The organism is Micromonospora sp. GCM10011541, assembly GCF_042650725.1.
In the GTDB taxonomy this organism is placed as follows: Bacteria; Actinomycetota; Actinomycetes; order Mycobacteriales; family Micromonosporaceae; genus Micromonospora; species Micromonospora sicca.
This window is the reverse complement of the sequence record NZ_JBHSBP010000057.1, coordinates 56,093-113,763: the sequence shown is the minus strand read 5'-3', so window position 1 is coordinate 113,763 and position 57,671 is coordinate 56,093. Positions and strand designations below refer to the sequence as shown.

At 71.7% G+C, this 57,671-nt stretch carries 47 protein-coding genes, 2 tRNA genes and 1 pseudogene (2 of these 50 running past the window's edge); 22 read left to right on the top strand and 28 right to left on the bottom strand.

The window, feature by feature from the left end:
* Nucleotides 1–675: the 3' portion of an MBL fold metallo-hydrolase gene (locus ACFOYX_RS25175; RefSeq protein ID WP_322439808.1), read on the top strand. It extends 129 nt beyond the left edge of the window; only the last 675 of its 804 coding nucleotides appear in the window; its start codon lies off the left edge, out of view; it ends in the stop codon at nt 673–675.
* Nucleotides 676–748: 73 nt separating this feature from the next.
* Here the strand turns inward: ACFOYX_RS25175 and ACFOYX_RS25170 are convergent, their stop codons facing one another.
* Entirely contained in the window at nt 749–1,168 is a 420-nt protein-coding gene (locus ACFOYX_RS25170; RefSeq protein WP_322439809.1) for a CBS domain-containing protein, read from the bottom strand.
* A gap of 155 nt (nt 1,169–1,323) precedes the next feature.
* On the opposite strand from ACFOYX_RS25170, the gene ACFOYX_RS25165 reads away from it, so the two are divergent.
* Nucleotides 1,324–1,785 (top strand): GNAT family N-acetyltransferase, encoded by a 462-nt coding sequence (locus tag ACFOYX_RS25165; protein WP_322439810.1) that lies wholly within the window; start codon nt 1,324–1,326, stop codon nt 1,783–1,785.
* 7 nt (nt 1,786–1,792) lie between these two features.
* Here ACFOYX_RS25165 and ACFOYX_RS25160 read toward each other — a convergent pair whose 3' ends face one another.
* Nucleotides 1,793–2,743: an L-threonylcarbamoyladenylate synthase gene (locus ACFOYX_RS25160; RefSeq protein WP_109803756.1), complete on the bottom strand. Its 951-nt coding sequence runs from the start codon at nt 2,741–2,743 to the stop codon at nt 1,793–1,795.
* A gap of 209 nt (nt 2,744–2,952) precedes the next feature.
* Between ACFOYX_RS25160 and ACFOYX_RS25155 the strand changes: the two genes are divergently transcribed.
* Together ACFOYX_RS25155 and ACFOYX_RS25150 are read left to right on the top strand one after the other, a co-directional pair.
* Nucleotides 2,953–3,504 (top strand): hypothetical protein, encoded by a 552-nt coding sequence (locus ACFOYX_RS25155; RefSeq protein WP_322439811.1) that lies wholly within the window; start codon nt 2,953–2,955, stop codon nt 3,502–3,504.
* A gap of 550 nt (nt 3,505–4,054) precedes the next feature.
* Nucleotides 4,055–4,186, top strand: a complete 132-nt coding sequence (locus tag ACFOYX_RS25150; RefSeq protein WP_322439812.1) for a tyrosine-type recombinase/integrase — start codon at nt 4,055–4,057, stop codon at nt 4,184–4,186.
* A 149-nt stretch (nt 4,187–4,335) separates the two neighbouring features.
* Here ACFOYX_RS25150 and ACFOYX_RS25145 read toward each other — a convergent pair whose 3' ends face one another.
* Complete coding sequence (locus ACFOYX_RS25145; protein ID WP_161557939.1) at nt 4,336–4,755, bottom strand: DUF2267 domain-containing protein; 420 nt, start codon at nt 4,753–4,755, stop codon at nt 4,336–4,338.
* A gap of 859 nt (nt 4,756–5,614) precedes the next feature.
* Between ACFOYX_RS25145 and ACFOYX_RS25140 the strand changes: the two genes are divergently transcribed.
* Entirely contained in the window at nt 5,615–6,085 is a 471-nt protein-coding gene (locus ACFOYX_RS25140; protein ID WP_322439813.1) for a hypothetical protein, read from the top strand.
* 426 nt (nt 6,086–6,511) lie between these two features.
* Here the strand turns inward: ACFOYX_RS25140 and ACFOYX_RS25135 are convergent.
* The 6 genes from ACFOYX_RS25135 to gyrB form a co-directional block, all read right to left on the bottom strand.
* Nucleotides 6,512–6,584, bottom strand: a tRNA-Ala gene (locus ACFOYX_RS25135).
* 46 nt (nt 6,585–6,630) lie between these two features.
* Nucleotides 6,631–6,759: a DLW-39 family protein gene (locus ACFOYX_RS25130; protein WP_236648192.1), complete on the bottom strand. Its 129-nt coding sequence runs from the start codon at nt 6,757–6,759 to the stop codon at nt 6,631–6,633.
* 40 nt (nt 6,760–6,799) lie between these two features.
* A tRNA-Ile gene (locus ACFOYX_RS25125) sits at nt 6,800–6,873 on the bottom strand.
* 152 nt (nt 6,874–7,025) lie between these two features.
* Complete coding sequence (locus tag ACFOYX_RS25120; RefSeq protein ID WP_322439814.1) at nt 7,026–7,937, bottom strand: DUF3566 domain-containing protein; 912 nt, start codon at nt 7,935–7,937, stop codon at nt 7,026–7,028.
* Between the two features lie 4 nt (nt 7,938–7,941).
* Nucleotides 7,942–10,461, bottom strand: coding sequence for a DNA gyrase subunit A (gene gyrA / locus ACFOYX_RS25115; RefSeq protein ID WP_322439815.1), 2,520 nt, complete (start codon nt 10,459–10,461; stop codon nt 7,942–7,944).
* Nucleotides 10,462–10,591: 130 nt separating this feature from the next.
* A complete protein-coding gene (gene gyrB, locus ACFOYX_RS25110) occupies nt 10,592–12,538 on the bottom strand; it encodes a DNA topoisomerase (ATP-hydrolyzing) subunit B (RefSeq protein WP_109803754.1) in 1,947 nt (648 codons plus the stop codon).
* A 527-nt stretch (nt 12,539–13,065) separates the two neighbouring features.
* Here gyrB and ACFOYX_RS25105 point away from each other — a divergent pair.
* Nucleotides 13,066–13,620, top strand: a complete 555-nt coding sequence (locus ACFOYX_RS25105) for a hypothetical protein (RefSeq protein WP_109803755.1) — start codon at nt 13,066–13,068, stop codon at nt 13,618–13,620.
* Between the two features lie 84 nt (nt 13,621–13,704).
* Here the strand turns inward: ACFOYX_RS25105 and ACFOYX_RS25100 are convergent, their stop codons facing one another.
* From ACFOYX_RS25100 to dnaA, 5 genes are all read right to left on the bottom strand, one after another.
* The gene (locus ACFOYX_RS25100) at nt 13,705–14,502 is read right to left on the bottom strand and encodes a DUF721 domain-containing protein (protein ID WP_377534437.1); all 798 of its coding nucleotides are present in this window, start codon (nt 14,500–14,502) and stop codon (nt 13,705–13,707) included.
* Nucleotides 14,492–15,625: a DNA replication/repair protein RecF gene (recF, locus tag ACFOYX_RS25095; RefSeq protein WP_322439816.1), complete on the bottom strand. Its 1,134-nt coding sequence runs from the start codon at nt 15,623–15,625 to the stop codon at nt 14,492–14,494. Before recF ends, ACFOYX_RS25100 begins: the two co-directional genes overlap by 11 nt.
* Before the next feature lie 16 nt (nt 15,626–15,641).
* The gene (gene gnd, locus ACFOYX_RS25090; protein WP_109799837.1) at nt 15,642–16,514 is read right to left on the bottom strand and encodes a phosphogluconate dehydrogenase (NAD(+)-dependent, decarboxylating); all 873 of its coding nucleotides are present in this window, start codon (nt 16,512–16,514) and stop codon (nt 15,642–15,644) included.
* Between the two features lie 40 nt (nt 16,515–16,554).
* Nucleotides 16,555–17,688 carry a DNA polymerase III subunit beta gene (dnaN, locus tag ACFOYX_RS25085; protein WP_322439817.1) on the bottom strand — a complete coding sequence of 378 codons (1,134 nt, stop codon included), beginning with the start codon at nt 17,686–17,688 and terminating at the stop codon, nt 16,555–16,557.
* A 783-nt stretch (nt 17,689–18,471) separates the two neighbouring features.
* Complete coding sequence (gene dnaA / locus ACFOYX_RS25080; protein ID WP_322439818.1) at nt 18,472–20,325, bottom strand: chromosomal replication initiator protein DnaA; 1,854 nt, start codon at nt 20,323–20,325, stop codon at nt 18,472–18,474.
* A gap of 637 nt (nt 20,326–20,962) precedes the next feature.
* On the opposite strand from dnaA, the gene rpmH reads away from it, so the two are divergent.
* From rpmH to ACFOYX_RS25035, 9 genes are all read left to right on the top strand, one after another.
* Nucleotides 20,963–21,100: a 50S ribosomal protein L34 gene (gene rpmH, locus ACFOYX_RS25075; RefSeq protein WP_109799835.1), complete on the top strand. Its 138-nt coding sequence runs from the start codon at nt 20,963–20,965 to the stop codon at nt 21,098–21,100.
* A gap of 29 nt (nt 21,101–21,129) precedes the next feature.
* Nucleotides 21,130–21,540 carry a ribonuclease P protein component gene (gene rnpA / locus ACFOYX_RS25070; RefSeq protein WP_322439819.1) on the top strand — a complete coding sequence of 137 codons (411 nt, stop codon included), beginning with the start codon at nt 21,130–21,132 and terminating at the stop codon, nt 21,538–21,540.
* Entirely contained in the window at nt 21,537–21,824 is a 288-nt protein-coding gene (gene yidD / locus ACFOYX_RS25065) for a membrane protein insertion efficiency factor YidD (protein WP_109799833.1), read from the top strand. Before rnpA ends, yidD begins: the two co-directional genes overlap by 4 nt.
* A 3-nt stretch (nt 21,825–21,827) precedes the next feature.
* Nucleotides 21,828–22,805, top strand: a complete 978-nt coding sequence (gene yidC, locus ACFOYX_RS25060) for a membrane protein insertase YidC (protein WP_109799832.1) — start codon at nt 21,828–21,830, stop codon at nt 22,803–22,805.
* A 212-nt stretch (nt 22,806–23,017) separates the two neighbouring features.
* Nucleotides 23,018–23,602 (top strand): R3H domain-containing nucleic acid-binding protein, encoded by a 585-nt coding sequence (locus ACFOYX_RS25055; RefSeq protein ID WP_322439820.1) that lies wholly within the window; start codon nt 23,018–23,020, stop codon nt 23,600–23,602.
* 604 nt (nt 23,603–24,206) lie between these two features.
* Nucleotides 24,207–24,923 (top strand): 16S rRNA (guanine(527)-N(7))-methyltransferase RsmG, encoded by a 717-nt coding sequence (rsmG, locus tag ACFOYX_RS25050; RefSeq protein ID WP_322439868.1) that lies wholly within the window; start codon nt 24,207–24,209, stop codon nt 24,921–24,923.
* Between the two features lie 655 nt (nt 24,924–25,578).
* Nucleotides 25,579–26,592, top strand: coding sequence for a ParA family protein (locus ACFOYX_RS25045; protein ID WP_377534432.1), 1,014 nt, complete (start codon nt 25,579–25,581; stop codon nt 26,590–26,592).
* A 27-nt stretch (nt 26,593–26,619) separates the two neighbouring features.
* Nucleotides 26,620–27,642 (top strand): ParB/RepB/Spo0J family partition protein, encoded by a 1,023-nt coding sequence (locus ACFOYX_RS25040; RefSeq protein WP_322439822.1) that lies wholly within the window; start codon nt 26,620–26,622, stop codon nt 27,640–27,642.
* Between the two features lie 2,215 nt (nt 27,643–29,857).
* Nucleotides 29,858–30,721: a hypothetical protein gene (locus tag ACFOYX_RS25035; RefSeq protein WP_322439823.1), complete on the top strand. Its 864-nt coding sequence runs from the start codon at nt 29,858–29,860 to the stop codon at nt 30,719–30,721.
* Between the two features lie 92 nt (nt 30,722–30,813).
* Here ACFOYX_RS25035 and ACFOYX_RS25030 read toward each other — a convergent pair whose 3' ends face one another.
* Complete coding sequence (locus tag ACFOYX_RS25030) at nt 30,814–31,812, bottom strand: D-alanine--D-alanine ligase (RefSeq protein ID WP_322439824.1); 999 nt, start codon at nt 31,810–31,812, stop codon at nt 30,814–30,816.
* Nucleotides 31,813–31,819: 7 nt separating this feature from the next.
* On the bottom strand, nt 31,820–33,133 hold the full coding sequence (locus tag ACFOYX_RS25025) for a PLP-dependent aminotransferase family protein (RefSeq protein ID WP_322439825.1): 1,314 nt from the start codon (nt 33,131–33,133) through the stop codon (nt 31,820–31,822).
* 289 nt (nt 33,134–33,422) lie between these two features.
* Between ACFOYX_RS25025 and ACFOYX_RS25020 the strand changes: the two genes are divergently transcribed.
* Entirely contained in the window at nt 33,423–34,088 is a 666-nt protein-coding gene (locus ACFOYX_RS25020) for a GNAT family N-acetyltransferase (protein WP_109803720.1), read from the top strand.
* A gap of 7 nt (nt 34,089–34,095) precedes the next feature.
* On the opposite strand, the gene ACFOYX_RS25015 is transcribed toward ACFOYX_RS25020, so the two are convergent.
* From ACFOYX_RS25015 to murJ, 7 genes are all read right to left on the bottom strand, one after another.
* On the bottom strand, nt 34,096–35,256 hold the full coding sequence (locus ACFOYX_RS25015) for an N-acetylmuramoyl-L-alanine amidase (protein ID WP_322439826.1): 1,161 nt from the start codon (nt 35,254–35,256) through the stop codon (nt 34,096–34,098).
* Between the two features lie 207 nt (nt 35,257–35,463).
* Nucleotides 35,464–35,787 (bottom strand): thioredoxin, encoded by a 324-nt coding sequence (trxA, locus tag ACFOYX_RS25010; RefSeq protein ID WP_091199733.1) that lies wholly within the window; start codon nt 35,785–35,787, stop codon nt 35,464–35,466.
* Between the two features lie 37 nt (nt 35,788–35,824).
* The gene (gene trxB, locus ACFOYX_RS25005) at nt 35,825–36,778 is read right to left on the bottom strand and encodes a thioredoxin-disulfide reductase (RefSeq protein WP_238453806.1); all 954 of its coding nucleotides are present in this window, start codon (nt 36,776–36,778) and stop codon (nt 35,825–35,827) included.
* Nucleotides 36,779–36,971: 193 nt separating this feature from the next.
* On the bottom strand, nt 36,972–38,036 hold the full coding sequence (locus ACFOYX_RS25000) for a hypothetical protein (protein ID WP_322439827.1): 1,065 nt from the start codon (nt 38,034–38,036) through the stop codon (nt 36,972–36,974).
* On the bottom strand, nt 38,033–38,830 hold the full coding sequence (gene sigM, locus ACFOYX_RS24995; protein ID WP_236648188.1) for an RNA polymerase sigma factor SigM: 798 nt from the start codon (nt 38,828–38,830) through the stop codon (nt 38,033–38,035). Before sigM ends, ACFOYX_RS25000 begins: the two co-directional genes overlap by 4 nt.
* Nucleotides 38,831–38,873: 43 nt before the next feature.
* Nucleotides 38,874–40,487: a protein kinase family protein gene (locus ACFOYX_RS24990; protein WP_109803716.1), complete on the bottom strand. Its 1,614-nt coding sequence runs from the start codon at nt 40,485–40,487 to the stop codon at nt 38,874–38,876.
* A gap of 445 nt (nt 40,488–40,932) precedes the next feature.
* Nucleotides 40,933–42,675, bottom strand: a complete 1,743-nt coding sequence (murJ, locus tag ACFOYX_RS24985; protein ID WP_322439828.1) for a murein biosynthesis integral membrane protein MurJ — start codon at nt 42,673–42,675, stop codon at nt 40,933–40,935.
* Between the two features lie 128 nt (nt 42,676–42,803).
* Between murJ and ACFOYX_RS24980 the strand changes: the two genes are divergently transcribed.
* A complete protein-coding gene (locus tag ACFOYX_RS24980) occupies nt 42,804–44,264 on the top strand; it encodes a CCA tRNA nucleotidyltransferase (protein ID WP_238454743.1) in 1,461 nt (486 codons plus the stop codon).
* Nucleotides 44,265–44,468: 204 nt separating this feature from the next.
* Nucleotides 44,469–46,499, top strand: coding sequence for a S8 family serine peptidase (locus tag ACFOYX_RS24975; protein WP_322439829.1), 2,031 nt, complete (start codon nt 44,469–44,471; stop codon nt 46,497–46,499).
* Nucleotides 46,500–47,341: 842 nt separating this feature from the next.
* Here the strand turns inward: ACFOYX_RS24975 and ACFOYX_RS24970 are convergent.
* Nucleotides 47,342–47,680 (bottom strand): annotated as a pseudogene (locus ACFOYX_RS24970) (sigma factor); the annotation flags it as partial.
* A gap of 101 nt (nt 47,681–47,781) precedes the next feature.
* On the opposite strand from ACFOYX_RS24970, the gene ACFOYX_RS24965 reads away from it, so the two are divergent.
* Nucleotides 47,782–48,261 carry a methylated-DNA--[protein]-cysteine S-methyltransferase gene (locus ACFOYX_RS24965; protein ID WP_322439830.1) on the top strand — a complete coding sequence of 160 codons (480 nt, stop codon included), beginning with the start codon at nt 47,782–47,784 and terminating at the stop codon, nt 48,259–48,261.
* Between the two features lie 76 nt (nt 48,262–48,337).
* On the opposite strand, the gene ACFOYX_RS24960 is transcribed toward ACFOYX_RS24965, so the two are convergent.
* Together ACFOYX_RS24960 and ACFOYX_RS24955 are read right to left on the bottom strand one after the other, a co-directional pair.
* Nucleotides 48,338–49,417, bottom strand: a complete 1,080-nt coding sequence (locus ACFOYX_RS24960) for an inositol-3-phosphate synthase (RefSeq protein ID WP_109803710.1) — start codon at nt 49,415–49,417, stop codon at nt 48,338–48,340.
* A 23-nt stretch (nt 49,418–49,440) separates the two neighbouring features.
* Nucleotides 49,441–50,079: a PadR family transcriptional regulator gene (locus ACFOYX_RS24955; RefSeq protein WP_109803709.1), complete on the bottom strand. Its 639-nt coding sequence runs from the start codon at nt 50,077–50,079 to the stop codon at nt 49,441–49,443.
* Between the two features lie 174 nt (nt 50,080–50,253).
* Between ACFOYX_RS24955 and ACFOYX_RS24950 the strand changes: the two genes are divergently transcribed.
* The 3 genes from ACFOYX_RS24950 (at nt 50,254) to ACFOYX_RS24940 (ending at nt 55,362) form a co-directional block, all read left to right on the top strand.
* Nucleotides 50,254–50,718: a DUF5318 domain-containing protein gene (locus ACFOYX_RS24950; protein WP_322439832.1), complete on the top strand. Its 465-nt coding sequence runs from the start codon at nt 50,254–50,256 to the stop codon at nt 50,716–50,718.
* A 197-nt stretch (nt 50,719–50,915) separates the two neighbouring features.
* Nucleotides 50,916–53,720, top strand: coding sequence for a transglycosylase domain-containing protein (locus ACFOYX_RS24945; RefSeq protein WP_322439833.1), 2,805 nt, complete (start codon nt 50,916–50,918; stop codon nt 53,718–53,720).
* A 121-nt stretch (nt 53,721–53,841) separates the two neighbouring features.
* Nucleotides 53,842–55,362 (top strand): glycosyltransferase 87 family protein, encoded by a 1,521-nt coding sequence (locus tag ACFOYX_RS24940; RefSeq protein WP_322439834.1) that lies wholly within the window; start codon nt 53,842–53,844, stop codon nt 55,360–55,362.
* A gap of 17 nt (nt 55,363–55,379) precedes the next feature.
* On the opposite strand, the gene ACFOYX_RS24935 is transcribed toward ACFOYX_RS24940, so the two are convergent.
* Both ACFOYX_RS24935 and ACFOYX_RS24930 read right to left on the bottom strand, forming a co-directional pair.
* Nucleotides 55,380–57,590 carry a hypothetical protein gene (locus ACFOYX_RS24935; protein ID WP_322439835.1) on the bottom strand — a complete coding sequence of 737 codons (2,211 nt, stop codon included), beginning with the start codon at nt 57,588–57,590 and terminating at the stop codon, nt 55,380–55,382.
* Nucleotides 57,587–57,671 carry the 3' portion of a deoxyribonuclease IV gene (locus ACFOYX_RS24930; RefSeq protein WP_109803704.1) on the bottom strand. It continues 707 nt past the right edge of the window, so 85 of the gene's 792 nt are visible here — the last part of the coding sequence; its start codon lies beyond the right edge, outside the window; its stop codon occupies nt 57,587–57,589. Before ACFOYX_RS24930 ends, ACFOYX_RS24935 begins: the two co-directional genes overlap by 4 nt.

Below are 57,671 nucleotides of genomic sequence, written 5' to 3'. Positions count from 1 at the left end.
CTGTGGTCGAAGCGGAGCACGGAGCCCGCGCTGACCATCCCCGAACTGCCCACCCTGGACGCGGTGGTCCTGTCCCACCTGCACGGCGACCACTTCGACCGGGTGGCCCGCCGCGGGCTGGACCCGTCGCTGCCGATCGTCACCACGCCGCAGGCGGAACAGAAGCTGCGCCGCTGGGGGTTCGGGGCGGCGCAGGGCCTGCCCACCTGGGACTCGTACGAGCTGCACCACGGCGACGCCACGCTGCGGCTGACCTCGCTGCCCGGGCAGCACGGGCCCGGCGTGCTGGACCGGCTGCTGCCCGACGTGATGGGCACGATGATCGACCTGGTACGCGGCGGGTCGCCGGAGTTCCGGCTCTACGTCACCGGGGACACGCTGAGCCGCCCCCAGCTCGCCCGGATCCCCCAGCGGTACCCGGACATCGACGCCATGCTGATCCACCTCGGCGGCACCAGGATCGCCGGCATCCTGCTCACCATGGACGCCCAGCAGGGTGCCGACGTGGTGGAGCTGATCCGCCCGAAGCTGACCGTGCCGATCCACTACGACGACTACCCGGTGTTCCGCTCGCCGCTGCGCAACTTCATCGCGGAGGCCCGCCGCCGCGGCTTCATCCGGCAGGTCCGGACCATCCTGCGCGGCGAGACCGCACCGCTGACCCCACCGGCCTGAGGGCGACCGGAAGCGGATCGCCGCCCGCCCCGGCGTGGGCCGGAGGGGCGGGCGACGGGTGTGCGGGGGCCGGTCAGGAGCGCTCGGAGATGGCCTCGATGAGGTCGCCCACCGGGCGTTCCGGCAGCGACCGAGCCACGTCGGCGACGGCGACGATCCCGACGAGCTCGCGCCCGTCGATCACCGGCAGCCGGCGCACCTTGTGCTTGCCCATGGTCCGCAGGATCTCGGCCGCGTCGTCGTCCGCGCCGATCGTCACCGCCTCGCCCTGGGCCAGCTCACCGGCGGTCACGCTGCCCGGGTCGCGGCCCTCGGCGAGCACCTTCACCACGATGTCCCGGTCGGTCAACATGCCCTTGAGCCGGTTGTCGTCGCCGCAGATCGGCAGCGAGCCGACGCCGAGCTCCGCCATCCGGCGGGCGGCGGCCTTGAGGTCGTCCTGCTCCCGGACACAGGTCACGTCACTGGTCATGATCTCGCGTGCGGTCGGCATGGGGATCACACCTCACTTTCGGGGGGTTGTTGCCTGTTCTCCTACCCCGACGGCCCCGATGCATTCCGACACCGTCCAACGGGAGACCTGACCCGTCCGACGCATCCCGGGCAACCCGGTCGAACTGATCGCCCGTGGACGACTAGGGTGCGCCCGTGTCGTCGCCACGCCTCGAGAAGATCACCACGGACAACGTCCTGGCCGCCTGCGCGATCGCGGTCCGACCCGACCAGGAGGGGCTGGTCGCACCGGTCGCCCGGTCGCTCGCCGAGGCGTACGTGCAGCCCGACGTCGCCTGGCCCCGGCTGATCGTCGACGGGGACAGCCCGGTCGGCTTCCTGATGGCCTTCTTCGACATCCGGTGGCGCGACGACGACCCGACCGACGTCCGTTCCGGGCTGTGGCGGCTGAACATCGCCGCCGGCCAGCAGGGCCGGGGGTACGGCCGCTTCGCCGTGGATGCGCTGGCCGCGGAGGTCCGCCGCCGGGGCGGCAGCCGCCTGTTCACCACCTGGGTGCCGGGCGACCACGGTCCCGAGCGCTTCTACCGGCGGCTCGGCTTCCGGCTGACCGGCGAGACGAGCGGCGACCAGGTGGCCGGCGAGCTGGAGCTGTGACCCCGTCTCAGTGCCAGGTCGCGGCCGCCCGCCGCAGCCGGTCGTTGATCGCCCGGCCGACTCCGACGTCCGGGACCGGCTCGGCGACGATCTCGGTCACCCCGGCCGCGTCCAACCGGTGCAGGGCGTCGAAGAGCCGCGCGGCCGCCACGGTCAGGTCACCCTCCGGGGAGAGCACCTCCACCGCCGCCCAGCCGTCCGCCGGTCGCTCCCGGAAGGCGAGGAAACCGAGCCGGTTGCCGTCGCCCGGCGCCGGCTCCGCCGCCCCCAGCGTCAACGGGGTACGCGGGGCGTAGTGCGCCGCGAGGGTCCCCGGCGCGACCGGCTGGCCCGAACTGCCCGGGCGTACGATGACCGGCCCGGCCGCCTCCACCAGCGCCTCCACCGGCAGAGCGCCCAGCCGCAGCACCACCGGCTGCACGCCCCGGGCGTCCACGATGGTCGACTCGATGCCGCATCGGGTCGGCCCGCCGTCGAGCACCACGTCCACCGCGTCACCCAGTCCGGCCACCACGTGCTCGGCCCGGGTGGGGCTGAGCTGCCCGAACCGGTTCGCGCTCGGCGCGGCCACCGGCACACCGGCGGCGGCGATCAGCGCCCGGGCCGACGGCTCGTCGGGCACCCGGACCGCCATGGTGTCCAGCCCCGAGGTGACGATCGAGGGGATCGCCGCCGGCCGGTCCACGATCAGGGTGAGCGGACCGGGCCAGAAACGCTCGGCCAGCGTGGCGACCCCCGCCGGCACCGCGCCGACCAGTGCCGGCAGGTCGGCCGCGTCGGCCAGGTGGGTGATCAGCGGGTCGAAGCTGGGCCGCGCCTTCGCCTCGAAGATCCGCGCCGCCGCCCGACCGTCCAGGGCGTTCGCGCCCAGTCCGTAGACCGTCTCGGTGGGGAAGGCGACCAGCCCTCCGGCACGGAGGACGGCGGCGGCTTCGGCGATGCCGCTGTCGGCCGGCAGGACGCGCGGGGCTCCGGTGGTCACGCACCGACGCTAGCCTGCCGCTCACCCGGCCGTACGACGGGTCGGCAGAGACGCGACCGTCGATCTATCCTTCGCCCCATGCGCAAGCCGCTCCGCGTCGCCGGTGCTGACGGGGCTCGGGCGCACCGGTACCCGGCGGGCCGCGAGCCGCGCCGGCACCCCTTCGCCCCGCGATCCGGCTGACGATGCGCCGCTTCTGGTACGCGTCGGCGGGAGTGCTCGCGTTGGTCGGCTGCCTCGGCCTGGCGGCCACCGTGCCCACGGTGCGGCGGGCGATCTCGCCGCGGGCCGCACCGGCGCCGCTCCCGCTGCACGTCACCGGCCCCCGGTACGACCAGTTCATCGTCGACCTCGACCGGCCCGGCCGGTACGCCGTCTGGGCCACCCGGCCCACCACGGCACCGGACCGCGACCGTTGCCGGACGACCGGTCCCGACGGGCGGGCGGTGCCGTCGACCGAGCCGGGTCGGGTCGTGGAGTGGACCGAGGTCGCGACCGACGACACCCGGTGGACCTGGCTGGCCAGCGTCGACGCCCCGGCCCCCGGCAGGTACGCGTTCTCCTGCCGGCTCGACCCCGACTCGCCCGGCCAGCAGTACGCGGTGACCAGGGCGCCGGACGCCCGGCTCGGCGCCCGTCTCTGGCTGGAGCGGTACCGGGGCCTGCTGGTGGCCGCCCTGCCGGTCGGCCTGGTGATCCTGCTGATGACGGTGACCTGGCGGCGCAGCAACGAATGATCCGGTGAGGAACCTGGCTGCCGGTCCCGGGGCGGTGGGCCGAGGATGGCCGCGATGAGTGCGGTGAGGATGCACGCCGACGAGGTCGAGACCGACGCCGACCTGGTACGCCGACTGCTCGCCGGCAGTTCCCGCACTGGGCCGACCTGCCGATCCGGCTGGTCGCCTCGTACGGGACCGACCACGACATCTACCGACTCGGTGCGCGGCTGTCCGTCCGGCTGCCCCGGATCGGCTGGGCCACCGCGCAGGCGGCGAAGGAAGCCGAGTAGCTGCCGCGGCTCGCGCCGTCGTCGAGCCTCGTCCGGGTCCGGCGGTGGATCGTCGCGGGCCTGGCGCAGAACTGGCCCCGAAGGGTGTTCCGCGCCAGGCTGTTCGTTCGGCAGACGCTCCAGCGAACGGATCTCGGCTTGGAATTCGTGCCACCGAAGACGCACCGATCGACCCGTCCGCTGCCGCTGTCGGCTCTGGCCGTCCGGGCGTTGGAGGCACAGCGCGTGCGCCGGCCAAGGAACGGCTCGCCGTCGGAAAGGTGTGGTCGGATCTGGGCTTGGTCTTTGCCAGCACCATCGGCAGCGCGATGGAACCGCGCAACGTCAACCGGCGCTTCGAGCAGCTCCGCGCGGCGGCTGGGCTGGACTGGCTGCACCTGCACGACCTACGGCACGCCTTCGCCACGTGAACCTGAGCCTGGGGATTGCCGGCGAGGCGGTCGCTGACCGCTCGGTACCGGGGTGGGGCTCCTCCGCCGGACGGCCTGGGGTTCCAAACGGTCCGGCTTGTTGCTGTGCGTCGACCCGCTGCTGCTGCTCGGAGCCGGCGATCCCTCCGCTATGCGCCGCGCGGCCTGACCTCAACCCCCGCGCCGGCCTGAATGATCTTCCAGAACTCCTTCGGGAGCTGCGAAACCAGGTCCTCCAACTCGTCCTTGCTCACGGCCTCACCGATGGTGCTGAGCACGGCCCGCATACCTGCGTCGGCCATCGCCACATCGACCCCGGCGCGCCTCGCCACCCGCTCGACAAACTGGTCCAGCTCGAACGGCTCGGCGTTCTGCGACCCGATAGCGGTGGTGGTCTTGTGCAGATGCTGCCGTAGCTCTCTCGGAAGCTGCCCGGCGATGTTACTCGCCTGACCGGCGGTGACCCGGTCGGTCAACGTTTCCAATGTCGCGCGGCTGACTGCTTCGGCCTTCTCCGACGGCACCCCGGCACGCCTTGCCACGGCCTCTACGAATTCGGCGTAGTTCACCTCGAAGCCTCCTCTCCGACGAGGCCACCGTCTACCCGCGCCCCTCACGGTGAAACGGCCTCCTCAACCCGAGGGACGAGCCCTCGACGAGATGACACTTCGGGCATACGAGACGTGCGGCCAGACGGAGCTCGGCGCAGAACTTGGCGCCCTCGGCCTGCTACTGGCCGATGTTGACCGCTGCATCGGGCACGGATCGGGCACGGCTTGGGAAGCCAGTGACAGGGCGGATGGTGTGGTGGAGCCCAGGGGACTTGAACCCCAAAAACGCGATCATGGAACGTCGGCGGTGTGAGCGGTCTCTGACCTGCTGTTACCTCGATCGACTTCCGTCGCCTGACATCTGTTTGCGGCCTCAGGTGGTCCCAATGCGGTCCCGATGATCTTGCTGGTCCTGCCCCAGCCCACCCCTGCCTTGCAAAGATCAAGACTCCTGTCGGCCAGCGTCGGCTACTGCGGGTCTGACATGATCACGACGTGCCCGACCCCGAGCCCGCCGACGGCAGTCCGCCTACGGAGCCGTCTGAGCCGACGGCGCGGAACGAACTGCCCCCACTACTCGTGCTGCTGCTCGCATCGGCCGTTCTGCTGGCGCTGTCTTTCGGCTGTGCCGCCTTGTGGCTGTACAACTAACTGGCCGTCCGTTGCGCTGGACCAGGAGCGCCAGTTTGGAAGCACGCGCTCAACCGGTCGTGATGCCCCCACGCCTGCTCGCGACGGCCGGTCCGGTGGCATCTCGTGCCCGCTCGTGACCGTTGGGCTTCGCGGCTACTGGCCCGTGGACGGCCCGGCGACTCCTCTGATCCGTACGCCCCGTGCCAGGTGTCGCCGACCTTTGTCCGTGGCTCATACTCGTCCAATGCCGAAGTCGGAGCCGCAGGTCGAGCCCTTGCAGGAGATCCACTACAGGGGGCAGCTTGCCCGCTTCAGGGTGCCCGCGCACTGGACGGTGGAGATCGACGCGGACAACGGCGACTGCTTCTATGATCCCGACAGTCCGGGCACGCTGCGTCTTAACGTGCTGACCTTCGCCACCCCATCGACAACGCGAGCCAACTTCGATGTTCCGCACAAGGAGGGCCGTCGTGTCTTGGAGACATGCGCCCTCCCAAGCGGCTGTCACATGACAGTCACGGAGACAATCACGGCTGAGGACGGCGAGCCGCTGGTCCTGCACACCTGGCGACTGGGCTATCAGGCCGGATCACTCGTCCACGTCTACGTCTTCACCTACAGCTATGGCCTCCCGCTGGAAGCCGTCCAGGACGAACTGCAGCTGCTCGACCGCGAGATTCGACTCATGCATCCCGCGCCAGCGACGGACGTATAGCCGGCCGCTCAGGGGCGAAGGCAATTCAGGCGTGGAACTAGCGGATCTCCTCGTCGGGCAGTCGTAGACCGTCCAGCCTCCCCGGACGGGGACAAGGTGGAGCGCCCTACGTCCGAACGACCTTGGCCCCGTTCGGGGAGGCTGGTAGCCCTCCTTGTGGTGCCCGGCGAGGTGATCCGCGGCGGCATCAACGCTGATCACCAACCATGTGGACCCGAAGGAGGTCCAGCGGGCACTGCGGCATAGCACGCTGCAAATCACCCTGGAGACCTACGTCCACTTCTGGCCACGCCGGGAGCGTCGGCGCGGTGTCGCGGGTGACGTGTTGCGGGCCGCCGCTGGCCACAAGGACCATCGGTAACGTGGTCCCGATGTGGTCCCGATGATCTTGTCAGGTGTTCCGCCGCAGGTCAGAGGCGGTATGAGTGGAGCCCAGGGGACTTGAACCCCTAACCCCTGCCTTGCAAAGGCAGTGCTCTGCCAGTTGAGCTAGGGCCCCGAGGGCGGGCGGAGCCGCCTGGTGCTGGCAGTCGGAGAGCGGAGGCTCAGCGCAGGTCGGGCGCGGTGGTCGCCTCGTGCCACAGGGCACGCTCGTCGTTCGAGGCCTTGACCTTCTTGGCCACGACGGCGGCCACGCCGACGATGCCGACCAGGATCAGAAGCTTCTTGAACATGGGGCGACCCCTCGCGCTCGACAACCGTCGGACGGTGCGGTGGGGCTAGCTGGAATCGAACCAGCGACCTCAGAGTTATCAGCTCTGCGCTCTAACCGACTGAGCTATAGCCCCGCGTAGCGACGAGCAAGGTTAACCCATCGCCGCGGCCGGCCCCAAATCGGGGTGCCCGTGGCGGGGCTCTCGCTCGTACCAGCTCGAACCTACCCGGATGCGCGACGCCGGGGCGACCGCCTTACGCGGCGCGCCCCGGCGTCCCGGCTGGTTCAGTCCCGCTCGGCGAGCGTCAGCTCGATCCCGCCGACCAGGTCGGCGCAGACGTTGTAGACGAACGCGCCGAGCGTGGCGAGCGCGGTGAAGAGCACGACGTTGACCAGGCCGATCAGCGCGGAACTCATGATCACGCCCTTGGCGGTGATCCGGAAGCCGTTGGTGCTCTGCCCGCCACCGGCGCTGACCAGGTCGGTCAGGCTGTCGTTGACGCTCTTGAACACGCCCATGGCGTCCAGCGCCAGGTAGAGCACCGAGGTGGCGACGACCACCACGATGAAGAGCACCACCGAGACGGCGAATGCGAACTTCATCACGGACCACGGGTCGATCCGCTTGAGGTTCAGCCGGGCCCGGCGCGGTCCGCGGGACGCGGCCGAGCTGACCGACGTACGCGCAGCGCGTACCGCCTCACCCACGCGGGCGGCGCCGACGGCCGCCGCGCCGCTGATGCCCGGCGGCAGGCCGCCGCCGTTGGCCGGGCGGTTCGGCAGGCCCGGGCGGGCGCCGTCCGGCGACGGCTTGGTGGCGGTGCCGACGCCGGATCCGACCCGCGGCTGGGTGCCGGTGGCACCGGTCGACGGCCGGGCGGCGCCCGCCGCGATCGGCTGCGTCGCGGCGGGCTTCGGCGCGGGAGCCGGCCGGGCGGCCAGACCGTCGGCAGAGGTCGGCGCGTCGACCTTGGCCTTCTCGGTCTTGTCGCTCGCCGCCGAGTCCTCGGAGGGCGTTTCCGGCGGTGGCGTCATGCCGGGGGCCCGGGTGAACTTCGGGGCAGGCTCGTCGGCGGGGACGGTGGCCCGGCCCACGGCCGCGCGGCCGGTCGCTGGTGTGCCGCCCTTTGCGGCCTCCTCGTCGACCGGGTTGGCCGAGGTCCCCGTGTTCCCCGACTTCGCCTGTGTCTCCGTCATTCAACTAGTCCTGTTCGTCAGGCTCGTCGGCATTGCGAGCAATCGCCACGATAGTCACGCCGTCCGGGAGGTCCATCAGCTTGACCCCCATTGTGTTCCGGTCACGCGTACGGCGTACAGGCTTCACCGGAGTCCGGATGACACCACCGTTGCTGGTGATCGCGAAGAGCTCGTCGTCCGGGTCGATCACCACCGCACCGACCAGACCACCGCGTCGCTCGGTGATCTTCGCAGTCAGCACACCTTTACCTCCCCGGCCCTGGACCGGGTATTCCTCGATCGGGGTGCGTTTCGCGTATCCCCCGTTCGTCGCGACCAGCACGTCCAGGCCTTCGCGGACGACCTCCATGGCCAGCAGGACATCGTCCTCGCTGAACCGCATGCCGATCACGCCCGAGGTGGCCCGGCCCATCGGCCGCAGCGCCTCGTCGCTGGCGTTGAACCGGATCGCCTGCGCGTTCTTGGAGACCAGCAGCAGGTCCTCCTCCGGGGCGACCAGCGCCGCCCCGACCAGCTCGTCCTCGTCGCGAAGGTTGATCGCGATGATTCCGCCGGACCGGGGGGAGTCGAACTCCTCGAGCCGCGTCTTCTTCACCAGGCCGTTCTTCGTGGCGAGTACCAGGTAGGGCGCCACCTGGTAGTTCGGGATTTCGATGATCTGGGCGATCTGCTCGTCGGCTTGGAACGCGAGCAGGTTGGCCACGTGCTGGCCCTTGGCCACCCTACTGGCTTCGGGAAGCTCGTACGCCTTGGCCCGGTAGACCCGACCCTTGTTCGTGAAGAACAGGATCCAGTCGTGGGTGGAGCATACGAAGAAATGGCTGACGATGTCGTCCTGCCGCAGCGTCGCGCCGCTGACACCCTTGCCGCCGCGCCGCTGGGAGCGGTAGAGGTCGGCCTTGGTGCGCTTGGCGTACCCGGTGCGGGTGATCGTGACGACCACGTCCTCGCGGGCGATCAGGTCCTCCATCGAGACCTCGCCGTCGAACGGCACGATCTTCGTGCGCCGCTCGTCGCCCCACTTCGCGACGATCTCGCCCAGCTCCTCCGAGACGATCCTGCGCTGCCGCTCCGGCTTGGCGAGGATGTCCTTGAGGTCGGCGATCTCGATCTCGAGCTTGGTGAGGTCGTCGATGATCCGCTGCCGCTCCAGGGCGGCCAGCCGGCGCAGCTGCATGTCCAGGATCGCGGTCGCCTGGATCTCGTCGATCTCCAGCAGCCGGATCAGGCCCTGCCGGGCGTCCTCCACGGTGGGCGAGCGCCGGATCAGGGCGATGACCTCGTCCAGGGCGTCGAGAGCCTTGGCCAGACCGCGCAGGATGTGCGCCCGCTCCTCCGCCTTGCGCAGCCGGAACGCGGTCCGCCGACGGATCACGTCGATCTGGTGCTCGACGTAGTAGCGGATGAACTGGGCCAGGTTGAGCGTGCGCGGCACCCCGTCGACCAGGGCCAGCATGTTGGCGCCGAAGGTCTCCTGGAGCTGGGTGTGCTTGTAGAGGTTGTTCAGCACCACCTTGGCGACCGCGTCGCGCTTGAGCACGAGCACGATCCGCATGCCGGTACGCCCGGAGGACTCGTCCCGGATGTCGGCGATGCCGGCGAGCTTGCCCTCCTTGATCAGCTCGGCGATCCGCTCGGCCAGGTTGTCCGGGTTGACCTGGTACGGCAGCTCGCTGACCACCAGGCAGGGGCGGCCCCGCTTGTCCTCCTCGACCTCCACCACGGCGCGCATCCGGATCGAGCCCCGCCCGGTCCGGTACGCGTCCTGGATGGCCGCCTGGCCCACGATCAGGCCATGGGTCGGGAAGTCGGGGCCCTTGACGATCCCCAGCAGCGCCTCGAGGGTGGTCGCCTCGTCCGCCTCGGGATTGTCCAGGCACCACTGCACCGCCGCGCCGATCTCGCGCAGGTTGTGCGGGGGGATCTTGGTGGCCATGCCGACCGCGATGCCCTCGGAGCCGTTCACCAGCAGGTTGGGGATCCGCGACGGCAGGATGGTGGGCTCCTTGGCCCGGCCGTCGTAGTTGTCCTGCAGGTCGACGGTGTCCTCGTCGATGTCCCGCAGCATCTCCATCGCCAGCGGGTCGAGCTTGCACTCGGTGTACCGCATGGCGGCGGCCGGGTCGTTGCCCGGCGAGCCGAAGTTGCCGTTGCCGTCGACCAGTGGGTAGCGCAGCGACCAGGGCTGGGCCATCCGGACCAGCGCGTCGTAGATCGCCGAGTCGCCGTGCGGGTGGAACTGACCCATCACGTCGCCGACGACGCGGGAGCACTTCACGTAGCCGCGGTCCGGCCGGTAGCCGGAGTCGAACATGGCGTAGAGGATCTTGCGGTGGACCGGCTTGAGCCCGTCCCGGACGTCCGGCAGCGCCCGCCCGACGATGACGCTCATCGCGTAGTCGAGGTACGAGCGCTGCATCTCGACCTCGAGGCCGACCGGCTCGATCCGGTCGTGCGCCACGACGGCGGCGGCTGTCTCCGGGATGTCCGGCTCGCTCGGGGTGGACTCGGGAGTATCGGTCACTGTTAACCCTTATCAGACTCAGAGTCGTTTTCGTGCTGTGGATAACGGCTGTGGAAACCGGCCAAGTTGTGGATAACCCTGTGGACCGCCGGGCCGGCCGGTGGATCTCCGGCCGGCCCGGCGAGGTCCGTCAGATGTCCAGGAACCGCACGTCCTTGGCGTTGCGCTGGATGAACGAACGGCGTGCCTCGACGTCCTCACCCATCAGCACGCTGAACAGTTCGTCGGCGGTTGCGGCGTCGTCGAGCGTCACCTGACGCAGCGTACGGGTGGCCGGGTTCATCGTGGTCTCCCACAGCTCCGGGTAGTTCATCTCGCCGAGGCCCTTGAACCGCTGGATGTCGTCCGGCCTGGCGTTGGGCTTCTTCTGCTGGCGCAGCGCGATCAGCCCGTCCCGCTCCCGGTCCGAGTACGCGTACTGGGCGTCGTCGCCCTTCTTGTTCCACTTGATCTTGTAGAGCGGGGGGGCGGCCAGGTAGACGTGGCCCAGTTCGACCAGCGGCCGCATGAAACGGAACAGCAGCGTGAGCAGCAGCGTCTGGATGTGCTGACCGTCGACGTCCGCGTCGGCCATCAGCACGATCTTGTGGTACCGCAGTTTCTCGATGTCGAAGTCGTCGTGGATGCCCGTGCCCAGCGCCGTGATCAGCGCCTGGACCTCGTTGTTCTTCAGCACCCGGTCGATCCGGGCCTTCTCCACGTTGAGGATCTTGCCGCGGATCGGCAGGATCGCCTGGGTCCGCGGGTCCCGACCCTGCTTGGCCGAGCCGCCGGCCGAGTCGCCCTCGACGATGAACACCTCGGACTCGCGCGGGTCGGTGGACTGGCAGTCGGCCAGCTTGCCCGGCATCGAGCCGGACTCCAGCAGCGACTTGCGCCGGGCCAGCTTCCGCGCCTGCTGGGCGGCGATCCGGGCCCGGGCGGCCTGGGAGGCCTTCTGGATGATGGTCTTGGCCTCGGCCGGGTTCCGGTCGAACCAGTCGACCAGCCACTCGTTGCAGACCCGCTGGACGAAGCTCTTCACCGGGGTGTTGCCGAGCTTGGTCTTGGTCTGGCCCTCGAACTGCGGGTTGGCCAGCTTGACCGAGATGATCGCGGCCAGGCCCTCGCGGATGTCCTCACCGGAGAGCTTCTCGTCGCCCTTGAGCAGCTTCTTCTCGGTGCCGTACCGGTTGACCACGCTGGTCAGCGCGGCCCGGAAGCCCTCCTCGTGGGTGCCGCCCTCGTGCGTGTTGATCGTGTTGGCGAAGGTGTAGACCGACTCGCCGTACGACTCGTTCCACTGCATGGCGATCTCGACCGACATGCCCTCCTCCTCGGCCCCGAACTCGACCACCGTCTTGTGGATCGGGTTCTTGGAGGCGTTGAGGTGCCGGACGAAGTCGGCGATACCGCCCTTGTAGCAGAACGTCACCTCGCGCTGCTTGCCGTCCTCCTCCTCCGGCACCCGCTCGTCGAGCAGGTGGATGGTGAGGCCCCGGTTGAGGAAGGCCATCTCCTGCAGGCGCCGGTAGATGGTCTGGAAGTCGAAGTCGACCGTCTCGAAGACGTCCGGATCCGGCCAGAAGGTGACCGCCGAGCCGGTGCGGTTGGTGGTCTCGCCCTTATCCAGCGGGCCCGGCTTGGAGTTGCTGTACTGCTGCCGCCAGACGAAGCCGGACTTGTGGATCTCCACGGCCATCCTGGTGGAGAGGGCGTTCACCACGGAGACGCCCACACCGTGCAGACCGCCGGAGACCGCGTACGCCTTGCCGTCGAACTTGCCACCCGCGTGCAGCACGGTCAGCGCGACCTCGACACCCGGCTTCTTCAGCTTGGGGTGCAGGTCGACCGGGAAGCCACGGCCGTTGTCGGTGACCCGGACGCCGCCGTCGGCCAGCAGCACCACGTCGATGGTGTCGCAGTACCCGGCCAGCGCCTCGTCCACCGCGTTGTCGACGACCTCCCACACGAGGTGGTGCAGACCGCGTTCACCGGTGGACCCGATGTACATACCGGGCCGCTTCCGGACGGCCTCCAGCCCCTCGAGAACGGTGATCGACTCGGCGCCGTACTCCTGCTTGTCCTGCGCTGCCACCCTCGGCCACTTTCTCGCGCCGGCCGCGCCAGGGCGCGGAGGCGCGGGTTCGGCGGACAGGACGCGACGTCGGCGCGCACGGACCGGCCCCGGATTCTCCAGGTCACGGATCGCGTACGCCGGTCGCCGCGGTTGCCCGCGGATCGCGATCGGCTCAACCCGATCCGGGACAATGGTCAAGGGCCCTCGGGGCCCGTGTCCGGTCGCTCCGGGTCGGGTCTTCGTCTCTCCGTCAATCTTACTGTGCGCACACGACTAAACCGCCACTCGGCACCCCTGCGGGGGCGGCTGAGACCTCCGTAGCGGCCCGAACCGTGCTGTCCGCGACTCCCCCTACACGCAAGGCCCTGATCGAGGGCGCGACCGGCCACCGGATCGGTACCGGGGCGTAACCGCCCAGGGGTCGCGGCCGGACCGGCGGTGCCGTACCTTTGCGGCGCCCGCCGCTGCGGTCTTGATCTTTCCCGGCCGGAACCGGGACGATCGACCCGATCGGTCCGACAACGTGTTGTAAGAGGTGACGCCAGATGGGGCTGGACAATGTCGCGGTGCACTGGCCGCGGACCGGCCGCTTCTACGACCCGGTCGCGCCGGCCGAGTTCGTCGACTTCGGCGAGATCGTGGACATGTCCGGGATCTCCGCCCCGACCGCGGCGCTCGCCGAGCTGATCGCCAAGACCGGCACGGTACGGGCGACCGCGTACACCGAGCTGGTCGACCTGATCCTCGGACTGGAAAATGTGCTCTACGCCACTGAGAACGCCGCCGAGGACGAGGATCCCGTGATCGACCCCGACGGGTGCTCGTGGATCGCCGGCGGGCTGGAGAGGTTCGTCGCCCAGCACCGGCCGTTCGGCGAGGCGGTGACCTTCGAGTCGGTCAGCGAGGTGCTCCGCTCGCTGATGGCCGACGGTCGCCTCGCCGAGCAGCAGCTGCGCTGGCTCGACACGCGCCTGGACGGGTTGCGCGACGAGAACGGCGATCCGCCGCAGTGGAACTTCACCTGCGCCGAGCTGAGCGTGCTCGCCGCCTTCTACCGCCGCTGCGCCGACCGCGGCTTCGCGGTCTACGCCGACGCCTGACCGCGCGATCGCGGCGGCCGGGACTTGCCGCATGTCGCGGTGTCCCGTTGCCGGGAAGCCGCGACATGCCGCGGGTCGAGTGGATCAGCCGTAGGTGTCGCGGGGGCCGCGCCCGCGGACCCGGCGGGGCCCCCGGGACCAGGACGGCGCGGCCGGGCCGTGGATGTGCAGCTTGCGCACCACGTTGTGGCCGACCTCGCTGGCGATCTGCTTGATCAGGGAGCCGGCGAGCAGCCGCAGCTGGGTCGCCCACGCGGTGGAGCGGGCCTCCACGGTCAGCTCGCCGTTCTCCAGCTTCACCGGGCGGCTGTGCTGGGCCACCTCCGGCCCGACCACCCGCTCCCAGGCGCCGAAGACCGTCGCCTCGGCCGCCGGCTGCTGCCAGCCGCGCGCCTTCACCAGCCGATTCAGCACCGCGCCGAGTGGTTGCGGGTCACGCGGGTCCGGCCCGGGACCGGAGTAGCCGCGCAACCGGCGCTCGGTACCACCACCGCCGTCGCCGCCCACCGCGCTCCGGCGCGGCCTCGCCGCCGCCTGCCGGCGGGCCTTCGCCGCGTCCAGCACCGCCCGGGCCAGCTCCGGCCCCGACGCCCCACCGTCGCCGGCGGTCGCGCCCGTCGAGGCAGGCTCACCGGCTGACGGGGCCTGGCCGTGGGCCGCCGCCCCCCGCCCGCCCGATCCGGCGCCGTCCCGGCTCGCCGCCGCGCCGCCGCGCTCCGCGGCCCCGTCGTCGGCGCGACCGTCGGTCGGGCGCGCGCCAGACCCACGCCCGCCGGACGCGGCGCCCGCCCGCCCGGCCCGTTCGTCCGCGCCGCTTCCGGGCGTACGGCCTCCGTGCGCCGGCCCGAGCCGGGCCGGTGGAAGCTGCGGCTCATCCGACACGGCGTACCGTCCCTTCGCCCACCTCGTAGCGGGTGCCGCGCAGGGCCGCCGGCACGTCGTCGTCCACCGCACAGGTCACCAGGAGCTGACTCGCCCCGCCCACCAGCTCGGCCAGCCGCTCCCGGCGGCCGGCGTCCAGCTCGGCGAAGACGTCGTCGAGGACCAGCACCGGCTCGATGCCGTCCGCGCGCAGCAGGTCGTACCCGGCCAGCCGCAGGGCCAAGGCGTACGACCACGACTCGCCGTGGCTGGCGTACCCCTTGGCGGGCAGCGGGCCCAGAGTGAGCACCAGATCGTCCCGGTGCGGCCCGACCAGCGTGGTGCCGCGTTCGATCTCCGCCGACCGCGACTCGGCCAACGCGGCCGTCAGCGCTTCGGCCAGCGCGGCCCGGTCCACGGTCGGGTCGGGCAGCTCCAGCGACGGCCGGTACGCGATCCCGGCCGCCCCCTTGCCCGCCGCCACCGCGTCGTACGCCTTGGTCACGTGCGGCGCGAGCGCGGCGACCAGCTCCAGCCGGCCGGCGAGCAGCTCCGCGCCGTGCTGCGCCAGGTGGGTGTCCCACACCGCGAGGGTGGACAGGTCCCCGCCCCGCGAACCGCCCGTCTTGCGGGCCAGGTACGCCGTCCGGAGCAGGGCGTTGCGCTGCTTGACCACCCGCTCGTAGTCGGCGCGCACCCCGGCGTACCGCGGCTGCCGGGTGACCAGCAGGTCGTCGAGGTAGCGGCGGCGCTCGGCCGGGTCGCCCCGGACGAGTTCCAGGTCCTCCGGGGCGAAGAGCACCAGCCGCAGCGCGCCGAGCACGTCCCGGGCGCGGCGGGCGGGGGACCGGCCGAGCCGGGCCCGGTTGGCCTTGCCGGGAACGATCTCCAGCTCGACCAGCAGCTCCCGACCCTCGTGCACCACGGCGCAGCGGATCACCGCCGCGGCGGCGCCCATCCGGACCAGGGGGGCGTCCGTGGCGACCCGGTGTGAGTCCAGGGTCGCCACGTAGCCCAGCGCCTCGACCAGGTTGGTCTTGCCGACGCCGTTGGCGCCGATCAGCACGTTCGGGCCCGGCTCCAAATCGACGCCGACCCGCTCGTACGAGCGGAAGTCGACCAGTTCGAGCCGGCGGACGTACACAGGCTGTGGATACCGGTCAGCGCTTGCGGACGGCGTGGCCGCCGAACTGCTGGCGCAGCGCGGCGACCGCCTTCATCGCGGGCGAGTCCTCCTGACGGGAGGCGAACCGGGCGAAGAGCGAGGCGGTGATGACGTTCAGCGGCACGGCGAGCCGGACCGCCTCGTCGACCGTCCACCGGCCCTCGCCGGTGTCCTCGGTGTAGCCGCTCAGCTCGGCCAGCTCCGGGTCCTCGTCCAGCGCACGGTCGAGCAGGTCGAGCAGCCAGGACCGGACCACCGTGCCCTCACGCCAGGACTTGAAGACGCCCGGCACGTTGGTCACCAGCTCGGAGGCGGCGAGCAGCTCGTAGCCCTCGGCGTAGGCGTGCATCAGGCCGTACTCGATGCCGTTGTGCACCATCTTGGCGTAGTGCCCGGCGCCCACCGGCCCAGCGTGCACGAACCCGAACTCGCCCGCGGGCTTGAGCGCCTCGAAGATCGGCATCAGCCGCTCGACGTGCTCCTGGGCGCCGCCGACCATCAGGGCGTACCCGTTCTGCCGGCCCCAGACGCCGCCGGAGACCCCGGCGTCGAGGTAGCCGATGCCGCGCTCGTTCAGCCGCTCGGCGCGCGGACCGTCGTCGCTGAACCGCGAGTTGCCGCCGTCGATGATGATGTCGCCCGCGCCGAGCACGCCCGCCAGCTCGTCGATGGTGGCGTCGGTGACCCCCGCCGGGACCATCACCCAGACCGCCCGCGGCGACTCCAGCTTCTCGGCCAGCTCCGTCATGCTCGCGACGTCGCTCAGCTCCGCGTTGCGGTCGAAGCCGACCACCTCGTGACCGGCGGCGCGCAACCGCTCGCGCATGTTGCCGCCCATCCGGCCGAGTCCTACCAGGCCGAGCTGCATCTGCTCCTACCTCCGTGCGTCTGGATCTGCTGGGGCGCGATCAGCGGGACACGCGGATCGGCATGATGAGGTATCGGTACCCCGGGATGACCTCGCCATCCTCGCCGGCGGGGGAAATCACCGCGGGCTTGAAGGCGTCGACGAACGAGAGCAGGGCGTACTGGGCACCCAGATTGGCCAGGCCGTCGATCAGGTACTGCGGGTTGAAGCCGATGGTCAGCGCGTCGCCGGTGAAGGTCGCCTCCATCGCCTCGCTGGCCCGGGCCTCCTCGGTGCCACCGGCCTCGACCACCAGCCCGTCCGCGCTGAAGCTCAGCAGCACCGGGGTGGTCCGCTCGGCGACCAGGGCGACCCGCTTGACCACCTCGATCAGCGTGCTCACCGGAACCCGCGCCTCGGCGTTGTGGCTGGCCGGGAAGAGCGAGCGCACCGGCGGGTAGTTGGCGCCGTCGAGCAGCCGGCTGGTGGTCCGGCGGGTACCGCCGGAGAAACCCATCATGCCCTCGCCGGCGCCGCCCTGGGACAACGCCATGGTGACCTGGCCGCCGAGCGGGCCGAGCGCCTTCGCGGTGTCGTTCAGGGTCCGGGCCGGCACCAGGGCGTTGATGCTCACCTCGGGGTCGTCCGGGTTCCACTCCATCTCGCGCAGCGCGAGGCGGTAGCGGTCCGTGGCGAGCATGGCGAGCGTGCCGCCGGAGAGCTCGATGCGTACGCCGGTCATCATCGGCAGCGTCTCGTCGCGGCCGGCGGCGACGGCGACCTGGGCGACGGCGGCCGCGAACGCGGCGGCGTCGACCGTGCCGGTGCTCTCCGGCATCTCCGGCAGCGCGGGGTAGTCCTCCACCGGCATGGTCGGCAGGGTGAAGCGGGCACTGCCGCAGACCAGCTCCAGGTGGGCGCCGACCGCGGCGATGTCCACCGGCTTGGCGGGCAGCGCCTTGGTGATCTCGGCGAGCAGGCGGCCGGAGACGAGGGCGGCGCCGTCGGCGTCCCCCTGCACCTCGACGGTGACCTGGCTGGAGACCTCGTAGTCGAAGCCGGAAACCTGGAGGTTGCCGTCGGTGACCCGGAGCATCACCCCGGCCAGCACCGGTACGGAAGGTCGGTTGGGCAGGCTCTTGGCGGTCCACGCGACCGCCTCGGCGAGCGCGTCGCGCTCCACTCGGAACTTCATCAATGCCTCCGCGTCGACGTCAGCGACAACTCTCTCATGCCGACCGCTGCCCACCGTCCCGCCCGACCGTGCGGGTACCCATCGCACCTTAGGGCGCGTGGGCATCGGCTGTGCGCCCGACCCCGTGGATCCAGGTGCCCGGGTGACTGCCGGCGGCAGTGCTCCGGCCCGATCCACAGGAAGTCCAACGGTGATGATTGGTTTTTGTTGTTTTAGAAGAGATAACTCATCGTCTTCATCGCACCTGTGCAAACTGTGGAGAACCGACGCCTGCCCAGGTCAGACAGGTTATCCACCGGTGGTTTGGCTGTGGAGAACCGGGGGTGCAACCGGTGTTCCGGTCCACAGGCGCCGTCGACCCCCAGGTTTTCCACGGTTGTCCACCGGTTGTCCACCGGTAATCCACGGGGTTTCTCCCCAATGCTGTGGACGGGCCGGACGGCGTTGATCGACGTCGTCCCCAGAACCTTCAACAGGCCGCCCACAGGTCGACCGTCGTCGGTGGACAACTCCGCCGTCGTCCCTAGGCGTCCACAGGCTCGTCCCCAGGGGTTGTCCACAGTCTGTGGGTAACCGGCTCCGGACGGAGCGTGGTTTTCCACCGTTTGTGGAACAGGGGATGTGGACAACCGGGCGGTCCTGTGGACGAACATGACAGCGATCCTGGGCCCTGAAGCCGGTGCAGGGTCAACCCCGGACGGCCACGGACGCGAAAAACGCCCGGCCGAGGCTCGGCCGGGCGTTCCGGGTGCCGTCTCCGGGGGCGCCGGGGTGGCGTACGACTCAGGTGTTCTGCTTGATCCGGTTGGTCAGCTCGGCGATCTGGTTGTAGAGCGACCGCCGCTCCGCCATCTGCTGGCGGATCTTCCGGTCGGCGTGCATCACCGTGGTGTGGTCCCGGCCGCCGAAGGCCTGCCCGATCCGGGGCAGCGACAGCTCGGTCAACTCCCGACACAGGTACATGGCCACTTGCCGGGCGTTCACCAGCACGCGCGAGCGGGACTGGCCGCGCAGGTCCTCCAGGCTCACCCCGAAGTAGTCCGCGGTGGAGGCCATGATCTGGTCGGCGTTTATCTCCGGTCCGGCACCGTCCGGCATGAAGTCCCGCAGCACCTCCTCGGCCAGCGACAGCTCGACGTTCGACCGGGTGAGGCTGGCGAACGCGGTGACCCGGATCAGTGCGCCCTCGAGTTCCCGGATCGAGTTCGACACCCGGGAGGCGATGAACTCCAGCACGTCCGGTGGGGCGTACATCCGTTCCTGCGCCGCCTTCTTCTGCAGGATCGCGATCCGGGTCTCCAGGTCCGGCGGCTGGATGTCGGCCAACAGCCCCCACTCGAACCGGGTCCGCATCCGGTCCTCCAGGGTGGCGAGCTGGCGCGGCGACCGGTCGGAGGTGATCACGATCTGCTTGTTGGCATTGTGCAGGGTGTTGAAGGTGTGGAAGAACTCCTCCTGCGTCCGCTCCCGGTTCTCCAGGAACTGGATGTCGTCGATCAGCAGGATGTCGACATCGCGGTAGCGGCGCTGGAACGCGCTGGTCTTGTCGTCCCGGAGCGAGTTGATGAAGTCGTTGGTGAACTCCTCGGTCGAGACGTACCGGACCGAGCGGGCGTTGCCGAGCGTGGTGGCGTAGTGCCCGATGGCGTGCAGCAGGTGGGTCTTGCCCAACCCGGAGTGGCCGTAGATGAAGAGGGGGTTGTACGCCTTCGCCGGTGACTCGGCCACCGCGACGCTCGCCGCGTGGGCGAACCGGTTCGACGAGCCGATGACGAACGTCTCGAACATGTACTTCGGGTTGAGCCGGTTGCCGCTCTCCGCACCGGGCAACCGGCGGTCGTCCCGGCCGCCCGGTCGACGATCGACTCCACCGCGACCCGGGCCGCTGTCCGTACCGCCGTCCCGGGGCAGGCCGCGCAGCGGCTGCGGGTCGGCGTTCTCCCGGTACCGGGGCTCGTACCCGCGGCTGTCGGCGGCCGGCGACTCGACCCGGGCGGCTCGTTCGTCGAAGCCCCGGCGCTCAGGGGCGGGCCCGGCGGCGCGCATCGGCTCCGCGAAGGCGGTGCCGAACAGCGTGTCCTGGCCGTCCCGGCTGGCCGGGATGAGCTGCTGCCGGCCGCCGTCGGCGGTGCGCTGCCGGGGCGCCGGCTCCTCGGTCGGCGGCTCGGGGCGCTCCTCCGGGTAGCCGGGCTCGTTCGACCGGGACGGGTAGCCGGGCTCGTCGGGCCGGGACGGGTAGTCGAGCCCGGGGAAGGCGGGGGCGTCCGGGACCGGGCCGGTCGGGCCGAAGCCGGCGAGCAGGTCCTGGGGGGCGTCCAGGTCGGCCTGTTCGGGACCGCTCCGGTAGACGGTGCCCGCGGGCCGGCCGGCGGGGTCCTCGGCGACGCGCACGGTGACGGCGACCTGGATGGACCGGCCGAGCCGCCGGCTGAGTGCCTCGGTGATGGCCGGGCGGAGCCGCGACTCGATCACGTCCCGGGTGAACGCGTCCGGGACGGAGAGCAGGGCGGTGTCCTCGACGATCGCCCGCAGCCGGGTAAGGCGCAGGTACGCCCGTTGCTGCGCGGAGATGATCTCGTCGGCGAGCTCTTCGGTCGCCGCCGCCCACACCGCGGCGAGGTCGGTCGCTCCGGTCACCGTCGTGCCACCCCCTCGCCTCTGCTCCCGGCCGCCGCTGCTGTCCAGCGACCGTTCCGGGCCCGCCACCGCGTTCGCGCGGGTGTGCGTCACACCCACCCGGACGGCTGACCGGTCGTCATCCACAAGTTATCCACAGCCTGTGTGTCGACCGATTGTGGCCGCCCACCGGACGCGGGTCGGACCTGCCCCCTGACTCACGGGAGGCGCTGAAGCGGGTTCACCGTGCCGAACGATTCACTACCTTGTCCGGTCTTGCCTGTCAGCGACAACCCGGACCCCCGACGCTGACCGCAATCGGGCACGCTAACAGCGCGGGCCCTGCGTCATCAACCGCCGACCCGGTGGCAGCCTTGTCAACATCAGTGAAAACCGCCCCTTCGGTCGTGCTCCCGGTCCGACGGCGGGCGCGGATGTGATGTTTGACGGTCATTGCCCCCCTGCGTAGGCTGGAGCGGCTGCTCTCTCGCCCTCTGCTAGGGTGATGGGTGCTTGCTGTCCGCGGTCGCTTCCCCGCATCGCCGAGGTCCCGCGTCACCGGGCAGCACCGATCGGGGGCCACCGCCGAGGTGGCCTGGACCACCACACGACCCCGGGCGATCCCCCGCGTGGGGCGTACGAAAACGGAGAGCCTGACGTGAGCAAGCGCACCTACCAGCCGAACAACCGCCGGCGCGCGAAGACCCACGGCTTCCGGCTGCGCATGCGCACCCGGGCCGGCCGCGCCATCATCTCGACCCGTCGCGCCAAGGGCCGCACCGTCCTGTCGGCCTGACGCCGACCGGTCCGGGGACGTGGGCAGTCGTGCTGGCCGCCGCACAGCGACTGCGGCGCAGTAGCGACTTCGCCGCAGCGGTCCGGGGTGGTCGACGCGCCGGCCGCGGCGCCGTCGTGGTGCACCTGACCCTTCCCCCGACCGTCGGACCCACCGCGACAACCTCGCCGGAGCCGGCGCGGAACAGTGCGGAGACCTCCGCACCGAGCCGCGCCGGCTTCGTCGTGTCCAAGGCCGTGGGTAACGCGGTGGTCCGGAACAAGGTCCGCCGTCGGCTCCGGCACCTGGTCCGCGAGCGGCTCGACCAGCTCCCCACCGGGAGCACCCTGGTGGTACGGGCCCAGCCCGCGGCCGCCGAGGCGTCGTACGCCCGGCTCGGGGCCGACCTGGACGGCGCCATCGCCGCGGCGCGGGCCCCCCGGGGTCGGCGGTCCCGATGAGCGGCGGAAACGCCGCCCCGCGGCCCGTGACAACCGGTGGCCGAGTGCTGCTGGTGCCCATCGTCGCGTACCGTCGTTGGATAAGCCCGGCGCTGCCGGCCCGCTGTCGGTTCTACCCGTCCTGCAGTGCCTACGCCGTGGAGGCGATCTCCCGGCACGGTGCGCTCCGGGGAGCCTGGCTGACGGTCCGACGGTTGTCGCGCTGCCACCCCTTTCACCCAGGTGGCCATGACCCGGTGCCGGAGCCGGGCGGTCACCGCCGTGCCGATGTGACTGGAGCCTGAGAATTGAGTCTCGACTGGATCTACTACGCGATCTCGTGGATCCTGCTGACCTGGCACTCGGCCTGGGACGCCATCGGGGTGTCGATCGAGGCGGTGCTCGGGACCAACTGGTCCTGGATCCTCGCCATCATCTTCCTGGTGGTGACGGTCCGGGTGATCCTCTTCCCGGTCTTCGTCAAGCAGATCAAGTCGCAGCGCGCGATGCAGGCGCTCCAGCCGAAGGTCAAGGAGCTCCAGGAGAAGCACAAGGGTGACCGGGAGACGCTCCAGAAGGAGATGATGGAGCTCTACCGGAAGGAAAAGGCCAACCCGCTGATGGGCTGCCTTCCGATGTTCCTCCAGATCCCGGTCTTCCTCGGCCTGTTCCACACGCTGAAGCGGCTGAACCCGGCCAACCAGGGCAAGACCCTCTACGGCTGGACCGTCGACCAGTTCAACAGCGCCTCCAGCGCCAAGCTCTTCACCGCCCCGATCTCCGGTCGGTTCGGCTCCACCGCCGACGAGCTGGCCGGGCTCGGCGCGAGCGGCAACACCACGAAGGTCATCGCCGGCGTCCTGGTGCTCATCATGATCGCCACCACGTACCTCACCAGCCGGCAGATGATCCTCAAGACCGGCTGGGCGGAGGACCCGCAGCAGCGGATGGTGCAGCGCCTGATGCTCTACGGCATCCCGGTGTCGCTGCTGGTCTCCGGTTCGATCTTCCCGATCGGTGTGATCATCTACTGGGTCACCAACAACCTGTTCACCCTCGGGCAGCAGCAGTGGGTGCTCCGCAAGTTCCCGCCGCTGGTTCCGCCGAAGACCGGCACCGCGGCCCGGAACGGCGCCCAGCCGGCGAAGACCGGCGGCCTGCTCGGTCGCAAGGTCGCCCCAGCGCCGGCGAAGCCGCAGGTGACCACCCCCAAGGTGGCCGGCCCGAAGCCCGGCGCCAAGCCGGTCAACCCGAAGAAGACCCGCCCGGCCAAGCGGCAGGGCTGAGCCTCGGGCCGCCGTCGGGACACCGGCGGCGGCCCCTTCCGGTCCCGTGCAGCCACCGTACGGTCGGCGCCGGGCCGGAACCGCCGCGAGCAGCGCGGCCACGGGCGAAACTGCCCGTACAGACGTGCCTGTGGGCACCGGCGAGACCTCCCGCCGGCCCCGGGAGACCAGCGGACCCGACGGTCCGGCCGAGCGAGTACGGAGATGAGACCGTGACCGACACCAGCATCCCCAGTGCCGAGCAGTCCCTGGACGAGGAGACCGCGCCGGCCGCCGTCGCCGAGGAGACCGAGGAGACCGAGGCCGGGGCGGCCCGGGAGAAGAAGGCGCCGGCCGAGAGCGACCTGTTCCGGCAGAGCGAGATCGCGGCGGACTACGTCGAGGGCCTGCTCGACATCCTCGACTACGACGGCGACATCGATGAGCTGGTCTCCGGCGGCCGTCCGGTCGTCGAGGTGGTCGGTGCCAGCCTGCAGAACCTGGTCGGCCAGCGCGGCGCCACCCTGGAGGCCCTTCAGGAGCTGGCCCGGCTGGCGGTGTTCCGGCAGACCGGCACGCCGAGCCGGCTGCTGCTCGACGTCGGCGGCTACCGGGCCAACCGGCGCAAGGAGCTCGCCGCCGTCGCCAAGAACGCGGTCGAGAAGGTCAAGGAGTACGGCGAGCCGGTGCGGCTCGAGCCGATGTCCGCGTTCGAGCGCAAGTGCGTGCACGACGTGGTGAACGCGATGAGCGGCGTGGAGAGCGAGTCCGAGGGCGTCGAGCCGAACCGGCGCATCATCGTCCGGCCGGCGGACTGACCGGGTGACCCACGACGAGACGACGGCGGGTGCCATGTCCGGCCCGGGCGGTACGCCGTCCGGGCCGTCGCCTGTCCGGCTCGACCCGGCCGCCGAACCCGGCACGGCCGCCCCGCTCTTCTCCGACCGCACCACCGACGCCGCGACTCCACCCCCGGCCGGGCCGGCCGCGCCGGCCGACGCGCCGTTCTCGGGTACGCCGTCGGGCCCTGCGGAGGAGCCGGCCCCGGCCGCGCCGGCGGGCTCGGTCGAGCCGGCCTTCTCCGGTACGCCGACCGCCGATCCCGCCTTCGCCGACGCGCCGACCGGGTCGGTCGATCCGGCCTTCGTCGACGTTCCGACAGAGCCGACGGCCGTCGACGTTCCGACAGAGCCGACGGCCGTCGACGTTCCGACAGAGCCGACGGCCGTCGACGTTCCGACAGAGCCGACCGAACCGGCCGTCGCCGACGCGTCCGCCGACGCCGTCGATCCGGCGGTGGCCGACCGGATCGATCCGGACCACCCGGCCGAGGAGCCGGCAACCGGCGTCGCGACTGAGGCGGAGGGTCCTGCCGGTCCCGACGACCGTCCGTCCTCCGCCGAGGTCACGCTTCCGCCCGAGCTGGCGGAGGCGGCCCGCACCCTCTTCGGTGACCGGCTCGACCTCGCCGCCGCGTACGCCGAGTTGCTGGCGACGGACGGCGTGGTCCGCGGCCTGATCGGCCCCCGGGAGGCACCCCGGATCTGGGAGCGGCACCTGCTCAACTGCGCCGCCATGGCCGAACGGATCCCCGAGGGCGCGACCGTGCTCGACGTGGGCTCCGGTGCCGGGCTGCCCGGCCTGGTGCTGGCGATCGCCCGGCCCGACCTGACCGTCACGCTGATCGAGCCGCTCGCCCGGCGCACCTCCTTCCTCATCGAGGCGGTGCAGCACCTGGGCCTGACCCGGATGGTGCGGGTCTTCCGGGGACGGGCGGACGAGGCGGCCACCGGCTCGCGCGACGTCGCGCCGCTCAGCGGCGACATCGTCACCGCCCGCGCGGTGGCCCCGCTGGACCGGCTCGCCGCCTGGTGTCTGCCGCTTGTCGTGCCCGGCGGCCGGCTGGTCGCCCTGAAGGGCGCCTCCGCGGCCGAGGAGGTCGCCGAGCACGCCGAGACGGTGGCCCGGCTCGGTGGCGGGCAGCCGGAGGTGCAGCGCTGCGGCGTCGGCGTGATCGAGCCGCCCGCGACGGTGATCGAGGTGGTGCGCGAGCGGGTCGTCAGTCCGGTTCGCAAGAAGGCCGCGGCGAAGCGGTCCCGGGGCGGCCGTCGGGGTGGCCGCGGCGGTCGGGATCGCTGATTTCACAACGGCTTCCGGGTGACCGTTCGGTCGTTGGAGACGGTGCGAGGTAGCTGACCGATCAGAACCCGACGTGGACCCGCTGCGCCCGTGCGCCGTAGGCTGGCCGCGCGTCGATAGTGTGGAACGGCGGTGCCGGATGGCACCGGACCCCGACCGTTCCCGCCGGGCCGTACGCCGCGCGAGGTGAGCGCGGGACGGCCGATTGACGGGGTGCGGACCGACCATCCGGAGCGGGCAGGGATGACAGGTGCATGACGACGGCAGGTACGACGACCGACGGGTGACCGGGCCAGGAGGGCGATCCTCTGCTGCCGACCCCGTTTCACGTGAAACCGACAAGCAGGGCTGGCCCGTGGGCGCGGAGTTCCGCGACCCGTCGCCTCGTCCACCGGGGCGCGAACCGGTGGTCGGCCGGGACGCTCCGCCGCCCGGCAGGCCCCACCCGATCTCCGGGGTCCCGGCCAACCTTCCGTCGGTGGCGGGTGGGCCGCAGCCGACGTCGGGCGTACCGGCGAACCTGCCGCCGATGCGGAAAGTGCCGGAGCCGACGGACGGTCCGACGAACGCGCCAGGCTCGCGGTCGATCCCGGCGCGAGGGAACCCCGCCGCCTCCGCGCGGTTCGAGCCGTCGGCCGCCGTATCCGGGCCGTCGGTGCCCCAGCAGCCGGCGCCGAACGCGGTTCCGGACGCCGGTCCGGCGGCGGTCTCGGCCGACACGCCACCGGTCGCCGACTACGAAGCCGAAGCCGCCCATAGCACGTACGTTTCACGTGAAACCCCGACGCGCGAAGAGGATGACCCACCGTTGGCTATGGAGGCTATGCGCGCCGTGCAGATCCTGAATCCCAGTGGCGAGGTGACCATGCCTCGGCCGGATCGGACGCGGGTCATGTGCGTCGCGAACCAGAAGGGCGGCGTGGGTAAGACCACGACCACGGTGAACCTGGCGGTGGCTCTGGCCCTGCACGGCAACCGGGTGCTCGTGGTCGACCTGGACCCGCAGGGCAATGCCTCCACCGGGCTCAACGTCCCGCACCACACCGGCATCCCCGACGTCTACGACTGCCTCATCGACAGCGTGCCGCTGGAGGAGGTGGCCCAGGCCGTCGAGGGCATTCCGAACCTGTGGTGCGTGCCGGCCACCATCGACCTGGCGGGTGCCGAGATCGAGCTGGTGTCGGTGGTCGCCCGGGAGTCCCGACTGGCCCGGGCCATCGCCGCTTACCCCGGCCACTTCGACTACGTGTTCATCGACTGCCCGCCCTCGCTCGGTCTGCTGACCGTCAACGCGCTGGTGGCCGCGCAGGAGGTGCTGATCCCGATCCAGTGCGAGTACTACGCGTTGGAAGGCCTCAATCAGCTGATCAACAACATCAACCTGGTCCGCCAGCACCTCAACCCGAAGCTCGAGGTCTCCACCATCCTGCTCACCATGTACGACCGCCGTACCCGGCTGGCCGACGCCGTGGAGCAGGACGTCCGGAACCACTTCGGCGACAAGGTGCTCCAGGCCGTGATCCCCCGGAACGTGCGGGTCTCCGAGGCGCCGAGCTACGGGCAGTCCGTGATGACCTACGATCCCGGTTCGCGGGGCGCGACGAGCTACTTCGAAGCCGCCCAGGAGATTGCCGAACGTGGGGTCAAGGAGCCGGTGCGGAATGCGTAGTGCGTTGAAGTCGCTGGGAGGCGTCGCATGAAGAACCGTCCTCGTGGCGGTCTGGGCCGAGGACTCGGGGCGCTGATCCCGACCGCACCGGTGGAGCCGGCCGTCCCGGCGGCCGGTGAGGCGGAGGCAGCCGCCCCGGCCACGGCCGAAACTGTCGCGCCGACGCCCTCGGTGGCCGTGGCACCCATCGCCCCCGCCGCGGAGTCCGGGCCGCAGTTGAGCCCGGTGCCGGGCGCCCGGTTCGCCGAGATCCCGGTCGACGCGATCGTGCCGAACCCGAAGCAGCCCCGGCAGGTCTTCGACGAGGAGGCGCTGGAGGAGCTGAAGACCTCGATCCAGGAGGTCGGGTTCCTTCAGCCGATCGTCGTACGCCAGCTCGACGGCGAGAAGTACGAGCTCGTCATGGGTGAGCGGCGGTGGCGGGCGGCCCAGGCGGTCGGCCGGGAGAGCATCCCGGCCATCGTCCGGGACACCAAGGACGACGCGATGCTCCGGGACGCGCTGCTGGAGAACATCCACCGCGCCAACCTCAACCCGCTGGAAGAGGCGGCCGCGTACCAGCAGCTGCTGGAGGAGTTCGGCGCCACCCACGAGGAGTTGGCCCGGCGTATCGGCCGTAGCCGGCCGCAGATCTCCAACACCATCCGCCTGATGAACCTCCCGGCTCAGGTGCAGCGGCGGGTCGCCGCCGGCGTGCTCTCCGCCGGCCACGCCCGGGCGCTGCTCAGCCTCGACGACGCCGAGGCCCAGGAACAGCTCGCGCTGCGGATCGTCGCCGAGGGGATCTCGGTACGGGCGACCGAGGAGCTGGTGGCCCTGGCGCTGGCCGACGGGCCGGCGAAGACCCCGGCCGCGAAGCGCCGACCCAAGCCGCACGCTCCGGCGCTGACCGACCTCGCCGACCGGCTGTCCGACCGCTTCGACACCCGGGTGAAGGTCGACATCGGCCGCAGCAAGGGGAAGATCACCATCGAGTTCGCCACGGTCGACGACCTGGAGCGGATCGTGGGCATCATCGGTGTCGGGCAGGAGGAGCAGCCGGAGGAGTGAGCCTCGCCCCGGCCTCGGCCGCATGGTCCTGACACCGGACCGTGCGGCCGATCTGTTCGACAGGGCAGTCCCCGGGCGCTTCCGACCGCTACAGGGCTCCCCAGCGGTCCGACTGCCCGCTCTGCCGACCGGGGGCCCTGGATCCACTCCTCGTGGCGCAGCGGGCCACTCAGGGCCCTTTTGTTGAGGCTGGCGCGGCTCTCCTGGATCTCCGCGCCGATGATGCTGACGTCCAGGCCAAGCCGGGACTGGGTTCGAGCCCTAACCCACGTCCGCCCGGTCACGAGTCGACCAGCGCGGATCGCCGTTTCACGTGAAACAGTCGCCACCGCCACCGCCACCGGCACCGGCACCCGGTACCGCACCGCCACCGGTACCGGGCACCGCCACCGGCACCGGGCACCGCCACCGGCACCGGGCACCGCCACCGGCACCGGGCACCGCCACCGGCACCGGGCACCGCCACCGGCACCGCCACCGGTACCGCCACCGGTACCGGGCACCGCCGCCACCGCCAGCCGCACCACCACGACCACAGCCACGGCCACAGCCGTCGCCGTCGCCACCACCGCCACCATCGCCGATTGGAGGTAGAGCCGTCGCCCCCGGCGCCGTTTCACGTGAAACGGCCTGGTCGCTAGTTGCTAGTCGTTGGCTTCAGGTTTGTAGGCCTGCTGTGCTCCGGGAACCCCTCTCGTCGGGTGCCAGCTAGTCGTGGCGGCCGCGGCCTGCGGGCTGCGGGTGCGGGGTACGGGCCGATAGTCCGGTGAGCGATCAGCAGTGCCGTCGACTCTCTGGCCGGTTTGCTGACTGGCCGGGAAGCCCTCACGTCGTGCTCCCGAACGCAAGCCGGCCGTTCCTCAACGGTGCCGCAACGTCCGTTCGTGCCCGTGTGCCCCCGACATTGAACTCTCGGGGCCGCCGATCCGACTGGGCCAGAGTCCACGGCGTCCGTGCCGCCAAGGTCGCCACCCGCCGGCACGTTCCACCAACAGATCGAGAGGTCGAGCCGGCCCGCCGGGCACGCGTCGTTCGCGAGGACCGACCGAAGCAGAATCGCCCGGGAGCCCGCTCCGCGGTTTCACGTGAAACGCGCTGCCACCTCAGCTTGCAGCGTGCCACCGCATCCGCTCGGTCCCCGGCTGGCGTCCTCAGTTGGCGGCGATGGTCCGCGGCCTGGCGGACCCACGTGTCCGCGCCCCCCAGCTTCCGGACGACGTGCCGTTGTGGGCCAGGGACACGGGGATGTTCGCTACTCGCACGAGACCCGGGCGTTGACGAGTACCGCTTGCGTCCGCGGCACGGACGTCCGCCCATGCCCCTCCGGCTCGGCGTCCCGAAGTCGGCTTGCGCCCCGGCGCGTCCACGTTCCCCAGTCCCCCCGGCGAGGTCGATGTCGCCCTGGCCCCGGACATCCCGGCGGTCGGTGGGCCGGCTCCCGCCCACCACGTCCATCGCGCGCAGCTAAGCGGCACCGACTCGCGCACCTGCGGCTGCCCTGCCGGCCGGGCTCGGTCCGGCCCGCCCGAAGATGCCGTCCCCGCGCCCGCCCGGGTCCGGCACGGCCTTTCTCCCGCCCCGCCCCGGCCCGGCGGGGTTCGTTCGCCGTTCACCTTCCGGCGTACCTCCGGCGCTCAGGCTCTGGAGCGGCCGTCATGCCGGCGACGGTACGGCGGCGCCTTGATCTACCGCCATCCTTGGCCACTCCTCGTTCAGCGTTCGCGGTCCGGTGCGCTCCCGGGCTCACCGCTCGACAGCCAGTCAACGCACCCCCGCCGACCCGGTCGGTTGCCCAGACGAGCAACCGCGTGGGGGCCAACGGCGCCCGCCGTTCAGACGCTCGGCGGACCGGAAAGATGCCACGCCGAGGCGGTGCCGATCCCGGGCTGGCTCGTTAGGAAGAGAGGGCTCAGCGGGAGGCGCGGCAGGGACGGCGTCGCCGAGCCGGCGTCGCCTCGGTTATCCACAGCGGTTTTCCACAGGCACCCCCCGTTTCACGTGAAACAGCGCTGAGAAACGTGTGCTGACCTGTGGATGACGCGGCGTGGTCGTGATCTCAGCGGCCTGTGGACAACGTGGTGGACAAGGGCGTACGGAGCCGGGCGAGCCTTTCCGGCCCGCCCCTGCCTGATCGACGAAGAGCGCTGCGTGTCCGGGCGGCGACCGGCGAAACGGGTAGGGACAGGGGTCCCCCGTCTCGGTTAGGGTCAGCGTCGTGCAGGACACCCCTCCCTCAGTTCCGGACTTCACCCAGTGGCCCTCCTTCCCCTTCGAGGGCGACCTTCGCGTCAAGCAGCTCGACGACCCGGTTTCGGTCGAACCTCCCCGCCGCGGTGAGGAAGACCGGGAATGCACCGCCTGCAACGCCCCCGACGAGGCCTACATCTGGGTGGGTGAGCGGTGGCGGGTGCGGGCGATGGACCGCCCGACCGGCCTACCGATGGTGCTGATCCTGGAGTCGCGGTCGCACCTCGACCTCGGCGACCTGCCCAACCTGCTCGCCGCCGAGCTGGGCGTGATGACCGTGCGCCTCGAGCGCGCCATCCGATCCCTCGACGGTGTCGCCCGGGTCCACGTCAACCGGTGGGGCGACGGCTCGGCGCATCTGCACATGTGGTTCCTCGCCCGGCCGTACGGGCGGCTTCAGCTGCGCGGCACGTTCCTCTCGCTCTGGGACTCGATCCTGCCGCCGATCCCCGAGGCGCAGTGGCGGGAGAACCTCGCCATGGTCGCCGCGTGGCTGGCCGAGTTCGGCGGTCGCCCCTTGGCCGAGCCGCCACGCATCCACTGGCAGGCGCCGTCGAGTTTCTCCGCGGTGACGGCGACGGATGCCGACGCCGGTGAGGAGGAGGCCGTCTCCGTGATCGAGGCGGCCGAGGAGATCCCGGAGCCGGAGGGCCGAACGGACGAGGAGCCCGACGGCGGGACTGACGAGGAGCCCGACGGCGGGACCGACGAGAAGTCGGAGAGCGGAGCCGACGAGGAGCTGGCGAGCGGAGCCGACGGACAGCCGGAGAGCGGAGCCGGGGAGAAGCCGGAGAGCGGGCGCAACGAGGTGTCGGAGAGCCGCGCGGGCTGAGAGGGGAGTGGGTCGGTGTCAGCGCGCGCGGCATCGGCGGCCTTCCAGGGGGCCTCGTCTCCGTGCGGACTCCGGCTTCCCTTGGCGGAAGGTCAGCGGCGGCGGGCGGCGGCCCGGGTCACCAGCGATCCGAGCACCCGGCCGAAGTCCAGGCCGGCCGCCTGGATGGCCAGCGGCAGCAGCGAGGTCTCCGTCATGCCCGGGGAGACGTTGACCTCCAGCACGTGCGGCTGCCCCGAGGCGTCGACGATCAGGTCGACCCGGGAGAGGTCCCGCAGGCCGAGCGCGGCGTGCGCGGCGAGCGCCACCTCGGCCACCCGCTCGGCCACGTCGGGGTCGAGCCGGGCCGGGGCGTGCCAGGTGGTCCGGCCGGCGGTGTAGCGGGCGGCGTAGTCGTAGACGCCGTTGCGGGGAACGATCTCCACCGGGGGGAGTGCCTGCGGGCCCTCGCCGAGGTCGAGCACCGACACCGCCACGTCCATGCCGGGTACGTAGCGCTCCACCAGCGCCGTCTGGTCGTACGCGAAGCAGCCCACCATCGCGGCCGGGAGCGACGCGGCGTCCCGGACCACGGCGGCGCCCAGTCCGGAGCCGCCCTGCGCGGGCTTGACCATCAGCGGCAGGCCGAGCCGGTCGACGATCCGGTCCAGCACCGCGACCGCGCCCAGCTCGGAAAAGCGGTCGTGCGGCAGGGCGACCCAGTCCGGAGTGGGGATACCCGCCTCGCGGAGCACCGCCTTCGCCGACGGCTTGTCCCAGGCGAGCCGCGAGGCACGGGCGTCGCAGCCCACGTACGGGACGTCGCAGAGGTCGAGCACGCCCCGCAGCGAGCCGTCCTCGCCGGTGGCGCCGTGCAGGGCGATCACCACCGCGTCCGGCGGGTCGGCCGCCAGGGCCGGCAGCAGGGCCACGTCGGCGTCCCGCAGCTCGGCCTCCACGCCGACGGCCCGCAGCGCGTCGAGCACCCGCCGGCCGGACCGGAGCGAGACGTCCCGCTCGTAGGAGAGCCCGCCGGCGAGCACCAGGACGTGCAGCTCTGCGGTGACGGCGGGATCGGTCACGGGATTCCGGGCAGTGGAGGTGACAGCCATGCGGGAATCATGCCAAGTCGGGACCCGGCGCGTCCGAGCCGCCCTGCCGGCGACGCGTCCCGGACCCGCCGACGGTGCCGAAGACCCGGCGCATCGCGATGTCCTGCTCCATCACGCCCGCGAGCCGGCGCACGCCCTCCCGGATCCGCTCCGGCGGCGGGAAGGAGAAGTTGAGCCGCATGTTGCCGCCGCCCGCGCCGTCGGCGTAGAAGCCGGTGCCGGGCACGTACGCCACCCGGGCGGCGATGGCCCGCGGCATCATCGCCTTCGAGTCGAGGCCGTCGGGCAGGGTCGCCCAGACGAACAGGCCACCCCCGGGAGTGGTCCAGGTGGTGTCCGCCGGCATCAGGTCCGCCAGCGCGGCGAGCATCGCGTCGCGGCGCTCCCGGTAGACCTCCCGGTACACCTTCAGCTGCTCCCGCCAGGGCATGGTGCCGAGGTACGTCGAGACGGCCGCCTGGGCGTACCCGCTGGGGCAGAGGATCTGCGCCTCGCTGGCGATGACCAGCTTGTCGCGGACCGCGTGCGGGGCCAGGATCCACCCCACCCGAAGGCCGGGGGCGAAGGTCTTGGAGAAGGTGCTCAGGTAGAAGACCCCGTCGCGGCGCCGGGCCCGCAGCGGCGCGGGGGCCTCACCCTCGAAACCGAGCTGGCCGTACGGGTCGTCCTCCACCACCAGCAGGCCGGCGCGCTCGCAGATGTCGAGCACCCGTTCGCGGCGTTCCTCGCTCAGGGTCACGCCCGTCGGGTTCTGGTACGTCGGGATGGTGTAGAGGAACTTCACCCGCCGCCCGGCGCGGGCCAGGTCGGCGATGGCGGTCTCCAGCGCCTCCGGGATCAGCCCCTCGTCATCCATCGGCACGTGCACGACCTGGGCCTGGGCGGCCTGGAACACCCCGAGTGCGCCGACGTAGGTCGGGCCCTCGGCGAGCACCACGTCACCCGGGTCGAGGAAGAGCCGGGCCACCAGGTCCAGCGCCTGCTGGCCGCCGACAGTCACCACCACGTCCTCCGGTGAGGCGCCGCAGCCCGCGTCGATGCCCGAGAGGGTCATCACCTCGCAGATCCGCTCGCGCAGCTCCAGCGTGCCCTGGCCGATCCCGTACTGCAGCGTGGTGGCGCCGTGCTCAGAGCCGAGCCGCCCGAGCATTTCACCGACCGCGTCCAGTGGCAGCGCCGCGATGTACGGTGCCCCACCGGCGAGCGACACGACCTCCGGCCGGCTGGCCACCGCGAAGAGCGCCCGGATCTCGGAGGCGGTCATCCCCCGGACCCGGCGGGCGTACCGGTCGGTGTAGTCGTCGAGCGTCGTGCCGGTCATGACATCACCTCGATCGGGTGTCAGCGGGGCTGCCGCGCGGTGTGGTACCCGCGATGCCGGCGACCATGGCGGCACGGGGCCGGTTGGTCGATGGTAGTCCCCGCCGGCCGGTACCGGCGCGGGACATGAGGGTGTGTCCACATCCCGGACCCGCCCGCACCGGCCCGGGTGGGGCGTTCGCGCGTCCTCTCCCGTACGGTCGGGTAGCGGCGTACGATCGCTCGTCGGGGGCAGGAAGCGGTGCCGGACCGCGCTGTTTCACCCCCGAGCCTAGTTGTGGGGTGCGCTGATGTCGCGACGTCTGGTCAGTCTGACCCTCGACACCCTGGAAGACCTGCCGCGCCCGTGCCGGCAGTGCGTCTACTGGGAGCTGGACCCGGTCTCCGCCGACCGGGCGTGCGCCGCCGGTGACCCGGGCCTGGAGAAGGAGGCCTGGGTCTCCCAGACGCTGCTGGAGTGGGGTTCCTGCGGCAAGCTCGCGTACGTCGACGGGATGCCCGCCGGCTTCGTCATGTACGCCCCGCCGGCGTACGTCCCGCGCTCGATGGCCTTCCCCACCTCGCCGGTCTCCGCGGACGCCGCGCTGCTGATGACCGCGAACGTGGTCTCCGCCTTCGCCGGCGGCGGGCTGGGCCGGATGCTCGTCCAGGGCGTCGCCCGGGACCTCACCAAGCGCGGCATCAAGGCGATCGAGGCGTTCGGGGACGCCAAGTTCGGCGACGGCGACGACCCGACCCGGGCCTGCGTCGCGCCGGCCGACTTCTTCCTGTCGGTGGGCTTCAAGACGGTCCGCCCGCACCCGCGCTACCCCCGCCTGCGGCTCGAGCTGCGCACCGCGCTGAGCTGGAAGTCCGACGTCGAGTACGCGCTGGAGAAGCTGCTCGGCTCGATGAGCCCGGAGACCCTGCTGCGCCCGGTGCGCCCGGCCCCGGCCACCCGGTCCAGCGGGCTCTGAGGTCGCCTCAGTCGACGACCGTGCCGGCGGCCACCACCGCCCGCAGTTCGCTCACGTCGATCGAGCCGGTCGGCACGTCCCGCTCGATCGGGAAGTACATCCGCTGCACCGCGGCGACGATCGCCTCGACCACCCGGTCCCGGAACCGCGGGTCGACCAGCCGGGCGCGGTCCTCCGGGGAGGTCAGGTAGCCGACCTCGACCCGTACCGCCGGCATCCTGGTCAGCCGCAGCAGGTCCCACGTCTTGGCGTGGGTACGGCAGTCCCGCAGCCCGGTCCGGGCCACGATCTCCCGCTGCACCAGACCGGCGAGGCGTTCCCCGGTGGCCGAGGTGACGCCGTTGTCGGTGCCGTAGTGGTACGTCGCCACCCCGTTCGCCGCCGGGTTCGCGTGGCCGTCGGTGTGCAGCGAGATGAAGACGTCGGCGCCGAGCGAGTTGGCCAGCTGCGCCCGGTCGGCGTCGGGCAGGCAGGTGAGCGGGGCCGGGCCGCGGGTGAGCTGCACCCGTACCCCGGCCGCAGCGAGCCGCCCCTCCAGCCGGCTGGCCAGGTCGTGGACGAGGTCCGCCTCGGTCCAGCGCAGCGGGCCGTCCGGGACCACCTCGCCCGGGTCGGTGCCGCCGTGCCCGGGGTCGATCACCACGGTCCGGCCGACCAGCGTCGGTCCGGCCTGCCGGATCGCGTCCGACTCGCGCAGCCACTGCGGGCGCCCGCCGACCACCTTCCGGCCGAGGCGGCGCAGCGCGCTCATGGTGTGCGGGCCGCAGGCGCCGTCCGGCTTGAGCCCCATCTCGCGCTGGAACTGGGCGACCGCGCGGGTGGTACGGATGCCGTAGATGGCGTCGGCGCGGCCCACGTCGTACCCCATCTCCAGCAGGCGTTCCTGGAGCGAGCGGACGTCCTCGCCGATCAGCGGCTTCGGTACGGCGTGGTAGAGCGTGCGGGCGCCAAGCCGCCAGCGGGCCGCGTCCAGCGCCTGCCAGGTCTCGGTGCCCACCCGGCCGTCCACGCTCAGGCCGCGGGACTGCTGGAACGCCCGGACGGCGCGTTCGGTCGCCACGTCGAACTCGTCGCCGTGACCGCCGGAGGGGAGCAGCTCCAGGCCGGTGAGGACGGTACGGATCTCCGTCACCGCGGGTCCCCGGTCACCGGGTCGGATCGGACGCACGCACGACCCCCTCTGCGCGGATGGTGGCTGGCCGGGCCCCGCGGTCGCACGAGGTGAGACTCTGCGGATGCCTACGGAGCGTACCGTGACCGGTCACCGGCCGACCCCGGGTTCGCGCAGGTCAGCGTCGCCGCGGGTGGGGGTCGACGGAAAGCGCGAACCCCCGCACCCGGGTCGGGTGCGGGGGTTCGGGGGTCGGGATTCGGGTCAGAGCGCCGACTCGATGAGCTTGACCAGCTCGCCCTTCGGCTTGGCGCCGGCGATGGACTGCACCGGCTCGCCGTTCTTGAAGACGGTGAGGGTCGGCACGGACATCACCCGGTAGGCCCGGGCGGTCTCGGGGTTCTCGTCGATGTTGAGCTTGACGATGGTGACCTGGTCACCCATCTCGCCCGCGATCTCTTCCAGCAGCGGCGACACCTTGCGGCACGGCCCGCACCACTCCGCCCAGAAGTCCACCAGAACCGGCTTGTCGGACTTCAGCACGTCGCTCGCGAAGCTCGCGTCGGTGACCGCCTTGGTTGCTCCCACTATGAACCCTCCTCCGGGAACTATTTCTGAAGATGTTTCAGCCTTGCAGGGTGGCGATGAAGCGCTCGGCGTCCAGGGCGGCGGCGCAGCCCGTACCGGCCGCCGTGATGGCCTGCCGGTAGGTGTGGTCGACCACGTCGCCGGCCGCGAAGACACCCGGGATGCTGGTCCGGGTGCTCGGCGCCTGCACCTTCACGTACCCCTCGTCGTCGAGTTCCACCTGGCCGCGGAAGAGCTCGCTGCGCGGGTCGTGACCGATCGCCACGAAGACGCCGGTCACGTCCAGCACCTTGGTCTGGCCGGTGTGCACGTTGCGGACCCGGACCCCGCTGACCTTGCCGTCGGCGCCGAGGATCTCCTCGACGGTGCTGTTCCACTCGACCTTGATCTTGTCGTTGCCGAGCGCCCGCTGCGCCATGATCTTGCTGGCCCGGAACGCGTCGCGGCGGTGGATGATGGTGACGGAGTCCGCGAACCGGGTCAGGAAGCTCGCCTCCTCCATCGCCGAGTCGCCACCGCCGACCACGACGATGTGCTGGTTCCGGAAGAAGAAGCCGTCACAGGTCGCGCAGGACGAGACGCCGTGGCCGAGGTACTCCTGCTCGCCGGGTACGCCCAGCGGACGCCAGGCGGAGCCGGTGGAGAGGATCACGGCCTTCGCCCGGTACGCGGTCTCGCCCACCCACACGGTGCTGGTAGCGCCGGACCCGGTGTCGCCGGTGTCGGTCAGCTCGACCCGGGTGACGTCGTCGGTCAGGAACTCGGCGCCGAACCGCTCGGCCTGCTTGCGCATGTTGTCCATCAGCTCGGGACCGAGGATGCCGTCCGCGAAACCGGGGAAGTTCTCCACCTCGGTGGTGGTCATCAGCGCGCCACCGGACTGCACGCCCTCGATGACGAGCGGCTTGAGGTTGGCGCGCGCGGCATAGACGGCCGCCGTGTAACCGGCCGGCCCGGAGCCGATGATGATCAGGTTGCGGACCTCGTCCACTGCCGTCTCCCGATGTGTGTGTTCGTCATCCGTTCCGGCTGCTCTGCCGCCGGGACGATGTCGATCCGAGTGCCGACGGCTCAGCGGCGTCGGCGCCTGACTTGCAGAACGCCATCGTACGAAGCGGCGATTCCCGAACCGGTCATCCGGTGGGTCACGTCACGTGGAACGGCAGCCGCCGATGACCGCGATCTCACCCTACCCGCGTCCGAAAGCGGGTGTCCGCGCCGGACCCGGGGACGCCGCACTCCGGTCCGCTCACCCACGCCCACCGGGCGCCGGCCGTGTCGACGAAGGTGACGACCAGCGCCGGCCGCCCCTGGAACGACGCGTAGTCGACCAGGTCCACGGCCACCGTCCCGCTCCCGTGCTCCGCGGTGATCTCCCTCAGGCAGGCGTCCAGCGCGTCCCGGCCGGTGAGCCGGTCGAGCCCGCCGGCGGCGGAGAACCGCTCGTTCTCCGGCGCCGCCTGCCCGGTCTCCCGGCCGCCGCCCGCCGCCGGGGGTGCCTTCAGCGAGCTGGCGCCGGACAACTGCTCCGGGGTGTAGTCCGTGCCGCTGCGGCGCGGCGGGCCGGTCGTCCGGAACGGCTCGGCCGCCAGCGGGCCGGCCGCACCGGCGCTGTCGGCCGTCACCGCCGTGTCGTTCCGGCTGGCGACCAGATGGTTCAGGCCCAGTCCGGCGGCAGCGAGGGAGGCCGCCGCGAGGGCGACCGGACCGGCCATCCGGGCCCAGCGCCGTCGCCCGCGCCCCGGCCCGCTGCCCCGGACCGGACCCTCGGCCGGTCGGACGCGTCGGCCGGTGCGCCGCTGGCCGGTCGCCTGCGCCGGCGCGGTGCCCGACGCGGCGACGGGGTGCCCGGCCGCTCGAAGCCGTCCGCCGACGACCGGCTCCGCGCCGTCGCCGTCCGGTCCGCTCGGCATCGGCAGTTGCACCGGCCCGGCGGTGTCGAGCGGCCCGGCGGCGTCGAGCGGTTCTGCGGAGGCCGGCGTCGGGGCCGGTCCGGCACCGGCCAGCGCCGCGGCGATCCGGTCCGCGAGGGCCAGCGGCATGTCGGGTACGGCAGCGGCGGCCCAGTCGGCCAGATCGGCCCGGACCAGCTCCACCGCCGGCGCCAGCGCGGCGTACGCCCCGCCCCACGCGGGGTCCTCCTCGACCAGGCGGGCGACCCTGACCTGCTCCGGGGTGCCGTCCAGCGCGCCGCCGACGTAGTCGGCGAGCAGGTCGTGGTCGACCTCGCTGAACTTCCCGGTGCTCACGTCTCCTCCTCGGTCGCGGCCCGGGACCATCCCGGCGCCGATTCGACGCCCTCCGGCGGTCGCGGGTTCCCCGCCGTGACGCGCGGCATGTCGGCGGCGGCACGGCCGGTCGGGCGCGGCACCGACGGCGGGTCGTCGGCACCGGTCCGCAGATGACCGAGGAGGGTGGCCAGCCGGGCCCGACCCCGGGCGCAGCGGCTCTTCACGGTTCCCTCGGCGACGCCGAGGATGCGGGCCACCTCGGCCACCGGATAACCCTGCACGTCCACCAGGATCAGCGCGGCGCGCTGCTCGACCGGCAGCTCGGCCAGGGCCTGCCGCACCACCAGCGCGGTGTCGTGGTCCCGGACCGGGGCGGCGGGCTCCACCCCGCCGGTGTGCCGGCCCGGCTCGCCGTCGGTGTGCACGCCGTCGGGCAGCGGGACCGTGGCGTGCGCCTGGCGCCGGCGGATCCGGTCCAGGCAGGCGTTCACCACGATCCGGTGCAGCCAGGTGGTCACCGCGGAGTCGCCCCGGAAGCGGGCCGCCGCGCGGTGCGCGGAGAGCAGGGCGTCCTGGAGGGCGTCGGCGGCCTCCTCCCGGTCGCCGAGCGTACGCAGCGCCACCGCCCAGAGCCGGTCCCGGTGCCGGTGGAACAGCTCGGTGAAGGCGTCCCGGTCGCCGGCCACGTGGGCGCGGAGCAGCTCGATGTCGGTGGTCCCGGCGCCCGGCCCGGCGCGGGTCGGCACGGCCACCGGGGTGCCGCGTACGCCGCCCGTCGGTACGCCGGCCCGTTCTTCGCCGCGGTCGTCCATCACCACGTCCGGCGGGAGTGGTGCCCGGACAGCGGCGGCCGGTTCACGACCCCTGGACGGTGATCTCCTGGACACCGATCTTGTAGCCCCGGTCGTTCGAGGGCAGCTCGGTGAGCCAGAAGAGCAGGTAGCGGTACTTCTTGTCCGGGTCGAAGCCGTTGCTGAAGATCAGCGTGCTGCCCTCGGCCGGCGCGAAGCCGTCCCCGATCCGGGTCTTCGCCGTCACGTATTCGGTGTACAGCTTCTTGTCGCCGGACGAGCCGGAGCCCGGGTCGGTGGTGCCCGTGTAGAGCTGGGCGGTGGCGCCGCTGGCGGAGAGGACCGCCTTCACCGACATGACCGTGTGCTCGGCGCCGAGGTCGATCCAGACCCCCATGCCGTCCTTCAGGCCGCCGAACTTCGCCGACTTGTAGGTGTCGGTCTCCCAGCCCTCGTCCTCGCTGCCGTCGATCACCTTCTCGGCATCGCCCAGCTCGTTGCGGGTCCGGCTGTCCGGGTCGATGATCCGGACGTCCTCCACGGCCAGCTTGCGCACCGGGGCGGCCTGGGTGGGCTGGTCGGCCGGCGCGCTGCTGGTCGGGCGGGCCACCGGCTCGGTCTTCGCGTCCTTGTCGTCGCCGCCCAGCGCGCTGATCCCGATGAGCAGGCCGACCAGGGCCACGGCGAGCAGCCCGGCGATGCCCAGGGCCACCTTCCGGCCGCCGGCGGCGGCCAGCGGCGACGGCTCCTCCTCGGGATCCGCCGTGAAGCGCAGCGTGCCCGCCTGGTCGAGGAAGTGCTCGTCGGCGGGGATGTCCAGCCGACCCAGCTCGGCCGCGAGCACGTCCGAGGAGGGCGGGGCGATCTCCGGGTCGAGCAGGTCCATGGTCAGGTCGTCGAGGTAGGCCGGCACCCCGGCCCGGACCTGACGGGGCGCGGCGATCGCGCCGCCGGCGTCGCGTACGGCGTCCGGAATGGCGGCCCGGCCGTGCCCGGCGGTGGCGCCGTGCAGCGGCGCCTCCCCGTGCGGCCAGTGCCCGGTGAGGGCGAAGTAGAGCACCCCGCCGACCGCCCGGAGGTCGTTCTCCTGGCTGTCCGCGCCGTCGGTCCGCGCGTCGGCCAGCACCACCCGGCCGTCGTCGCTGATCATCACGGTGCCGGGGTGGACGTTGCCGTGCACCATGCCGGTCGCGTGCACCGCGGCGAGGGCGCTGGCGACGGCGTTGCCGATGGCGGTCGCCCGGGCCGGGTCCAGCGGCCCGTCGGCGTTGACCAGCTCGCGCACGGACTGGCCGTCCACCCACTCGCGGACCACGTAGGCCCGGTCCGCCTCGTCGATCGCGTCGTAGACGCCGACCAGGTTGGGGTGGATGACCCGACTGGCCGCGACGGCGGCCTGGAGCATCTCGGTGGCGGAGTCGCCACCCGGATAGCGGAGGACCACCGCGACGGGACGGCGCAGCACGACGTCGACTCCGCGCCAGACCAGCCGGCCCGCGCTGTCGTTGTTGATGTGCTCGACCAGCTCGTACCGCTCGGCAAGGATCTCACCGGCCGTGGGAGCACCGAAGGTCATGACCGGCGGAGCACTCTCCTCCGCCTCTTGACCCTCGCCGACCTGGGTCACCCGTCCTCCCTCGGTGATCGTGTCGATCGATGGACCCGTGCTGCTGGGCATGTGGCTTCCCGCTCTGCCTTCGAAGGAACCGGCAGACCGGCGCCGACGCCCGCGTCGGCACCTGCCGTACCCGTCGAGTGCGACCTTACCCGGGATGCCCGGTTCCCCGACATGTCATCTTCCCGCCGCGGCCGGTGGGGCGCCAGCCACGGGCCGCCCGGTCCGGTTGCGACCGTTGTCAGCCACGTTGCTGGTACATGCACCAGCCAATCTAGAGGTTGACCGCAAGTAGTCGACGGAGGGGCGCACCGGGTGTGGCGGCCGCTCCGCCACCAGGCCGAATTCCCCCCGATCGGTCCCGCACCCTCGTCCGTACGGTTGGTTGTCCACAGGTCGAGAGGCTGGTTGAGCGGGGAAACGCTGAGTTATCCACAGCCGCATCCCCAGGGCTGGTGACCCTCGTTCACCCTCCGTGGTCGACCGCCGCCGACCCGGGCGCAGTGGGTCAGCGGCCGAGCCGGCGGCGGACCATCCCGACCACCTCGGTGATCTCGCCGATCCGGAGCACCATGGCCAGCCCCAGGTACGTCCCGCCGATCACCGCGCCGCCCACCACCAGCTGGACGGCCGCCGCGAACCAGCTGAGGTCGGCCGGGTCGCCGGGGAGCAGCTTGACCACGAGCAGGCCGACCAGCGCGGCACCCAGCGCGGCGACCACCACCCGACCCATGGTCCGCATGATGCCGCCGAGCCCGATCCGGCCCACCCGGGGCCGCAGCAGCAGCGCGGAGATCACCGCGGCGGCCAGGTACGAGATGGCGTTGCCGAGCATCATGCCGGCCGCCGCGAAGGTGGCGGAGAAGGCGAGGTAGAGCCCGATCTGGAGGAGCACCCGCAGCGCCACCACCGGAATGTTGATCAAGGCGGGGGTGCGGGTGTCCGGCAGCGCGTAGAAGGCGAAGGTGAAGAGCTGGCTGATCGCGAAGGGCACCAGCCCCAGCGCGGCGACCAGCAGCACGGTCGACGTGGCGGTCGCGTTCTCGCCGGTGAAGGCGCCGTAGCGGAACACCACCACGGAGATCGGGCCGGCGAGCACCGCGTAGCAGACCGCGATCGGGGCGAGCACCGCGGTGACCATCCGGGTGCCCCGGGACAGGTCGGCGGTCACGTCGCGGAACCGGCCGTCGGCGGCGGCGGCGCTCATCCGCGGCATCAGCGCGGTGATGATCGAGACGGCGATGATGCCGTGCGCCATCATCAACAGCAGGAAGACGTTGTTGTAGATCAGGATGCCGGCGCTGTCCGGTCCGGCCGCCCGGGTGAGCAGGTTGACCACCACGAAGAGACCGAGCTGGTTGACCGCGACGTAGCAGAACATCCAGGCACCGAGCTTGGCCAGCTCGCGCAGCCCCAGCTCGCGGAAGTCGAACCGCCACTTCCACCGGAAGCCCACCTTGCGCAGCGCCGGCAGCAGGCCGGCGGCCTGCACCGCCACGCCGAGCAGGGTGCCGCCGCCGATCAGCAGGATCTGACCCGCGCCCAGCTCACCCGGCTTGAGCGCCTCGGCGTCGAAGATCAGGATGTAGAGCCCGAACGCGCCGATGACCACCAGGTTGTTGAGGATCGGCGCCCACATGGGCGCGGCGAAGTGGCCCCGGGTGTTCAGCACCGCGGCGATCAGCGCGCTGACGCCGGTGAAGAACAGCATCGGCAGCATCAGGTAGGACAGATTGGTGACCAGGTCGGTGTAGTCACCGTCCTTGCCGCTGGCGTAGAGGGCGGTCAGCACCGACGCCAGGGCCATCGCGATCAGCGCGGCGGCGGCCAGCGCGATCACCGCCAGAGTGAGCAGTCGCTGCGAGTACGCCTCACCCCGGTCCGGATCGGTCCTGCGCCGGCGGACCAGCACCGGGATCAGCACGCTGGTGAGCACCCCGCCGAGCAGGAACTCGTACACCTGGTTCGGCAGGAACTGTGCGGTCGTGTAGGCGTTACCGACGAGGTTGCCGAGCGCCGCGCCGATCATCAGGTTGCGGATGAAGCCCGTACCCCGGCTGATGAGGCTGCCGACGGCCATCACCGCGCTGTTCGCGGCGGCGCTGGCCTCGCCGACCTGCTCCGGCGGCGGCGCGGTGGCCTCCACCGCCGGCTGGTTGAGCGGCTCGGCCGAGATGAAGGTCGCCTCGTCCGTGGGAGGCACCGCGCCGTCCGGCGTGGCGTTCGCGCTGCGGTAGAGCCCGCCGCTCATCTCCAGCCTCCCAGGGGGTACGTCGGGGCCGGGCACCGTCCCCGACGGTCAGAACCTTAGTCAACCGGTACCTCTTACCCGCGCCCGGCGGCGGACTTCCCGGGCCGGACCGATAGGCTGGCGATCCCATGTCCGAAGCCTCCGCATCCCACGCCGCCGACCGCCGCGAGCTCACCGCCGCGCAGCGCAACGCCGTCGCCGAGCTGCTCCGCGTCTCGCCGGTCGCCGACGAGCTCGGCCGCCTCTTCCTCGCGGCGGGCCACGAACTGCACCTGGTGGGTGGTTCGGTACGGGACGCGCTGCTCGGCCGGCTCGGCGAGGACCTCGACTTCTGCACCGACGCGCACCCCGACCAGACGCTGCGGATCATCAGGGGCTGGGCCGAGTCGGTCTGGGAGACCGGTCGGGAGTTCGGCACCATCGGCTGCCAGCGCGACGGGCTCCGACTGGAGATCACCACCTTCCGCGCCGAGGCGTACGACCAGGTCAGCCGCAACCCGATCGTCGAGTACGGGACCAGCCTCGAAGAAGACCTCAAGCGGCGGGACTTCACCATCAACGCGATGGCGGTGAGCGTCCCCGACCACCGGTTCACCGACCCGCACGGCGGCCTGGCCGACCTCGCCGCCAAGATCATCCGTACCCCCGGCACGCCGGAGCAGTCGTTCCGCGACGACCCGCTGCGGATGCTGCGGGCGGCCCGGTTCACCGCCCAGCTCCGCTTCGCCGTCCACCCGGACGTCCGCGACGCGATGGCCCGGATGGCCGCCGACCTGGACCGGATCACCGCCGAGCGGATCCGGGACGAGTTCACCAAGCTGCTCTGCGGCGCGGACCCGATCACCGGACTGCGACTGCTGGTCGACGCCGGGCTGGCCGAGCGGTTCCTGCCCGAGCTGACCGGGCTCAAGCTGACGATCGACGAGCACGCCCAGCACAAGGACGTCTACGAGCACACCCTCACCGTCGTCGAGAACGCGATGTCGATGGAGGAGGACGGCTGCGACTTCGTGCTGCGGATGGCCGCGCTGATGCACGACGTCGGCAAGCCGGCCACCAAGGCGGTCGGCCCGGACGGGCGGGTCAGCTTCCACCACCACGAGGTGGTCGGCGCCCGGCTGACGAAGGCCCGGATGAAGGCCATGCGGTACCCGAAGGACGTCACCTCGCAGGTGGTCGCCCTGGTCGCGCTGCACCTGCGTTTCTACGGGTACGGCCGGGGCGAGTGGACCGACTCGGCGGTGCGCCGGTACGTCGCGGACGCCGGTGACCTGCTGCCCCGGCTGCACAAGCTGACCCGGTCGGACTGCACCACCCGCAACCGCCGCAAGGCGGCCGCGCTGGCGGCCGACTACGACGCGCTGGAGGAGCGGATCGCCCGGATCGCCGCCGAGGAGGACCTGGCCCGGGTCCGCCCGGATCTGGACGGCAACGCGATCATGGAGCTGCTCGGCGTGCCGCCGGGGCCGGTGGTGGGGAAGGCCTGGCAGTACCTGAAGGAGCTGCGCCTGGAGCGCGGCCCGCTGGACCGCGACGAGGCCGAGGCGGAGCTGCTGCGCTGGGCCCGGGAGCAGGGCATCCGCGACTGACCCCGGCGGAGCGGGCGTACGACGACACGCCGGCGTATCGACCGAACGGTTGACGCGATTCCCGGTGATCTTCCCGCATCATGGAGCGACATCCGTCAGCCTCCCGGTCATCCGTGTAGTGAGGCTGCTCCGATCGCTCCGTCCGCCCGTTCCGAGGTGGACGATTGCTGCAAGCGGGGAGATCTCTGAGTGAAACGCCGTGGCGTGACTCGCCGTTCGGCGGTGGCCGGGTTCGCCCTCGCCTCCGCGACGTCCATCGTGTTCGCCGGCACCGGCGGCACCGCGATGGCCGCCCCATCCGACGCACCACGGGCACCGGTGCGCGGCGCCGACAGCGCCGGTGTCGTGCCCGACCGCTACATCGTCGTCCTCAAGGACCACAAGGCCAGCCCCAGCGAGGTGCGGGCCACCGCATCGGCGCTCGCCGCCGCCAACGGCGGCACGGTCCGTCACGTGTTCACCAAGGCACTCAAGGGCTACTCCGCCGCGATGAACCGCCGGCAGGCGGAGCGGCTGGCGGCCGACCCCGACGTGGCCTACGTCGAGCAGGTCCGCCGCTACTCCGCCACGGACACCCAGAGCAACCCGCCCTCCTGGGGCCTGGACCGGATCGACCAGACGACGGCGAAGGCCGACCGCTCCTACACCTACCCGACCACCGGGGCCGGCGTCACCGCGTACATCCTGGACACCGGCATCGACCTCGACCACCAGGAGTTCGGCGGCAGGGCCAGCTCCGGCTACGACTTCGTCGACAACGACCCGGACGCGCAGGACTGCGAGGGCCACGGCACGCACGTGGCCGGCACCGTCGGCGGTGCGAAGTACGGCGTGGCCAAGGGTGTCAAGCTCGTCGCGGTGCGGGTCCTCGACTGCGAGGGCAGCGGCACCAGCGAGCAGATCATCAACGGCATCGAGTGGGTCACCACGAACGCCGCCAAGCCGGCCGTGGCCAACATGAGCCTGGGCTTCAACGGCACCGACCAGGCCGTCAACGACGCGGTCACCCGCTCGGTCGCCGCCGGCATCACGTACTCCGTCGCGGCCGGCAACAGCATGCAGGACGCCTGCGGCGTCTCGCCGGCCAGCGTGCCGACGGCCATCACCGTCGGCGCCACGGACCGGGTGGACTTCCGGGCCTGGTTCTCCAACTACGGCAACTGCCTGGACACCTTCGCCCCCGGGGTCAGCATCGTCTCCGCGGCGAAGGGGACCACCGACGGCAGCACCGCGATGAACGGCACGTCGATGGCCTCCCCGCACGTGGCGGGCGCCGCGGCGCTGCTGCTCGAGGCGAACCCGAACTGGACCCCGCAGCAGGTGCGCGACAGCATCGTCACCAGGGGAATCAGCGGCGCCGTACACGACACCATGGGGTCGGTGGACCGGCTGCTGCACGTCGGCGCGCTCCAGCCCGCCCGCAGCTCGTACGGCCTGAAGGCGCGGGTCAACGGCAAGTTCGTGACCGCGGAGAGCGCCGGGACCAAGCCGCTGATCGCCCGGGGCGCCGCCCTCGGGCCGTGGGAGAAGTACGACGTGGTCGACGCCGGCGGCGGCCTCGTCGGGCTGCGGGCGAAGGCCAACGGCAAGTTCGTGACCGCGGAGAGCGCGGGCGCCAAGCCGCTGATCGCCCGGTCGACGGCGATCGGCAGCTGGGAGAAGTTCCAGATCGTCAACAACACCGACGGCTCGGTCAGCCTGAAGGCGAACATCAACGGCCGGTACGTCTCGGCGGAGAGCAAGGGCACCCTGCCGCTGATCGCGCGGGCCACGGCGATCGGCGCCTGGGAGAAGTTCGACTTCGAGGCCCCCGCGCCGGTGGTCGCCCTCAAGTCGCAGGCCAGCGGCCGGTACGTCACCGCGGAGAGCAAGGGCACGCTGCCGCTGATCGCGCGGGCCACGGCGATCGGCGCCTGGGAGAAGTTCGAGATCGTCAACGTCGGGGACGGCTACTTCGGCCTGCGGGCGCTCATCAACGGCAAGTTCGTCTGCGCGGAGAGCGCCGGCACCAAGCCGCTGATCGCCCGGTCGACGGCGATCGGCACCTGGGAGACGTTCGACTTCCTGGACTACAACCCGGACGGGTCGATCTACCTGCGGGCGTACATCGACGGTGAGGCGGTGACCGCCGGCAGCGCCGGCACCAGCCAGCTCATCGCCAGCCGGACCATCGACTGGAACAGCCAGACCCTGGGTCTCGGCGTCGGCGAGCAGTTCCTCGTCGAGGCCCTCTAGCCGGCAGAGCACAGACGAGCCCGTCCAGGCGGCCCTCGGGCCGTCCGGGCGGGCTCGTCGCTTTCCACCACACGGGGGACGATCGCCCGGCGGGCGTCGCCGTCTCAGCGGGGCGCCACCGTGATCTCCCGGTCGACCAGGTCCTTCGGCAGCGGCTGGCGGACCAGCTCCCGACCGGTCAGGTCGGCGAGCACGACGTCCCCGGCGCCGTTCGGCCGGCGGTAGAGCAGCCGGTCGTCGGAGATCCAGACCACCTCGGCGGTGGGCAGGGTGCGGACCACCCGGCCGGTGCCCGTCTCGACCAGCAGCGGATCGTGCTGCCCCTGGACCACCACCAGCTTCCCGTCCGGCGACCAGGCCCACGGTCCGGCCGGGTCGCCGGGCACCGGCACGAACCGGGTCGGCCGCCCGTCGTCGGCGGAGAAGAGCCGCACGCCCGCCCGGAGGTCCCGCAGCGACTCGTCGTGGCTGGACCGGCCGGTCTGCGGGAGCACCGCCTCCGTGCCGTCCCGGCTCCAGGTGAAGTCGCAGTAGTCGGTGCAGAAGTACCGCTTTTCGTCCACCCGGAACGCGCGTTTCGTGCCGTCGGTCTCCAGCACGATGAAGCCGAAGTGGTCGAGCCGGTGGGTGGTGAAGAGCAGCCGCCGGCCGTCCGGCGACCATTCCGGGGGCGAGAGCGCCCGACCGACCTCGTACCAGCGGGTCGTCCCGTCGGCCAGGTCGACCAGGCCGACCTCACGGGGCCGGTCCTCGTCGGTCACCGCGCTCAGCGAGCCGACGGGCGCCGGGAAGACTCCGTCGTACCCCTCGGCGGTGAGGTAGCGGCCCCGGGCCCGGTCCAGCGGCAGCGCCCGCAGCGCGTCCCGCAGCAGGAGCCGCAGGTCGGCGTCGTGACCGCCGTCGCCCGCCGCCGGCCGCTCCGGCAGTTCCGCGACCGGCACCTCGGCGCGCCGCGCCCGACGCCGCCAGCCGGAGACTTGGTCGTGGTAGAGGATCCGTTTCACGTACGGCTCCGCGTCGCCCCGGATCCTCGGCCACCGGGCGTACGCCTTGGCCAGCGCGTTCTGGAGCAGGTCCTCCGCGGCGTGCTGGTTGCCGGCGAGCGCGTACGCGACGCGCAGCAGCGCGTCACCCCGCTCGTTGACGAACGCGGTGAACTCCCCGTCGATGACCTCTGCCACCGTCCACCTCCGTACTACAGACGCACGGCGTCGGGGAAAACTTGCCTCGCCGCCGCCACGGGTTTGCTCCGGTGTCGGGGGCGACCGGCAGAATGGGCGGCATGCGCTGGACCGTGCTCGACTCGCCGATCGGGGAGTTCTCCGTGGCCACCGACGACGAGGCGGTCTGCGGGGCGCACTTCGGGCGGGTGGCGTCGGCCACCGACGAGCCGGTCGACGGGCTGGCCGGCCGGGCGGTGGCCGAGCTGCGGGCGTACTTCGCCGGTGAGCTGACCGACTTCACCGTCCCGGTGGCGGCACGTCGGGGATCCGAGTTCGAGCGGGCGGTCTGGCGGGAGATGACCCGCATCCCGTACGGCGAGACGCTCACCTACGGCGAGGTGGCGAAGGCGGTCGGCGAGCCGGGCGCGGCCCGGGCGGTCGGGGTCGCCTGCAACCGGAACCCGGTCCCGGTGATCGTGCCGTGCCATCGGATCGTCGGGGCGGGCGGCAAGCTGGTGGGCTTCGGCGGCGGCCTGCCGCGCAAGGTGACGCTGCTGGAACTGGAGGCCCGGGTCGCCCTGCAACGCGCCTGGTCCTGAGGTACTCCGGGTCGACTGAACGCCCGAGGGCCGGGTCCGTGCGGACCCGGCCCTCGATGCTGCTGTGGTCAGCGTGTCAGCGCTCGACCTCGCCCTTGATGAACGCCTCGACGGCGGCGTGCGCGTCGTGGTCGGCGTACTGCTTGGGCGGGGACTTCATGAAGTACGACGAGGCCGACAGGATCGGGCCACCGATCTTCCGGTCCAGCGCGATCTTCGCGGCCCGGACGGCGTCGATGATGACGCCGGCCGAGTTCGGCGAGTCCCACACCTCGAGCTTGAGCTCGGCGTTGAGCGGGGTGTCGCCGAAGGAGCGGCCCTCCAGGCGGATGTACGCCCACTTGCGGTCGTCGAGCCACGGCACGTGGTCCGACGGGCCGATGTGCACGTCGCTCTTGGTCATCTCGTGCGGGATCTGGGAGGTGACCGACTGGGTCTTCGAGATCTTCTTCGAGACCAGGCGGGTGCGCTCCAGCATGTTCATGAAGTCCATGTTGCCGCCGAAGTTGAGCTGGTACGTGCGCAGCAGCTCGACACCGCGGTCCTCGAAGAGCTTCGCCAGGGCGCGGTGCACGATGGTGGCGCCGACCTGGCTCTTGATGTCGTCGCCGACGATCGGCAGACCCGCGTCCTCGAACTTCTTCGCCCACTCGGGGTCGGAGGCGATGAAGACCGGCAGGGCGTTCACGAACGCGCAGCCGGCGTCGATCGCGGCCTGGGCGTAGAACTTGTCGGCCTGCTCGGAGCCGACCGGCAGGTAGGAGACGACGACGTCGACCTGCGCGTCGCGCAGCGCCTTGGCCACGTCGACCGGCTCGGTGTCCGACTCCTCGATGATCTCGCGGTAGTACTGGCCCAGACCGTCGAAGGTCGGGCCGCGCTGCACGGTGACGCCGGTCGGCGGCACGTCGCAGAGCTTGATGGTGTTGTTCTCGCTGGCCACGATCGCCTCGGCGAGGTCCATGCCCACCTTCTTGGCGTCCACGTCGAACGCCGCGACAAACTCCACGTCCGAGACGTGGTAGTCGCCGAAGGTGACGTGCATGAGACCCGGGACGCGGTCGTTCGGGTCGGCGTTCCGGTAGTACTCCACGCCCTGCACGAGGGACGAGGCGCAGTTACCCACACCGACGATGGCGACGCGGACGGAGCCCATAGCGTCTGCCTCCTTCTTCTTCATCACGGCCGCTCTTTCCTGGACTCTCCAGGCGGAGGCGGGCTGTTGTCTTCTCGTCGGCCGCCGGCTGTCCCGGGTTGCGGGACGGTCGGGGCACGGCCGGAGCGCTCATTGGCGATGAGCTCCTCCAGCCAGCGGACCTCACGCTCACAGGCGTCGAGGCCGTGGCGCTGCAGTTCCAGGGTGTACGCGTCGAGGCGCTCGGCTGCCCGGCCGAGCACGTCGCGAAGGCCTTCGCGACGCTCCTCGATCTTCCGACGGCGACCTTCCAGGATCCGGAGCCGGGTGGCCTGGTCGGTCCGGGCGAAGAACGCGAAGTGCACGCCGAAGCCCGTGTCGTCGTACGTCTCGGGACCAGCCTGCGCTATCAGTTGGGCGAAGCGTTCCTTGCCCTCGGCGGTAATGGTGTAGACCACCCGACCGCGTCGGCTGGTGAGCGCGGGAACCTCCTCGGCGGTCGCCGGTGTCTCGGCGGCCTCGGTGATCCATCCCGCCGCCTGCAACCGGCGCAGGGTCGGGTACAGCGAGCCGTAGCTGATCGCCGCCCGGATCGCGCCGAGCTTGGCGGCCAACTCCTTGCGCAGCTCGTAGCCGTGCATCGGAGCCTCCTGCAGGAGGCCGAGGATGGCGAGCTCGAGCACGGGCCACCCCTTCTTACCCCCGGCGCGGAGCAGGTAACCGCCGCGATGTATCGGACCGATACATCGCACGTTAGCGGACAGCCATGATCAGGGCAAACCCGCGTTCCGAGGTGTTGCCGTCACGGATTGTCACGGCGGTCGCCTCGTCCCGCCGGACCGCGTACCCTTTGCCGCATGCGCACGTCTCGCCAGGTCGTCGACTACTCGCTCCAGAAGCGAGCGGTGCTGCGTGAGCTCCTGGCCGGCCGGGTCGGCACGTACGACGTCTGCGACGCCTCGCCGTACCTGAAGAACGCCGCCCGGTTCCACGGTGAACCCACCGACGAGCGGTGCCCGATCTGCCGCAGCGAGAACCTCATCCACGTCCACTACATTTACGGGGACGAACTCAAGCAGTCCGCCGGCCAGGCGCGTACCCGGGCCGAGTTGCCCGTCCTGGCGATGACGTTGCGTGAGTTCCAGGTCTTCGTGGTGGAGGTGTGCCTCGGCTGTGACTGGAACCATCTCGTCGAGCAGTTCCTGCTCGGCCGGGACGGGCTGGCCGGCGGCGCCGAGGACGGGTCGGAGCAGGGCGTGGTGAGCGGCTCGTCCGCCCCGAACGGTTCCACCCCTCGCCGAAGGCGAGAGGCGCAACGGTGAATCAAGCTGCACCGGCCGACCCCGGCCCGATTGACGACGGCTGGGCGGACCGACAGCTTCTACGTCTGATTAATCGGATTATTTCGGATTTGACGCCTGCGCCCCGGCGCGCCCGCGGTGTAGCGTCTCGTGGTCCAGCTCACGGCAACCCGGTGGTGGCGCATGTGCGCCCCACCGCGACCGGCAGGGTGTGAGGAATGAACTACGGCGATCCCAGTTCTTCGCGTGGGCGGGCGCAGAGCCCGGGCCCCAACGGCGACCCCGGGAGCCCGCACGGGAACGGCTGGTCATCCGCGCCGGAGGGCGGGGCCTCGGCCCGCGCCTCCGTGCCGCCCCGGGGGTCCGCCTCCGATGGACGGGCCTCGGCCGGCGGCGCCGCTTCGGTTCCGCGTAGCGGTGCGGCGGGCTCGGCCTCGGTGGGCCGGGCCGGCGCGGGACGGGCCTCCGTGCCGGTCTCCCCGGCGCCCGGTGGCGCCTCGGGTCGGGCCGGTGCCGGCCGCGCCTCGGTGCCGGTCTCCCCGGCCCCGGGCGGTCCGGCGGGTCGCGCCTCGGTCGGCTCGGCGGCGGTGGGCTCGGCCGGCCGGGCGGGCGTCGGCTCGGCCGCGGTGGGTGGTCGGGCCGCGGTGGCGCGAGCCGGCGTCCCGGGCATGGCGGGCGGTGGCCCGGGTGGTCCGGGTGGGCCCAACGGCCCCGGTCGCGGTGGCCGCGGCAAGGATCCGGCCGCGGCGGCCCGGGCGAAGAAGCGTCGCCGGATCAACATCCTGATCGCCGGCTTCGCCGTCTTCATCATGCTCGCCGGCATCGGCGTGGTGGGCTTCACCTACTACTCCACCAACGTCATCCTCCCCGAGGACACCACCCCGCCGCTGGCCAGCACCATCTACGCCGGTGACGGCAAGCAGATCATCGCCAAGGTCGGCGCGGAGAACCGCACCTTCGTCGCCATCAAGGACATCCCGCAGTGGGTGCAGGACGCGGTCGCTGCCGCGGAGGACCGGAACTTCTACCGGCACTCCGGTGTGGACTACAAGGGCATCGGCCGGGCCGCCTGGAACAACCTCACCGGCGGCGACAAGCAGGGTGCCTCGACGATCACCCAGCAGTACGCCCGCAACGCCTACGACAACCTCAAGCAGGACACGTACGCGCGGAAGGTGAAGGAGGCGATCCTCGCCTCCAAGCTGAACGACAAGTACGACAAGCCGACGATCATGCAGCACTACCTGAACGTCATCTACTTCGGGCGGGGCGCGTACGGCATCGAGGCGGCGGCCCAGACGTACTTCGGTAAGCCGACGAAGAACCTGACGGTGGCCGAGGCCGCGGTGCTCGCGGCGCTGATCAAGCAGCCGGAGCCGAGCGCCACGCACAAGGGCTACGACCCGGCGATCAACCAGGCGGCCGCGCTGGACCGCTGGAACTATGTGATCGGCGGCATGATCACCGAGGGCTGGCTGGACGCGCCGGGCAAGCCGGCCCACCCGACCGAGTACCCGACCAAGACGCTCAAGAAGCCGAGCGCGAAGGGCGTCGGGGTCGACTTCGGCGTCAACACGCCGTACGGCAACGTGATCAACTATGTCGCGCAGGAGATGCGGGAGAAGAACCTCTGCACCGACAACGACGCCGAGGTCACCGACGACAAGCCGCTCTGCTCGCAGGCGCTCAGCAAGGGCGGATACCGGATCACCACCACCATCGACACCAAGGTGCAGAGGGCGGCGCTCGAGGCGGCCCAGCGCGCCACCAAGGGCTCCGAGCTCGACGGCCAGCCGAAGAACCTGATGGCGGCCGTGGTGTCGATTGACCCCAAGACCGGCGGGGTGCGTGCCTACTACGGCGGTGACAACGGCACCGGCACCGACTACGCCGGCAAGAACTACGACAACGGCATCGTCAGCGGTGGCCACTCGCCCGGATCGAGCTTCAAGATCTACACGCTGGCCGCGGCGCTAAAGGCCGGCAAGTCCCTCGAGTCCAGGTGGAAGGGCAAGGCGTTCACCCCCGAGGGAACCAAGTTCAAGGTCAGCAACGCCGGCTTCGACGACCCGTCCTGCCACAACTCCTGCACCCTCGAGGTGTCAACGCTGAAGTCGCTGAACGTGCCGTTCTACTACGTCACCCAGGAGATCGGCCCGGACAAGGTCGTCGAGATGGCCAGGAACGCCGGCGTCACGATGATGTGGCAGACGGACACCGACCCGGCGAAGCCGCACGACCTCACCAAGGAAGACCCGAAGGACCTGGCCCCCTCGCCCTTCTTCCACGTGGTCGGCTACGGCCAGTACCCGATCACGGTGCTGGACCACGCCAACGGCGTCGCCACCTTCGCCAACGGAGGGAAGTACATCAAGGCGCACTTCGTGAAGCTGGTGGAGAAGCAGGAACAGCAGACCGGTAGGTGGCGGAAGCTGGGCGGTGAGCAGGTCAAGCCGGTGCAGCGGATCGACGAGGACATTGTTCGCGACGTGACCTCGGTGCTGGAGAAGTACCCGGCCGCCGTGAACCGCCGGCTCGCCGACGGCCGCAAGGCCGCCGAGAAGACCGGTACCTGGGAGCAGAAGCCGGGCACCACCGAGAACGGTGACGCCTGGATGATCGGCTACACGCCGCAGCTCGCGACCGCGGTCTGGGTCGGCAACGTCAAGAACCGTCTGCCGATCAAGACGAAGGGCGGCGCCAAGATCAGCGGTGCCGGCATGCCGGGCGCCATCTTCCAGCGGTTCATGAACGACGCCCTCAAGAGCAAGGACAAGCTGGACTTCCCGGAGGCCGCGCACGTCGGCGACCCGGAATCCGGCAACGGCGAGGCACCACCGCCGACGGCGCCGCCCGTGCCGCCGGGCTGCCCGGACCCGATGAACCCGTTCTGCCCGCCCGTCAACGGCGGCGGCAACGACAACGGCGGGAACACCGGACCGACCAACCCGTTCGACCCGCGCCCTCGTGGCGGCGGTGGCGGTGGCATCCTTCCGACCACACCACCACGCCAGACGTACTGATCGCCAGGCACCGCCGACGGCGGCCGGACTTCGCGCCCGGCCGCCGTCGGCGTATCCGGGTACCGGAATTGTGGGGTCGAGGCGGGACGCCGACCCCTGCCGTACGGCAGGATTCCTCTCCATGAGCACCCAGTCGACGGCAGGCATCGACGACGCCGGGACCACCGACCACCCGTCCCGGTCGGACGGCTTCGTCCGCGGCGCCTCCGAGGTGATCGGCGGACCACTGGGCGACCACGCGGTCGCGCTGGACCGGCCCGCCGGCCGGGAGGGCCGCTTCTGGACGGCGGCCCGGATCGTGCTGGCCCTGGTCTGCCTGACCCTCGCCCTGCACTGGGTGCAGAAGTCCCCCTGCCAGGACGGCGCCTGGCAGAACAACATCCAGTACACCCGGATGTGCTACACGGACGTGCTGGCGCTCTACTACGCCGAGGGGCTCAACGAGGGCAAGGTGCCCTACGCCGACCACCCGGTCGAGTACCCGGTGCTCACCGGGTACTTCATGGGGGCGCTCGGGCTGCCGGTGCACGCCCTCGGCGCCGACCACCCCGGCATCAACCAGGGGCAGTGGTTCTACAACCTCAACGCCCTGGTGCTGAGCGCTCTCGCCGTCGCCACCGTCGCCGTCATCCTCAACCTGCGGCGGCGACGACCCTGGGACGCGGCGATGTTCGCGCTCGCCCCCGCCCTGCTGCTCACCGCCACCGTCAACTGGGATCTGCTCGCCGTCGGGCTGAGCGCCGTCGGGCTGCTGGCCTGGGCACGCGCCAGACCCGACCTGAGCGGTGCCCTGCCGGCCGCCCTGGCCGGGGTACTGATCGGGCTCGGCGGCGCGGCGAAGATGTGGCCGCTGTTCATCCTCGGGCCGATCCTGGTGCTCGCGGTCCGCGCCGGCCGGGTCTGGGCCGCGCTCCTGTCCGTCATCACGGCCGCGGTGACGGTGGTGTTGGTGAACCTGCCGGTGGCGATTCCCTACCGGGAGAGCTGGGGCAGGTTCTTCGAGCTGAACACCACCCGGCCGATCGACTGGGGCACCCTCTGGTACATCGGCCGCTACCTCGACGGAAAGGTCAGCCCCGACCAGGGGCCGTTCGACTGGTTGAACGCCAACATCCCCACCCTCAACTGGGTGTCGTACCTCCTCTTCGGGCTGGCCTGCCTCGGGGTGGCCGCGCTGGCGCTGCTGGCGCCGCGCCGGCCCCGGCTGGCCCAGCTCGCCTTCCTGGTGGTCGCCGCCTTCCTGATCTTCAGCAAGGTCTGGTCCCAGCAGTTCGTGCTCTGGCTGCTCCCGCTCGCGGTGCTCGCCCGGCCGCGCTGGGGCGCCTTCCTCGTCTGGCAGTTCGCCGAGGTCTGCTACTTCGCCGCCTTCTACGGGGAGCTGCTCGGCACGGCGACCAGCCGGCCGGTCTTCCCGGAGGGCGTCTTCGTGCTGGCCGCCAGCCTCCGGCTGATCACCGTCGCGGTGCTCTGCGGTTTCGTGATCCGGGACGTCATGCGCCCCGAGCGCGACGTGGTCCGACACATCTACGCCGACGACCCGGACGGTGGTGTCCTCGACGGTTCCCCCGACGCCCCCTGGTACGTCCGCTGGCGCGCCCGTTCCTCGACGGGTTCCGCCGCGGCCGAGCCCGCCCCGGCGTAAGGCGGACCCGAGCCGGGTCAGAGGTGGTAGACGACCGCGTCGCCGACCTCCTCGCGGGTGATGCCCAACCCGTCCACCGGGTTGTCGACGATCCGCTCCCACGGGGTGCCGGCCAGCTGGCCCCGCAGGATCACCACGTTGCGGACGCCCAGGATGCGCAGGTAGTCGACGCTGGGCTGGTCCGGGAAGCCGAGGGTCAGCTCGCGGACGTGGGCGAGCGTGTCCGGGGTGAAGCCACTGCCGCCGTTGACCACGTCCTGGAACCGGCTGGTCGACCAGAGCATCACCGGCTGGTCCAGGTTCTGGCTGCTCGGCAGGACCAGCATCGGACCGTCCACGCTGCGCATCACCGCCGGCTGCACCGGCACCACCGGGTGCGGGGTGGTGTTCAGCCCTTCCACGATCACCAGCAGCAGCGGCAGCAGGGTGGCCAGCCGCAGCCAGGGCCCGGGCCACGGCGGCACCCGCTCGGCGGCCAGCTCGCGTACCCGGGCGGCGAACGCGGTGACCGCGCCCGCGGCGAGCAGGCCGAGCAGCAGGGTGGTCCAGAGCATCATCCGGCCGGGCGTCCGCAACCCGTTCCACCCGGGCAGGTGCTCGAAGAGCGGCACGTAGGTGAAGGTGCCGCCGAAGAACCGGGTCCCCATGGCCAGGGCCATCGTCGCCAGCACCCCGGCGAGCAGCAGCAGCCGGTGCCGCAGCCGCCAGACCGAGAAGAAGAGGCCGCCCGCGGCCAGCGCGTAGAGCACGAAACCCGGCAGCAGCGTCATCTCCGGGTGCCAGGGCAACGTGGCCCGCGCCCCCTCGTGCAGGCCGCCCCAGATCCGCGACTCCGCCGGCGCGGTGAAGAACCCGCTCGCCGGCGGCGAGTAGATGGCGATGTCGCCGATCGTCCGCTCCGCGTTCGGGTGCAGCTCGGCGACCTTGAAGTACGGCACGGCCAGCAGCACGCCCACCGCGGCGAAGAGCGTGCCGCCGATCAGGTCGGCGAGGAGCAGCCGGCTGCCGAACGGTCGCTTGCCCGGCCGGACCAGCCAGCGTCGGGTGAACCAGACGACGGCTGAGACCAGCACGATGCCGGCCAACAGGTACGCGAACGGCAGGCCGATGCCGAAGCCCAGGCTGAGCTGCCACGCGGCCACCATCCAGCCGGCGTACGCCCACCCGTCGTGCCGGCGCTCCGGCCGGTAGCCGTACCGCAGGGACCAGCCGTGTCCCCGGGCGAGCATGGCCAGCGCCAGCGGGATGCCGCCGTTGGAGACGATGTGCAGGTGCCCGGCCTGGGCCAGCAGCCACGGGGCGTACGCGTAGCTGACGCCGGCCACCGCGGCCCCGATCCGGCCGGCGCCCAGTTGCCGCGCCAACGCGTACGCCCCGAACGTGGCGAGCGCGTGAGCCAGCACGAACATGATGTTGTAGCGCAGCACCGCCGCCTCGGGCCCGGTGCCGATCATGCCGGCGGGGGCGTACCCGAGCAGGGTGTCGGAGAAGGCGAAGCTCCACTGCTCCGGGAAGAACGTGTTGGAGTGCCAGAGTTGCGCCGGGTCGGTCAGCAGGATGTGCCCGGACCAGGCCATCTGCCAGGACTGCAGGCTCGGGTCCCAGTAGTCCTGCGGCAGGGTGTAGAGCGGGTAGCGCAGCGTCGGCCAGGTGAGCAGGACGGCCAGGGCCAGCGCGGCGACGACGGCCAGGGTCCACTCGTGCACCAGGAACCGGCCCACCGCGCGCACCGCCCGTCGGGGCCGGGTGAGCACCGGGTCGGGGGCGGGACCGAAGGCGGACCAGGGGTCGGCTTTCTCCGTACCCGCGGCGGGGGCGTCCTTGCCGGTGGCGCCGGCCTTCCCGGCCTTGCCGGTGGTGGCGGCCTTCCCGGCCTGGCCGGTGGTGGCGGCCTTCCCGGCCTTCCTTGCGCTGTCGCCATCGTGGGCGGCGGTCGCGGCGCCGTCGCCCGGGGCGGCGATGGGCTCGTCCCTCGTGGCGGCCGAGTGCGGGTCGACGCCGGAGGCGCCGTTCCCCGCGCCGGTCCGAGCGGCGGCCGGACCGTCCCCGCCGGCCGGTTTCGCGGCCGGCTGGTCCTTCGTGGCCGCTCGGGCGGCGGCGCCGTCCGTCGCTGGGGCGGCGGTGGTGCCGTCGGTGCCGACGGCCTCGGCGGGTAGCCGGGTGTCGCCGTTCGTGGTCGAGCCGGCGGGGCCGCCGCCGTCCGTCGCGTCCGACTGCTCCGTGGTCATGCCGCCGACGTCCCGGTGCCGAGCTGGCCGCGCAGGAAGGCGATGTCGGCCGCCTGGCCGTCGACCCCGCCGGGCGTTTCC

What these genes read in the sequence shown, in the direction of transcription:
- ACFOYX_RS24960 (WP_109803710.1), bottom strand. Translation starts at nt 49,417, where the DNA reads ATGGGCTCCGTCCGCGTCGCCATCGTCGGTGTGGGTAACTGCGCCTCG.
- ACFOYX_RS25130 (WP_236648192.1), bottom strand. Translation starts at nt 6,759, where the DNA reads ATGTTCAAGAAGCTTCTGATCCTGGTCGGCATCGTCGGCGTGGCCGCC.
- ACFOYX_RS25155 (WP_322439811.1), top strand. Translation starts at nt 2,953, where the DNA reads ATGCGCCGCTTCTGGTACGCGTCGGCGGGAGTGCTCGCGTTGGTCGGC.
- ACFOYX_RS24940 (WP_322439834.1), top strand. Translation starts at nt 53,842, where the DNA reads ATGAGCACCCAGTCGACGGCAGGCATCGACGACGCCGGGACCACCGAC.
- sigM (WP_236648188.1), bottom strand. Translation starts at nt 38,830, where the DNA reads ATGGACGACCGCGGCGAAGAACGGGCCGGCGTACCGACGGGCGGCGTA.
- ACFOYX_RS24935 (WP_322439835.1), bottom strand. Translation starts at nt 57,590, where the DNA reads ATGACCACGGAGCAGTCGGACGCGACGGACGGCGGCGGCCCCGCCGGC.
- dnaN (WP_322439817.1), bottom strand. Translation starts at nt 17,688, where the DNA reads ATGAAGTTCCGAGTGGAGCGCGACGCGCTCGCCGAGGCGGTCGCGTGG.
- ACFOYX_RS24980 (WP_238454743.1), top strand. Translation starts at nt 42,804, where the DNA reads ATGTCCGAAGCCTCCGCATCCCACGCCGCCGACCGCCGCGAGCTCACC.
- ACFOYX_RS25040 (WP_322439822.1), top strand. Translation starts at nt 26,620, where the DNA reads ATGAAGAACCGTCCTCGTGGCGGTCTGGGCCGAGGACTCGGGGCGCTG.
- ACFOYX_RS25025 (WP_322439825.1), bottom strand. Translation starts at nt 33,133, where the DNA reads ATGACCGGCACGACGCTCGACGACTACACCGACCGGTACGCCCGCCGG.
- ACFOYX_RS25020 (WP_109803720.1), top strand. Translation starts at nt 33,423, where the DNA reads ATGTCGCGACGTCTGGTCAGTCTGACCCTCGACACCCTGGAAGACCTG.
- ACFOYX_RS24945 (WP_322439833.1), top strand. Translation starts at nt 50,916, where the DNA reads ATGAACTACGGCGATCCCAGTTCTTCGCGTGGGCGGGCGCAGAGCCCG.
- ACFOYX_RS25170 (WP_322439809.1), bottom strand. Translation starts at nt 1,168, where the DNA reads ATGCCGACCGCACGCGAGATCATGACCAGTGACGTGACCTGTGTCCGG.
- ACFOYX_RS24990 (WP_109803716.1), bottom strand. Translation starts at nt 40,487, where the DNA reads ATGCCCAGCAGCACGGGTCCATCGATCGACACGATCACCGAGGGAGGA.
- ACFOYX_RS24965 (WP_322439830.1), top strand. Translation starts at nt 47,782, where the DNA reads ATGCGCTGGACCGTGCTCGACTCGCCGATCGGGGAGTTCTCCGTGGCC.
- ACFOYX_RS25140 (WP_322439813.1), top strand. Translation starts at nt 5,615, where the DNA reads ATGCCGAAGTCGGAGCCGCAGGTCGAGCCCTTGCAGGAGATCCACTAC.
- gnd (WP_109799837.1), bottom strand. Translation starts at nt 16,514, where the DNA reads ATGCAGCTCGGCCTGGTAGGACTCGGCCGGATGGGCGGCAACATGCGC.
- ACFOYX_RS25105 (WP_109803755.1), top strand. Translation starts at nt 13,066, where the DNA reads ATGGGGCTGGACAATGTCGCGGTGCACTGGCCGCGGACCGGCCGCTTC.
- yidD (WP_109799833.1), top strand. Translation starts at nt 21,537, where the DNA reads ATGAGCGGCGGAAACGCCGCCCCGCGGCCCGTGACAACCGGTGGCCGA.
- murJ (WP_322439828.1), bottom strand. Translation starts at nt 42,675, where the DNA reads ATGAGCGGCGGGCTCTACCGCAGCGCGAACGCCACGCCGGACGGCGCG.
- ACFOYX_RS25120 (WP_322439814.1), bottom strand. Translation starts at nt 7,937, where the DNA reads ATGACGGAGACACAGGCGAAGTCGGGGAACACGGGGACCTCGGCCAAC.
- ACFOYX_RS25030 (WP_322439824.1), bottom strand. Translation starts at nt 31,812, where the DNA reads ATGGCTGTCACCTCCACTGCCCGGAATCCCGTGACCGATCCCGCCGTC.
- ACFOYX_RS24950 (WP_322439832.1), top strand. Translation starts at nt 50,254, where the DNA reads ATGCGCACGTCTCGCCAGGTCGTCGACTACTCGCTCCAGAAGCGAGCG.